Here is a 57671-nt window from a genome sequence, read left to right as displayed (position 1 = left end):
GCATACCCGGCCTGTGACGTGGCTTCGCATCGAGGTCGCTCGCACCGCGATCGGACAGGACCTTTGCGGTGAAGCCGTTCAGGTGTGAGGGCGCAGGCCGTTGAGGATGACCTCCAGGAGGTGGTGGGCGCGGGCGTCCCACTCCTCGGGCTCCAGGCGGGTCAGGTAGCCGATGAGGAGGATCACGTCGCGGGCGTCCACGTCGGGGCGGATGACGTCATCGGTTTTGCCCGCGTCGAGAAGCAGGGTCAGCGCCTCCCCGATCGGGCCGAGGCTGTGCGCGGACAGATCCCGCCACACCCCCACCTCGACGGCCGCGAACACCCCGCGCTTGACCTTCGCGTACTCGGCCACCCGGTCCAGCCAGCGGGCCAGAGCGGGCAGCGGCGCATGCTCGGCGAGCAGTGCGGGCGCTGCGGCCACGAGGTCGTCCACATCCTTGCGGTAGACCTCGGCGAGCAGGGCCTCACGGGTCGGGAAGTGGCGGTAGAGGGTGCCCTGGCCGACACCCGCTCGCTTGGCGATCTCGTTGAGCCTCACCTCGTCCGCGTTCGCGATGACCTCTCGTGCGGCCTGGAGGATCCGTACGCGGTTCTCGGTGGCGTCGGCTCGGCGGCGGGGTTCGTTCATCGGTCCTCTGCAGGGCAGGTCGAACTAAGTGGACACATGTCCGGTACGGTGGGAGCAGACACAAGCGGACACATGTCCATTTTACTGTGGAGGAGATCCATGTCAGCCATCGAGGGCAAGGTCGTGGCCATCACCGGGGCGAGCAGCGGGATCGGCGAGGCCACCGCGCGCCTGCTCGCCGAGCGGGGCGCCGCCGTCGTGCTCGGCGCGCGGCGGACGGAACGGCTCGACGAGATCGCCCGGCAGATCCGCGACCGCGGCGGCCTCGCCGTCACCTGCCCCGTGGACGTCACCGACCGCGCGGACCTCGAACGGCTCGTCGGACTGGCCGTGACGGAGTTCGGGCGGCTCGACGTGCTGGTGGGCAACGCCGGCATCAGCAAGATCGGCCCCGTGGCCGACCTCGACGTGGCCGGTTGGTCGGCGATGATCGATGTCAACCTGCGCGGCGTGCTGTACGGCATCGCCGCCGCGCTGCCGGTCTTCCGCGAGCAGGGGCAGGGCCACCTGGTGACCACGGTGTCGACCGCCGGGCTTAAGATCACGCCCACGATGGCGGTCTACGCCGCGACCAAGAACGCCGTGCGTACCCTCCTGGAAGGGCTGCGGCAGGAGTCGACCGATGGTGTGCTGCGGACGACGGCGGTCTCGCCGGGCTACGTGCGTACGGAACTCCCCGGCTCCATCGACGACCCCGAGGTCCGTGAGGAGATCCTCCGCAACATGAACCAGTACGCCATCGCGCCGGAAGCCGTCGCCCGCGCCGTCGCCTTCGCCATCGAACAGCCGCGTGAGGTGGAGATCGGCGAGATCGTCATCCGCCCGACGACCCAGAACTGAGCCGACCCGCCGTAGCGGGATTTCAGGTGAGGGACATGAGTTCGTCGAGGGATTCTCGCAGGTGGGTGGGGAGTTTCCAGATGTCGGGGACCATGGTGCGGTCGGCGATGATGCCGATGGCGACCTGGCCGTTGTAGGACAGGGCGGTGATGTTGAGGCCGCCGCTGGCGTCGGTCACCACGGAGACCGGGTACTGGGCGAGCAGACGCCGCCCGCATATGTACAGCGGGATCTGCGGGCCGGGGACGTTGGAGATGAGCAGGTTCACCGGCGGCGAGGTCTGCGCGGCCAGGCCGAAGGCGGCGCGTTCGGCCAGGCCGGTGAGGGCGGCGGGCATACTCTCGCTCAGATGGCGCAGCCAGCGCGCCGGTGACAGGCTGAAGCGGTCCTTGATGCGCTGCATGGAGTCGCGCACGGCGAACAGCCGCTCGCGCGGGTCGTCGATGTGCGTGTCCAGCGAGGTGATCATGAGGGTGACCTGGTTGCCCGGCTCGGTGCCCTCGACGCCGCGCAGCGAGAACGGCACGCCGGCGACCAGCGGGTCCTCCGGCAGCGCGTCATGGGCGACCAGCCAGCGCCGCACCGCCGTGGCGGCCAGCGTCATCACGACGTCGTTGACCGTGACGCCGAAGGCGTTCTTGACCTTCTTCACCTCGTCGAGGGGCAGTTCCACGAAGGCGAAGCGGCGGTGCGCCGAGACGGGGCCGTTGAACGGCGTGCGCGGCACGACCAGCTTGGGTAGTTCGGGGACCACCTGCCCGTCGCTGATGCCGAGCTCGCGGGCCAGCCGGCGGGTGACCCGCGACACGGTGCCCGCGCCGGGGATCCGGGAGATGAGCGGGATCTCGTCCAGGTAGGGCGCCGCCTCGGCGAGGAACCTCAGCAGGTGGGCCGGGTTGGCGGCCAGCCGGGCGGCGGTCCTGAGCAGCATCTGCGCCGTCTCGGGCGCGAGCTCGGGCTCGGCCGGGGCCGGGCGGGGGCGGGGCCTGGGGTTGGGCTCCAGGTCCATGAAGGCGGCCAGCACGTCCGCCCCGCCCATGCCGTCGATCGCGGCGTGGTGCAGCTTGGTGTACAGCGCGGTGCGGCCGCCCTTGAGGCCGTGGATGAGGTACATCTCCCACAGCGGGTGCCGCCGGTCCAGGCGCCGGGCGTGCAGCCGGGCCACCTGCGCGGCGAGCTGCCGGTCGGTGCCGGGGGCGGGCAAGGCCAGCTCGCGCACGTGGTAGTCCAGGTCGAGCGTGTCGTCCTGCACCCAGTAGGGGTGGTCGAGGTTGAACGGCACCCGCATGATGCGCTGCCGCAGCGGCGGGACCAGCTCCGACCGCTCCTCGACCAGGCCCAGCAGTTCCTCCCGGCTGATCGGCCCTTCCAGGATCGACAGGCCGGCCACATTGGCGACGTTGGTGTCGGTCTCGAAGGCGAGGAACTGCGCGTCGAGGGCGCTGAGCTGCCGCAAGGGGTCCACCTCCTATGGGCCGGGCGGTGCGGGGCGTCTCCCGTTCTATCAGCCCGCCGCGTCCACCGGCATGGTGCCCCTCCTGCCGCGCACCGCCCCGCCTGAGCAGGCCGTTCGCGAGGGGCGCGGGAAGGGTGGCAGGAAGCTGCAACCACCCTGCAGCTTGCTGACTTCGCTTCTTCTGTTCCGGCGGACGCCGATCCCGCAGAGTTGGTCGTGCGAGAAGAAAACACACAGCCGACAGAAAAGGGATCGAAATGCGAAGCGAGAACAACGGCCGGGCCGAATCCGAAATGTCGTTCATCCGGGCCGCGCCGGGCCATGCGCCGGTCACGCCGGGCACGACCTGGGACTGAGGTGACCACATGCTCGTCGAATTGACCATCCGCAGGACCGCCGGCGATCCGCTTCCGAACTCGCCGGTCGACGGAATCAGAATCCTGGCCCTGCTTCCGAGGAAATGGCGAAAGGACCTCAAGAACGTCACCGGCGACATCGCCATCCGCGTGCAGACCGATGAGGAGACCACCGACGCGCAGATCCGCGCCGAGGTGACGCAGATCCTGACCAACCCCGAAGTAAGCGACTGGGAACTGGTGACCTGCCGGACCCTGACCAACGGCCGCCCCTAACCCGAGGAGGACACGCTTATGAACGCCATCGCTCTCCGGACCGTCGACTGCCAGATCTGGTGGGCCGACCCGCAGGACTACGCGCTCGAGTCCATGGTCGGCGTGCTGAACGGCACCGAGCTGAAGCGGGCCGCCGCCTACCGGCGCGAGCAGGACCGCCAGAGGTTCGTGACCGCCGCCTGGCTGCTGCGCACCGCCGCCGGCGCCCAGCTCGACATCGCGCCTGAGCGGGTGCCCATCGAGCGGCGCTGCATGAGCTGTGACAAGCCGCACGGCCGCCCCTACATCCTGACCGACGACGGGCTGCACGCCTCGATCTCCCACTCGGGCAACCGCGTCGCGGTCGCCCTGACCACCGCCGGGCCCGTGGGCGTCGACGTCGAGCAGGTGCCGACCGCCCCGGTCAGCGAGCTGGTGGGATGCGCGCTGTCGCGCGACGAGCAGGAAGTGCTGAAGACCCTTCCCGACCGTCATCAGCAGGCCGGATTCGCCCGTATGTGGGTGTGCAAGGAGGCGGTGCTCAAGGCCACCGGCCACGGCCTGCGGATCTCGCCGCACAAGGTGGAGGTGAGCGCGCCGTCGCAGGAGCCCGCGCTGTTGAGCTGGCCGCTGGACATTCCCCCGCACACGGTTCAAATGCGCACGATCTATCCCGGTGACGGTTACGCCGGTGTGGTCGCCGTCCTCGGTGACGCGCAGCCGATCAAGGTGTCCGAGTGGGACGCCGCCGCCCTTCGCCCGTCCGCCGCGGTCCCCGTGGCCGCCTGACCACCGTTGACGCCATCCGGCACGAGACTGTTCAATAACTACGGATATTCATGTCGCCCCGGCCCGCATACTAAAAGCCCCGCCAGGTCCGAATTCCGTACCGTTCAGGCAGTCCAGCCGTGAAGGAAAGGAAACTGACCTGCCGTGAAAAATCAATTCATCCTGATTCCCGGTCCGTGGACGGGCGCGTGGGTCTGGGAGCCGGTGACCCGCGGGCTGCGCGCGCTCGGCCATGACGTCCATGCGATCACACTTTCCGGATTGGTCGACCCCGAGGCCGACGTTTCCACCGTCGGCCTCGCCACCCACGTCGACGACGTGCTCGCCCTGATGGAGAAACACGATCTACGCGACGTCATCGTGGTCGGGCACAGCTACTCGGGCATCGTCGCCGGCCAGGTGGCCGACCGCGCGCCCGAGCGCGTGAGCCGCACGGTGTTCGTCGAGGGATTCCTGCCGCACGACGGCAAGTCGATGCTGCACGCCTTCCCCGAGCGCGTGCGCGCCGGGGAGCTGCGACTGATCGCCGAGAACAGCGGCCGCTGGCCGATCCCGGACGTCACGATCGTCGCCGAGGGGCAAGATCTGTCCACCCGCCAGGCGCAGTGGCTGGTCGAGCGCTTCGTCGGCCACCCCGGGCACACCCTCTCGGAGCCCGCCGTCCTGACCCGCCCGCTGGAGCACCAGCGGGCGAGCTACATCGTCTGCTCCAAGGAGCACTTCGACGGGCGCGTCTCCGAGGACGTCGCCGCCATGCGGGCCGTGCCCAACTGGACCTTCCACACCCTCGACACCGGCCACTGGCCGATGGTGTCGGCCCCTGACCGGCTCGTCTCGCTGCTGACCTCCATCGCCGCCGAGCGCGTGTGACCTCCACCGCCGCCCGGCGCGTCCGGCCCCCGAGGCGACCGCGTAAGCCGGCCGCACAACCCAGCCGCAAGGCGCCGGCCCAGCAGATCAGCGCGGCACGACGGCCGGCCCGGCCTCCTCAGCCGAGCGCGGGGACCCGGCCGGAGACGCCGCCCCCCGCATGCACGAGCGCGGGGGCGAAGGCGGCGGCGAACGCCGCGGCTATCCTCGCCTCACCGGAGTCGTTCGGATGGACGCCGTCGTAGGAGTCGCGGTGGGGGTCGTAGACGCCGGCCAGATCGACCGGCACCGCCCTCGACCGGTCCGTCGACAGCGCGGCGAGCAGCCGCGGCAGCTCCCGGTTGTAGGAGTCGGTGTCGCGGGCCAGATCGGGCAGGCTACTCAGCGGCGTGCGGTGCACGACATTTCCGATCAAGAACTGAACAGCGGGATCGGCCGCGCGGGCGCGCAGGACGAAGGTCTCCATGTCGGCGAGCAGCCGGCCTGGGCCCGAGACGCCCCACGCCAGGTCGTTGAAGCCCAGCGCGACCATCAGCCAGCCCGGTCCGTGGGCGGCGACCGCGTCCTCGATGTTGTCCTTGGCCTCGTGCAGCAGCCGGCCCCAGCTCGCGTAGTGGCGGCACGCAGGGAAATGGATGCCCCGCCGGTAGGAGCCCGCGTACGCCGGGTCGTCCGGGCCGCCCGGACGGGCGGGCCCGTCACCCCGGCGGGCGGGGCCGTCGTCCGGATGGGCTCGGCCGCTGTCCGGACGGGCGGGCTGGGCGGGGGCTTCGGCCGGCCAGACCGCGGAGGGCACCCAGGTGCCCTTCCACGGCCCGACGAAGCGCACGGCGGTCCCCTGGTCGACCAGGGTCCGCCACAGCCGGTAGCGCCAGGTGCGGTCGCCCTCGCGACCCTGGCTGATGGAGTCGCCCACGATCATCACGTGCGGGACGGCCGGCTCCCGTCCCGGCAGGGGCGGCAGCGGCGCCGGCGGCAGCGATGACGACCCCGGCCCGGACGATGACGACGCCGGACCGGAAGGTGAGGGCGCCGGCCCGGAAGGTGAGGGCGCCGGCCCGGAAGGTGAGGGCGCCGGTGAGCCCGGCGACGACGCCGGCTCGATCGGTGCGGACGGCCGCGGGATCCCTGAGGACGCCGGCGGGAGGGGCAGCGGCGCCGGCGGGTGGCTCACCGGCCGGGGCCGCCGCCCACGGGCACCGCCCGCGGGGCCGGGGGCCGCAGCAGCCGCCGCAGCGGGCGGGCGTACGGGAACAGGACGATCGCCAGGCCGGCGAGCAGGAGCAGGGCGGTGAAGACCCACTCGCGGGACCCGCCCGGCCCGTAGACCCGGCCCGCCCGCCCGGTGTCGACCGCGCGGGCGCGCTCCCCGGGCCGCAGGGTCTCCCGGTCGGCGCCGTAGAGGACGACCTCGGAGCGCTGGACGGCGCCGTCGTCGGAGCGGAACTCCCCGGTCCACGAGCAGCTCTCGTGCCCGGGGTGCTGGATGCACGACAGGGTCTCGGCGGTGAACACGCCGGGAACGCCGTCGGCCCGGGCCGCGCGGACGACCGGGCCGATGTTGGGGACGGCGAGGTACAGCAGGAACGCTCCCACGAGCGTCAGCGCCACGGTGAAGACCGGGGAGCGTCCCTGCTTCGCGCCGGAACCGTCCGTCATGCGCGCGCCGCGCAGGTGCACACCATCTCGGCGCGCTCGGACGGGGACGGGCGCAGGTGGCGGACCATGGCCACGACCATGGGGATGAAGACGATCGCGTTGTAGAACAGGTGGAGCTCAACGCGGGGCGCGAAGAGCTGCAGGATGCTGGTGGGCACGGGCCGGCCCGCCAGGTGCCACCCGGTCTGCGCCTGGACCAGCAGGAGCAGGTGCTCGAAGTGGTGCCACACCTGGATGCCGAGCGAGATGTTCCACCACGTGCGGGCCCTGCCGGTGAAGCCCTTCCGCAGCGCGATGAGGCCGATGAGCATGACCAGCGCGTAGCCGTAGTGCATCCACTCGGAGGTGAAGGCCGGGGGGTACAGCGACCCGATGACGCCGAGCGCCTGCTTGGGGGGCCAGCCGAGCACCCACAGCTGGATCGCCTGGGCGATGTGCTCGGCCCAGTGCGCCACCACGATGAACATGAAGATGTTGAGCCAGAGCCGGTGGTGGCGGCTGTTCAGCGCCGACACCTTGACGGGTGCCGCGGAAACTGCCTCGGTCGCCATGCGCAAACCTCGATCCCGGAAAGTTGACCGTTTGCCCGTGCGCGGCGGGAAGAGGATCCGGCGCGTACGGGCGCTTTCCCGGCCGCGTGGGGGCGCGAATACCGGGAAACGCCGAAGTCAATTGTTCCGGGCGGATGCCGGGCGGTTCTTCTTCGTATTTGCTGTGTTCGGCGGAAAGTCCGCCGAAAGCCGCTTCAGCGTGCTTTCACAACGGCACGTTGCCGTGTTTGCGCTGCGGCGCGGGCTTGCGCTTGTCGCGCAGCATCGCAAGGCCCCTGGCCACCGCGGCGCGGGTCTCCACCGGGTCGATGACATCGTCGACCAGGCCGCGCTCGGCCGCGTAGTGCGGGTGCATGAGCTGTTCGGCGTACTCGGCGACCAGCTCGGCCCGAAGGCTCGCGGGGTCGGCGGCGGCGGCCAGCTCCTTGCGGAAGATGATGTTGACGGCGCCCTCGGCGCCCATGACGGCGATCTCGTTGGTCGGCCAGGCCAGCGACAGGTCGGTGCCGATGGTGCGCGAGTCCATGACGATGTACGCGCCGCCGTAGGCCTTGCGCACGATGACGTGGATGCGCGGCACGGTCGCCTCGCAGTAGGCGTACAGCAGCTTGGCGCCGTGCCGGATGATCCCCTCGTACTCCTGGTCGGCCCCGGGCAGGAAGCCCGGCACGTCGATCAGGGACACCAGCGGGATGCCGAAGGCATCGCAGAAGCGGACGAAGCGCGCGGCCTTCTGCGAGGCGGCGACGTCGAGCACGCCGGCGAGCACCATGGGCTGGTTGCCGACGATGCCGACCACCGCGCCGTCGATGCGGGCCAGCACGCAGATGACGTTCTGCGCCCAGCCTTCGTGGATCTCCAGGTACTCGCCGTCGTCCACCAGCTCGGAGACGATCAGCCGCATGTCGTAGGGCTTGTTCGGCTCGACCGGGACGATCTCGGCGAGGCGGGGGCGGGTGTCGGTGGTCGCGTCGCAGGGGGGCGCGCTGGGCGGGAACTCAAGGTTGTTGCCCGGCAGCAGCGAGACCAGGTAGCGCACCTCGTCCAGGCAGCTCTCCTCGTCGTCGTGCACGAAGGTGGCCACGCCGGACTTCTTGCCGTGCACGTCGGCCCCGCCGAGCTCGGCGTGGGTGTACCGCTTGCCGGTCACGGCCGCGACCACGTCGGGCCCGGTGAGGTACAGCTGCGCGGTGTCGCGCACCATGAAGGCGAAGTCGGCCAGCGCCACGGTGTAGGCGGCCCCGCCCGCGCACGGCCCGAGGACCACGCTGATCTGCGGGATCACCCCGGACGCCTGGACGCTGCGCTGGAAGATGCCGCCGTACCCGCTGAGCGAGACCACGCCCTCCTGGATGCGCGCCCCGCCGCTGTCGATCAGGCCGATGATCGGGGAGCCGGTGGAGATGGCCAGGTCCATCACCTTGTGGATCTTCGCCGCGTGGGCGGCGCCGAGCGACCCGCCCATGATCGTGAAGTCCTGGGCGTAGACGAACACCCGGCGGCCGTCGATCGTGCCGGACCCGGTGACCACGCCGTCGGTGTAGGGCCGGCTCTCCTCCATCCGCAGGCCGTGCGCCTGGTGCCGGCGGTACATGTCCAGTTCGACGAACGAGCCCTCGTCCAGCAGCATCGCGATGCGCTCGCGGGCGGTGCCCTTGCCCAGGCGGTGCTGCCGCTCCACGCCCTCGCGCCGGCCCGCGACGATGTCCGAGCGCAGCCCGCGGTGCCGTTCGCGCAGCGCCTCCATCGACCGCTCCGGCGCGGGCGGCGCCGCTTGCGGCGCCTGCTCGGCCGGCCGGCCCTGCGCCCCGGGCCTGGCCTGCGGGCCGGGACGCCGGGGCACGGCCACCGGGACGAAGTCGATCTCGACGGCGGTCAGCGGCTCCGGTGCCGGACGGTGCAGGTCCGGGCTCGTCGCGATCTGCTCGGTCATGGCGCCCTCTCCCATCATCGCGCGCCCGCGGACGTCAGGCTCGGCCGTTGGATTCCCGCCTGGCGGGCCGACAGGCGGCCGTTCTCGTGCAACCAGCGCACCGTGTCGCCGACCGTCTCGGCGACCGCCCGGGGGCGCACGCCGAACGTGCCGGCGTGGTCGGCCACCCTGGTGGCGCAGGCGCAGGTGTAGATGGCTCCGAACTCGGCGGGGATGTGCCACGGCCACACCCGCTGGAGCAGGCCGGCGAGCGCGCCCACCGGCAGCATCGCCCGGGCGGGCAGGAACGCCGCGGGCAGCGCGCGCCCGGTGACCTCGCGCAGCACCTCCATGTACCGCCGCGTGGTCAGGTACCGCCCCGGGCCGAAGTGCCGGGCCGCCGTCAGTGCTTGGTCGGGGGCGGCGACCAGGGCGGCGTGCAGCGCCGCGGTGTCGCGGACGTCGCCCACCGGGAACCCGCCGAGCGGCCACAGGGGCGTCAGCCCGCGCAGGACGGCCCGCAGGCGTGACACCTGGTCGCCCATCCTGGGGTCGTGCGGTCCGAGCAGCGCGGGCGGGTAGGTGATGACGACCGGCGCGCCCTCGGCCTGGTGCCGGCGGGCGATCCTCTCGGCCGCCGCCTTGCCCGCCATGTAGGTCTCGCGGGGGTGGCCGACGAGCGACGCCTCGTCCACGACGCGGCCGGGGGCGGGGAACAGCGCGACGACGCTGGACACGTGGACGGTCAGGCCCGAGCCGGCACGTCGCGCGGCGTCCAGCACGACGCCCGTGCCGCGCTCGTTGACCTGCCGCATCCGCGCGTGGTCCCTGCTGTCGAAGGAGTACACCGACGCGGCGTGCAGCACGGCGTCCGCGCCGCGCACCGCCCGTGCCACGGAGCCCTCGTCGGTGACGTCGCCGGTGACGGTCTCGACGTCAGTCGGGCCGAGGTCGAAGGGGGCCAGAGCGGGGGCGGCCTTGGCGGGGTCGCGGACCAGCATGCGGACGCGGTGGCCGCCGCGGACCAGCGCGGCGACCGAATGGGCGCCGACGAATCCCGTGCCTCCGGTAACGCAAACCAGCATCAGACCATCTCCTCTGATCCACACCAGTCAAAAGGGTGTAAGTGTCCCCTGTCATCTCCGAGTGTGCGGGGGCGCCGGCGCCGTCAGATCCAGCCTTCTTCTTTGGCGCGCAATGCGGCCTGGAAACGATTGACCGCGCCGAGCCGTGCCATGAGATCGGCGACATAACGGCGATATGTCCGGACGGAGACGTCGATTTCCCGCGCCGCGATCTCGTCCTTGTCGGCGGTCGCCATGACCGTGAGGACTTTCCGTTCCAGCTCGGAAAGGCGAGGGCCCTCGGTGCTCGGCTCGGTGAACTCCCGGAAGTCGGTGGCGGCGTCCCAGACGCCGTCGAAATAGGTCACCAGCTGCGACACCAGTCCGGGTTCCTTCACCAGCAGCGCGCCGCGGGCGCTCTCTTTGGGGTGGATGGGAACCACGGCGACGCTGCGGTCGAAGATCAGCATGCGGTCGAAGGGATCTTCGGTGATGTGGACCTGGCCGCCCAGGCTCACCAGCTCGCGCAGGTAGGCCACCATGTCCTGGTCGTCCAGCGCCTTGGGGTGGTAGACGGCCTTCACCGCGAGCCCGCGGCGCAGCGAGCGGGTGTCCAGCGGCAGCGCCGTCTCGATGGCGCCCCGGGACAGCGGTCCGCCCGGGTGCAGGCACAGGGTCTCCTTGTAGGAGAAGAACCCCAGGTCGTCGAGTCGCTGGCGCACGCGGTCCAAGCCCTCGACGCGTTCGATGTCCAGCATGGAGCCGGCGTTCTCGCCGTGCTGCTGGTCCTCCACGAGGGAGGCGATGGCGTCCCGCGCGCCGAGTACGCGGCGGATCTCGGAGTTGAGCTCGTTGAGGCGCTGCTCGACAAGGCGCTCGATGCCGATGCGCGGCTCGGTGGCCATGACGCGGTGGTGGTCGGTCAGGTCGAGCAGGGACAGCCGGTCAAGGGTGTCGACGGCGGCCTCGATGGTGTCGGGATCGAGGTCGAGGGCCTGCCTGATCGAACCGATGCCCTCGCCACGGTGCCGCAGAAAGTACCGGTAGATCTCCAATGCTTCCGCGGGAACACCGATGACGGAAATGTCCATGGCTCGCCTCCTGGCCATGTACCTCGTCCAGGGGGGATCAGGACCTCCGACCCTTGCCCGGCTCCACAGATATGTGCAATTACAAACTATCAGAGGTGTAGATGGTCCGTTATTCTCGCAAATTGCTCTCATCGGCGCCTCGGGCGACGCGGCCGAGAATACGGGTCAGGACGGACCGCTCCTCGGGTGTCAGGGGGCCCAGCACCCGCTCGTGGACCTCGGCGGTCAGCGGGTGCAGGACGTCCACCAGAAGCGCGCGGCCGGCGCCGGTCAGCTCGATGGCGTAGGCGCGCCGGTCGACCCGGTCGCGCCCGCGCGCCACCAGCCCGCGCTGCTCCAGCAGGTCGATGATGTGCACCATCGTCGAGCGGTCGACGGCGAGCCGCCGGCCGATCTCCTGCTGCGACATGGGCCCGGCCGACTCCAGCACGACGAGCACCCCGTAGTCGCGCCAGCGGAGGTCGTCGCCCTTCAGGGCCTCCTCCAGCCGCAGCGTGACCTCGCGCGCCACGTCGTTGAGCAGCCAGCCGGTGGACTCGGCCAGGACCCGCGCCGTCGGCGCGGACTCGTGCGCGTTCCCGCCCATGGCCTCAACCCTCCAGCGGCGGGCGATCAGCCAGCCGGCTCCTCGGCCGCCCTCACGTGTTCCCACGTCAATACGATTTCCCGGACCTCGTCCCAGATGTCACATATCGCATCCCACGTGGTGCCGACGTCGGGTACGGGTCGCCGTCCGGACATGAGGACCTCCCTCGCAACCATTGAGGTGGAACCCTGGGCCGTGGCCCTCCCGCGCCCTTCACGCTAACAAGTATGGTCGCAGACGATCAGCTTCACTGTCAATCAGCTTTGCTGACGATTGGATTTCTGACCGTCGGTTGCGCTGCCCATCGCAGCGTGTGACACTCGTGCCAGACGGAGCCGTGCTTAATATGCGGCATGCCGCACTTTTCGTGACAGGTGACCACGGAAGGCACGTCTGTGAGCGCTGACTCCCCGAACTCCGACGTCCCCCTGCCGGGATTCTCCTCCGGGGACACCGGCATCCTGCTCGGCAAGGCCGGCGAGCTGTTCGCCGAGCTACTGGAAGCGGCGGTGGAGCCGTTCGGGCTTCGCGCCAAGGACGTCATCGTGCTCACCGCCATCGACTCCGTGGGGCCGCAGTCCCAGCAGCAGCTCGCCCGCACCCACGGCATCGACCGCACCACCATGGTCAGCGTCGTGGACGGGCTGGAGCGCCTCGGCCTGGTCCAGCGCGCGCGCAACCCCGATGACCGGCGCAAGTACGCCATCGGCCTGACCGGCGAGGGGCAGGCGCTGCTGCGCTACAAGCTCGGCCCGGCCATGCTGAACGCCCTTGACACCTTCCTGGCCCCGTTCACTCCCGGCGAGCGCGAGATGTTCGGCCGGTTCCTGTGGCGCCTGGTCCACGACCGCGGCGGCCTCTCCCCCGGCACGCGAGGCGAATCGGCGTCCGGCGGCTAGGGCACCGGGCAGGGCAAGGTGGTGCCCGGGGGCACCGTGCGGTAGCAGGCCGCGCCGGGGCACACCACCTTCACCGCCTCGCCGGTCTCGCCGAGCGTGACCACGATCGGCTCGTGCCCGAACCGGCGGCAGGCGATGTCGGCCCAGCCCGACTCCCCGTCCCCCGGCATCGGCCGGTCCATCACCGAGCCGTCGGCGTCCAGCGCCGACCACTCCAGGTAGGCCAGGTAGTCCACCTCGCGGTGCCAGACGGTCAGCCGGCGCAGCGAGTCGGCGATGGACAGGCTGTCCCACGGCTGGGCCCGCGCGGCAAGCGCCCGCAGGAACGCCTCGGCGACCGCCTCGCCGATCGTGCGCGCGGCGGCCGTGGCGATCGTCGTGCCCTCCCCGCTCACGCCGACGACGGCGATCTGGAAGTCCGGGCCGGGCAGCGCGAACGCCGACACCCGCAGCCCCAGCGCGGCCGCGGCCTCGGCCGCCTCCCCGGGGATCATCGTCGCCAGGTGCTGGGAGACGCGCAGCAGCGGCATGCGCGGGCTCGCCCACCAGCGGGTGACCATGTCGTGCGCCAGCAGGTCGGCGATCGCGCCGGAGACGCCCTTCTCGCCGATGACGCCCACCGCCGTGGGCTCCACCCGGCAGTCCCGCTCGCCCATCCACACGACCTCGGCCGGGAGCACGTACCGTTCGTGGCTGAGCAGGCCGATGCCCGCGACGCGCGAGTGGCGGCCGGAGGGCGGGTCCGGCATGAAGTCCGACAGGCACAGCTCCCTGTGGTCGTCCGGCGGGCAGGGCACGGCCACGCCGTCCGGCAGCCGGTGCAGCGCGTCCAAAGCCGCGGCCCGCACCCGCGCCCTCCCGCGCGCGGTCTCGGCCGAGAAGTGCGCGGCGACGGCCAGCACGCCGGACTCGGGACGGTGGGCGTAGGCGAGATGCACCTCCCCGCCCAGGCACTCGGCGGTCTCCTCAGCGCGCACCGGCGGTGACGCCGAGATCGCCGATCGCGCACTGTCAGATGTGGGCGCCATCGTCAACTCCTCGCGACGGATCTGCGGACCGCCGAAGACCCCATTGGGGCCCCTCGGCCCACGGCCGGACGCCGCCGGCGGAGAGGTCGTGCCACTGGCCGAGCCGCGACGCCGGGCTTTCCCGGCATCAAGCACCCCGGCTCGTGCCGCGGACCGCACACAAGGTGCTGACACGACTCCCATGGAACATGGCCGGCGAAGCGCACGTCAACGCGCTGCCGCGTATCAAGCAACGTGGAAGAAGAGCCGCCCGGCGCCCGCGCGGAAAGCCGCCCGGGAGGCCGTCGGAGAAGGGGGCCCGGGAAGACCACGGGCTCGCGCCGTGGGCGGAGGGGAACGCCGAAGGGGCCGGCCGGCGCCCGCGGTCGCACCGCGCGCGCCGGGCACGGCCCGGCGGCTCCCCGTGTCCGCCTCAGGCGGACTCGAGGGGGCTGTTCTGGTAGGCGGCGAGCTTCCACTGCCCCTCGTGCCGGGCGACGACCCAGGTGGCGCGGACGGCGCGGTCGGGGTGCACCTTGTTCTCACCCGCGGCGAGCACGCCGCCCTGGGTGATCACCAGGGCGGTGTCGGCGTTCAGGAACCGCATGTCGATGGGAAGGCCGGTGACCTGGGTGCCCTTGTACGGGCCGGCGAAGGCGGCGGTCATGTACGCCTCGATGTCCGCGGTGCCCTTGCTGAACGCCCCGGGAAGGATCATGGTGCCGTCGGGGGTGAACACCTCGGCGAAGGCCTTGGCGTTGTGGCTCGCCCACGCCGCGACGATGCGGCTCGGGACCGAGACGACGGCGGCCTTGTCCTTGTCGGTCACGGCGGGGGCGGCGGTGGCGGTGCTGGTGGGGGCCATGTCGAGATCCTTTGGTCGTCTCTGCCGTCAGATGTAGAGCGTGTTGGGCTCGAGACCGCAGAGGATCCGCCCGTACAGCTCGGCGTTGGTGTTCGGGTGCATCAGGGCGTGCAGGTTCGCGGCGTGGGTGTCGCGAGCGATGCGCTGGATCGGCACGATGCTGTAGATGGACGAGCCGCCGCTCGCCGAGGCGAAGATGTCCACCGCCTCCTTGGCCAGCTTGACCACCGCGCCCATGTCGCCGCGGGCCCGCGCCCGCTCCTCGATCGTCCACTCCGCGCCCTGGGCGCCCTTGGAGTCGACCAGTCCCGACAGCCGGTGGGCGTGGAACTCCGCCTGGTCGATCTTGTTGACGGCCTCGGCCACCTGCAGGTGGGTCAGCGGCGCCTCGGCCTGGCTGTCGTACCCGGTGTAGGTGATCTTGCGTCCGGGCAGCCGCTCGAGGAAGGTGTCCTTGGCCGCCTTGGCGAGCCCGATCAGGGTGCCGACCGAGGACGCCGAGGCGACCGGGAGCAGCGGCGAGCTGTAGATCGGGCGGCCCTGGACGGCCGGCGAGGCGGCCTGGCCCTGCAGCACCAGCGGCAGCGGCAGCACGCGGGCGTCGGGGATGAACAGGTCCTGGGCGATCGTGGTGACGCTGCCGGTGCCCTTCAGGCCCGAGGTGTGCCAGTCGTCGACGATCGTCAGGTCCGACATCGGCACGACGATGGCGACCGGCATGGGCTCGCCCTCCCCGCCGATCTGGATCGCGACGATGACCTGGTAGTGGGCGTGCAGGGCGCCGCTGATGAAGCCCCACTTGCCGTTGACGATGACGCCGCCGTCGACCTTCGCCGCCATGCCGGTCGGGCTCAGCGTCCCGCAGATGCGCACGTCCGGGGTGGCGAACACCTCGTCCAGGACGGGCTCGGGGAACATGCTGGCCATCCACGTCGGGATCCAGTACACCGACGCGACCCAGGAGGTGGAGCCGTCGGCCCTGCCGAGCTCGGTGGCGACGTCGATCAGCGTACGGGTGTCGGACTCGTAGCCGCCGTAGCGGACGGGGACCCGCATCTTGAAGACGCCGGCGTCCGCCAGGGCCTGGATGGACTCCTCGTGGACGCGGCGGTTGTCCTCGTTCCAGGCCGCGTGCCCGCGAAGGAGCGGCACGAGTTCGGACGCGCGTTGGACGAGCTGGTCCCGCGTCGGAACCTCGGTCGTCAGCACCATATCCTCCTAGAAAAGACCGGCGAGAAAAGGCGGCGCCGGCAGGCGCGCCGGAAGGCCCGGAATTCGCACGTGGCCGGATCGCCGGCCGCCGATGCTCACCATCCGACGGTCGCACCGGCCTTCCTGCCACGCATCTTCTGGAATGCGAAAGCCCTATTCCGCAGGCCGGAGACCGCAATGTGAGAGATGTGCCGCGGGAATGGCGGATGTGAATATTAAGCTCCGCGACAGGCTTCCGGTGTGCCCGCCCGTCATCGGCGCCGAGCGGAACGTTTCACCGGCGAGCACGGCCCCGGCCCGACCGCCGGCACGCGTGCGACAGCGGACTTTTCTTCGGGCGTGTCCATTCGGGGCGTGCTTCCTCCAGGCACCTCCCCTGGACGGCCGGCTCGACGGCTACCGATTCATCGAGGAGTTGAGGTGCACGTAGAGGAAAGAAGTCCGGCAGCCGCCGACACGGCCGCCCCTGAGGCCGGCGTGGCCGCGGAGCGGCCCAAGACGCGCCCGTTGACCGGCGAGGAGTACATCGAGAGCCTGCGCGACGACCGGGAGATCTACCTGTACGGCGAGCGGGTGAAGGACGTCACCGCGCACCCGGCTTTCCACAACCCCATCAGGATGACGGCGCGGTTGTACGACGCGCTGCACGACCCCGACAAACAGGCCATCCTGACCAAGCCGACCGACACCGGCAGCGACGGCTACACCCACCGGTTCTTCACCACGCCGCACAGCGTCGAGGACCTGGTCGCCGACCAGCGGGCCATCGCCGAGTGGGCGCGCATGAGCTACGGCTGGATGGGGCGCAGCCCCGACTACAAGGCGGCCTTCCTCGGTACGCTCGGCGCCAACGCCGACTTCTACGAGCCGTTCTCCGACAACGCCCGGCGCTGGTACAAGGAGTCGCAGGAGAAGGTCCTGTACTGGAACCACGCGATCGTCCACCCGCCGGTCGACCGCAACCGCCCGCCGGACGAGGTCGCCGACGTCTTCGTGCACGTCGAGAAGGAGACCGACGCAGGGCTCGTGGTCAGCGGGGCCAAGGTCGTGGCCACCGGCTCGGCGCTCACCCACTACAACTTCATCGCCCACTACGGGCTGCCCATCAAGGACAAGAAGTTCGCGCTCGTCGCCACCATCCCCATGGGCGCGAAGGGCATGAAGCTCATCTGCCGGCCGTCCTACTCCACCGCCGCCACGGTGATGGGCACGCCGTTCGACTACCCGCTCTCCTCGCGGCTGGACGAGAACGACACCATCCTCGTCCTGGACAAGGTGCTCATCCCCTGGGAGAACGTCTTCGTCTACGGCAACCTGGGCAAGGCGCTGCTGTTCACCGGCCGCTCCGGCTTCTTCGAGCGCTTCACCTTCCACGGCTGCACCCGGCTGGCCGTGAAGCTGGAGTTCATCGCCGGGCTGCTCGTCAAGGCCACCGAGATGACCGGCACCAAGGACTTCCGCGGCGTGCAGACCCGCATCGGCGAGGTCCTGGCGTGGCGCAACCTGTTCTGGGCCTTCTCCGACGCCGCGGCGCGCAACCCGGTGGAGTGGAAGGACGGCGCCCTGCTGCCCAACCCGGCGTACGGGCTGGCCTACCGCTGGTTCATGCAGACCGGCTACCCGCGGATCAAGGAGATCATCCAGCAGGACATCGCCAGCGGGCTGATCTACATCAACTCCAGCTCCGAGGACTTCAAGAACCCCGACATCCGGCCCTACCTGGACAAGTACATCCGCGGGTCGGACGGCAGCGACGCGGTCGAGCGCATCAAGGTCATGAAGCTGCTCTGGGACGCCATCGGCACCGAGTTCGGCGGCCGGCACGAACTGTACGAGCGCAACTACGCGGGCAACCACGAGAACACCCGCGTCGAGCTGCTGAACGCCCAGCTGGTGGGCGGCGAGGTCGACGGCTACAAGGCCTTCGTCGACCAGTGCCTCAGCGAGTACGACCTGGACGGCTGGACGGTCCCCGACCTGTCCTCCTTCGACCACCTCCGCCGCATAGGCAACGGCACCACCCTCAACCCCTGACCGCCCACCCCATTCGCCACTGAGACCACCGCCCCGGCGGGTTTCCGCCGGGGCGGTGGCACGTGGCCGTGACGAGACGGCGGTTACTCGAAGATCAGCCCCACGCCTGGGACGCACTTGGGCTTCTTGGGAGCGAAGATGAGGGTGTCGATGGCCGTCGCGGTCTGCACCGGTCCGCCCCTGACCTGCACCCCCGTGTAGAACTGATAGCGGACCGGCCGGAAGATGTCGCACGGGTCCTTGGGAATGTACTCGGCCGGGATCCACGTCGACCCGCCGCCGCCACCGCCGCCGGGGGAACCGGTGTCAGAGCCGCCCGGAACCGGCTCGCCGGGCAGGGGGTACGGGAGGACCTTGCGGGGGTCGAACCAGAGGTCGGTCGACAGGACGATGCCGGTCGGGGTGATGGCGCGGCACACGCTGTCGATGTCGGTCTCCTCGCAGACCTGCGCGGAGTTGGTGTAGGCCCATTGCCCGACCGACTGGATCTCATCCGGCGTCGCGTCGGCCAGCGGCTGCGGGTTGATGGTCACGCGGTCGAAGTTCGGCCCCTGCGGGAAGAGTGCCGGCATCCTGGCCGCCAGGAAGGTCGCGAGCGCCTTGCCGATGGCCACCGAACCGAGCTCGTTCGGGTGGAAGCTCTCCTGGAACGACTTGAAGATCTTGCCGCTCCACAGCACGTCCGGGCGGCGCACGAGGCCCTGGAAGTAGGTGTCGGGACGGCCGAGCTCATGTCCCGCGACCACGCTGGTGCCGTTCGGCCCTGCCGTGTTCGGGTCGAAGATGTGGACCTGGGTGTTCGGATGGCTCGCCTGGAACTGCGCCACCCCGTCCCGGATGGCCTGGTTCACCTTGGCCGCGAAGGGATACATCAGGTCCATGGTGTGGCCGGTGATCTCCTCCATGCCGGTGTTGCCCGACTCCTTGACCGGAAGCGGGTAGAGCGCCACGACGATCTCCGCCACCGGGTGGGTCTCCCGGACGGTCTCCAGTCCCTGGGCGATCTTGTCCGGCAGGGGGGTGATCCGCGACTGCAGCCGGCTCACCTCGAGGGCGACCGCCTGCTCCTGGTCGGTCTGCCAGGTGAACACTCCGAAACGGCCGGTGGCCGGGTTCAGGTACGCCTCGGCCGCGGTGCTGACCAGGTCGGCGAAACCGGCGTCGTTGCCGCCCAGCCCGAAGTAGGCGATCTTCGCCATGGTCGGGACGTCCTGGGCCTGTGGCGGATTACGGACGACCGTTCCGCCCTTCTCCATCTGCGGCTCGTTGAGGTGTTTGATCCACGCGCCGGACGAGGCGTTGAAGAAGAGCCGGTCGCGCCCGAACGTCGTTCGCATCGTGTCCGAGGTGAGAGTCGGCCTGTACAAGGGGTAGCGGTTCATCTCCAGGGCCGTCCAGGCCACGGCGAAGGGGGCGAGACCGGACTTGTGGGTCCAGTCCTCGCTGCCGTCGGACTTCGTCACGTACGTGTGGTCGTGGCTCGCGCCCTCGCCGCTGGTGTAGCTGTCGCCGTAGACGACCGCGTCGTACGGATCCGGCCCCAGATCGACACAGGTCGGCGGGCACGGCAGCGGGACCGGCAGCGGCGGGCGCGTCGGGAACGGAACGCCGGACGGCAGCGGCGAGAGCGTCGGCAACGGACCTCGGGTCGGCAGCGGTATCGGATCGGCGCTGGCCACAGTGGCCGGCAGGAGCAGCCCCAGGGCGGCGGACAACGTCGCCAGTACGACGTACACCCGGGTACGTCTCGGGACACGGGAGGGTGACATGTGAACCTCGCTCGATGATCGCGTGGCTTGCCGCAGCAGCATGCTTCACGGCGGCCGTCGCTAGCATCGGGCGGTTCCCTACCGCACCCCCCTACATCGGCCCGGCGTCCGGGCCGGCGGCGGCTCGTTCGGCCCTGAACCGGGCGTCCGCCGTCAGGTGCTGGGTGAGCGTGACGCGCGACTGGACGCCGAGCTTGGCGAAGGTGCGCGAGAGGTGGGCCTCCACCGTCTTGGGGCTCAGGTACAGCCGCTCCGCGATCTGCTGGTTGGTCAGTCCGTCCACCGCGAGGTCGGCGATCTGCCGCTCCCGGGTGGTGAGCGTGGACAGCGGACCGGCCGGCCGGCGCCGCCCCCGGGGCGCCCGGGCGGCCAGCCTGCGTTCGTCGCGCGCCAGCGAGGCCGACAGCCAGGTCGCCCCGGCGGCGGCGTACAGGGATTTGGCCCGGCCTATCTCGTGCTGGACCTTCCCGGCCGCGCCCAGGGCGGCGTACAGCTCGGCGGCGAGTTGCCGCGTGAGCCCCTCCTCGACCGGGGCTCCGGCGGCGGCGAACTGGTCGGCGCCCCGTGCCGCGTGCACGGCCGCCTCCTTCGACCGCCCGGCGAGCATGAGCACCTTCGCCCGTGCCCGGTGCGCGAACCCCAGCTGATGCGGCAGACCGGACCGCGTCGCCCGGAGAACGGCGCTTTCCGCGAGCGAGTCGGCCTCGGACCCGGCGCCGCCGGCGGCGGCCGTGGTCACCGCCTGGAGAGCCAGGCAGTACGTCGTGGTCGGTTCGTCGGCCGGCTCCTGCCCGGTCAACGCGGCCATGGCCCGGTCGGGCCGCCCGGCCTCGGCGTGGACGAGGGCGAGGTCGAGGGTCGCCAGCCCTGACCACCACCCCGACCGGGGCCGGGTCCCGGAGATCCGTTCGGCGTGTTCCAGGGCGGCCCGCGGTCCGTCCCGCCACAACAGCGGACGCAGGAGCAGGATGCTGGACATGGCCAGGGTCTCCCGGCTGTGGATCAGCCGGGACGCCTCGCGGGCCTCCTCGGCGGCGGTCACCGCCTCGGGCAGCCGGCCCTGCCGCTCGTGCAGCGCGGACACGACGATGAGCAGGTACGGCACGCTGTGGCTACGCCCGGCACGGTAGGCGATGTCCAGCCCGCGGCGCAGATGCCGCAAGGCGTCGTCGTAGCGCCCCAGGTGGAGCTCGACCCACGCCAGCGGCGCGACGAACTCCAGGTGCGGGGCGAGCACGTCGTCGGTCATGGCGTCGGTCAGCCACGCCGCCCGGTCGGTCTCGCCGCGGCTGTGTGCCACGCGGCCCTCGCGCAGGCCGGCCAGCGCCTGGATGGTGCCGGCGGCCGCTTCCAGCGCCTTGTCGTCCGCGTCCTTCAGGGACCGGATCGCCTCGGCGGCCGTGCGCCGGGCCTTCGCCGGCTCACGGCCCATCAACTCGACCGCGGCCAGCCCGACCTGGGCCAGGCTGGTCGACCGGTCGGGCGCGTGCGGCCGGGTCAGCTCGGTGGTGAGCAGTGCCTTGGCCTCGTCGAAGTCGCCGAGCAGGCGATAGACCATCGAGGAGAAGCTCACCGCGGCGATACGCAGCGGCCCCGGCGCCCGTATCACCTCCTGCAGGATCTGCCTGCTGGCCGCCAGTTCGCCGGTCACCCCTAAGGCGCGGCCCAGTGCCCATTGCAGCTGGACCCGCCACAAGGCCAGGTCCGCCTCATCCGGCAGCAACCGGATCGCCGTGCGCAACAGCCGGACGGCGGTGGACGGAGCGGCGTCCAGAGCCGCCCTGGCCGCCGCCTCCAGCGTCCGCACCGCCTGCACGTCGCCGTGTCTGGCCGATCGCGCGGTGTGGTGGGCCAGCAGCTGCAGCGGGCCGCCGTTGGTGCGCAGATGCTCCGCCGCCCGCTCGTGCGCGCGCGAGCGCCAGGCCGCGCCGGCCATCCAGTACGCCGCGGCCCGGACCAGCGGGTGGCGGAAGCGGAGACAGGCGTCGGCCTCCACCACCGTGCCCACGCCGACCAGGTGGTCGATGGCCTTGTCGAAGGCGGCCTCAGGCAGTTCGGTGATGGAGGCGACCAGGTCCAGGGAGATCGGTTCACCGGCCACCGCCGCCGCGCAGGCCACCTGCCGGACATCGGGCGTCAGGGCGGTCAGTTCGGTGCTGAGCACGTCCAGCAGTGCCCGCTCGGGTGCGCCGGTCGCCGCGTCCCCGGCCTCCGCGAGCGCGGTGAGCGTCTCCACCCCGGCGTCGGCGAGCACCTGGAGGTAAAGCGGGTTTCCGCGGGTCGTGCGGTACAGCAGTCGCCGCCGGCCGCGGTCGGCCCCCGGTAACAGGGCCGCCACGTCGGCCTCGCCCAGCGGGGCCAGGCTGATGTGGACGGTCGCGTCGCCGAGCTGGGCCAGGGCCCGCCCGATGCCCGCGGGCGCCTGCGCCGTGCGGTAGGCGGTGGCCAGCAGCAACGGCGCCCGCGGCGGGCGGCGCAGCAGATACTCGGTCAGCTCAACGGAGGACCGGTCGGCCCAGTGCAGGTCGTCGAGCACGATGGCGACCGGGCCGGCGGCCCCCTGGTCCTCGATGAGCCGGCGCGCGCGCTGGAAGAGCCGGTAGCGGTCGAGCCCCGCGCGCCGCGCCTCGGACGGTCCGGTGGCGTCCAGCAGCAACTCGGTCAGCGCACCCTGCGCGTCCCGGCGCGGATCACCCGGCTGGGGTTCGAACGCGGCGATGTAGACACCGAACGGCACGTCACGCTCGAACTCGGTCGCCTGGCCGTGATGGACGGCGAACCCACGGGCCCGAACCATGTCGGCCAGTTCGGCGAGCAGCCGGGTCTTGCCCATTCCCGGGTCGCCACGCACCGCCACGGCCCGTAGCGCTCCGTCGGCGGCTCCGGACACGGCGCTCTCGAGGAGGCCGAGCTCAGCGTCGCGACCGATCGGCCTGCCGTATGTCGCTCCGTTGGCCATCCCGCCCTGAACATCCAGTCCGGTGAGTGCAGATAGCAGCGACGCCCAGCCTAGCCGGGGTGATCGTCGGTTGGGAATACGGTCACGACCCGGTGGTCGGGCGCCGGTGGACGCCGGACCACACGTTCACCTGGGTCAGTTCGCTTCCACCTGGGCGGCGAGGAGGCCGTCGAGAATCGCTGAGACCGTCTGGTCCGGCGTGTGCTCCGACGTGTCCAGCCAGAGCCCGATGCGCGGCGTCTCTTCACGAAGAGCGTGGTCGAGCACGTCGACCGTCCAAGCGGCGCCCATCTCTGCGGTCACCGGAGTTCCAGGCCGGCGGATCAGGATGGATCCGTCAAGCCTCTGGTCATTTTCAGGGCATGATACTGGGCATTTACTGGGTACGGCTGCCATACTGATCCCGTGAGCGGAGAAGCAGGCGGCTCGCCCACAGACGCGCTGCCGGACGAGATCCGGACCCTGTTGCGTGGCGGGTTGCCGGTCCGGCCGGATCTGTGCGGCCCAGCCCTACTAGGTCTACGGGGGGTGAAGGCGCGGGCGCTGCGTCCGGAGGACTCCGCCAGCCGAGTACGGGCGTTGGACGGGCTGCTACGGGAACAGCTTGACCGGTTCGAGAACGCGGAGCTGGCCCTCGCGGCCCGGCTTCTGTTCGGGGCGGAGGCCAAAACATCGGGGGCGACGTTGACGGCCCGCCGCCAGGCGGCGGCAGCAGCCGCCCAGTACGAGGTGCATCACTTCCGCAAGCGGATCGAACCAAAGGTGGCGAGGCTGGTGGCTTGGCAGCTGCGCCGTGACAGCGAGGAGTTCACCGCCCGGCACGCCACACCTCCCGAGTTGCACGCCGCCTCGGGGCCGCCCGTGCTTCCGGCGGACGTGTTCGCGTGGGAGGCGGCCGAGCATCAGCACGCCCTCGCCGCGCTATGGGGGGCGATGTACCTGCTGCGGGCTGAGCTGCTCACGGTAGCCCGTCTGGTCAGCATGGAAGCCTCTGCGGCCGAGACAGAAGCGGCGGCCGTGACGGCCCTGTGGCGGCACGGTTTGGTTCTGACCGCGGCTGCCAGATACCGGGCGGCCTACGGCAACGTCCTGCTACACGCGGCGACCGATTCGAGCCTTAAGGAGGTCGCCGCCTTCGCGGGGTGGGTACCCCCGATCACTCCTGCCCAAGAGCTGCTTCTCACCGAAATCGCCGACCCCGTGGGAGGTCTTGCCGACTTCACCGCGAGGTTGGGCGCAGCCGCCGGCGGTGCCGCGCTCGCCGCCGTATGGCGGCGAGCATTGTGCGGCCACGCAAGCGGTTCCTAGATGGAGGTCATCACATCATGAGAGCAGAGCAGCTTCTTGATCCGAATACTCCACCTCGCCGATACGTCGTAACAGGCGGGCCATCCGCCGGCAAGGAAGCGGTCATCGCCGAACTGCACGGACGAGGCATCCCCGCGACGGAGGGTGAACCAGCCCGAGAGATCTACCGCAAGCACCGTGATCGGCTTGGCCGGCATCTACAGGTGGGCGACCGGCGCGCCTACTCCCGAGATGTGCTCGAGGCGTTCATCGCCGAGTACTGCGACCACAAGTTCGGACTGCGGTTCTACAACCGCGGCATCCCGGACGGGTACGGATGGGACGCCTTCTTCGGTCTCGGCCCCTACCCCGAATTGGAGGAAGCCTCTCGCGTCTACCGCTACGACGCGGTGTTCGTCCTGGATCCGCTGGATGATTTCGACTCCGAAGACGACCTCGTGTGGGCCAAGGAACGCGAGATTCGACGCGTCCACGAACTGATCATTCAAGGTTACTACGACGCCGCATACCGGCCCATCTTCGTCCCCGCCGACGAACCTGGCCGGCGTGTCGACTTCATCCTCGCCCAGATCCCTGTGCCGGCGACCTGATCGAGAGGTACCACGATGAACAGCCGTGCCGACAGTGTGGAGATCATCAGCCCGAACAACGTGCTGGCCAACGCGATGCTGCGCAGCGTCGATATGGTCCGGCCCCGGCTCCAGGCCGCCAACCCCGACCGCGTCGCCTTCTGCGTCGGCACCCAGATCAACGGCGCCCCGCACCTGGGCACCTCTCTGGTCCAGACCGCGGCGTTCCTGCTGGCCAAAGCCACCAAGCGCACCTTCAACGTCGACGCCGTAGTCCGGTTCGGAGCGTTGGACAACGCACCGTACGACGTCCGGCTCGATCCAGAGACACACCACGCCTACCAGCAAACCTACTTCCATGCCCTCGGCCCGGACGGGGTCGGCGATCTGATCGGCAAGTACTACCGGGCGATGTTCGACTCGCTCGCCGACGCCACCGGCGTTGACTACGAGATCGAGACCTACTCTGCTCAGCAGGGCGGCCCCGCTTTCCGGCATGAGTTCCTCGCCACCCTCGGGAGGCTGGACCAAATCCGCTGGCCTCTGGCGCCCTCCCATGGCCAGGTTCACATCCGGCTGCCCTGCCCGGCCTGCGGCTGGGCAGAAAAGCGAGCCGAACGCACCCGACTGCTGCGAACCGGCTCAGGAGGGGCGGACTTCGCCGCAGTGTGCACCGACCACGGCGACTACGAGATCTCGATGACCGCCGACACCAGCGCTTACCTCGATCTGGCCACTCTCTACCGCAACCTGGTGAAGGAGCGCTTGGCCGCCCGCGACCACGTCACCTTGTCGGTCATGGTCAAGGGCGGCGACTGGGCCTACGGCTGCCAACTGGTGGACGAGGCCTTCGCCCAGCTACCAGGGCCACCTCCGCCGCCGCGCGTGTTCACGCCGATGATTCTCACCGACACCGGCGCCAAACTCTCCAAGTCCCTCATCCGTGAGGGCAAGGTGGCGCCGCCACCGGGCACCCATCCATGGATGCTGGACGCCACCGAATGGCCCGGCGATCTCGACTCCTATGTCGACGCCATGGTCTGGCTGGTCGGCAAGATGCTCGCCGACCCCAAGCATTTCTACCGTTCCTACACGACCGCTGAAGTAGACAGGATCATGACCGCACGCCCGCACACGAAGACGGGCATGCGTGCCCGGGAGATGAACCTCTACCGCCGGTACTTCGACCTTGTCGCCGATGGCCGCAAGACGATAGAAGTCCGCGTCCAGTACCCCAGCCTGCGTACCCTGACCACCGGCGACTACATCCGGTTCGTGTGCGGCCGCGATGACGTCCTCACCAAAGTGCGACGCGTCGCCCGCTACATTTCCTTCGAGGAGATGCTGGATGCCGAAGGTCCCGAGAAGGTCAATCCCACCAGTCCCCGGGAACAACAGCTCGCCAACATCCGCCGCATCTATGGTCCGGAGAAGGAAGCTCTCGGCGTGCTTGCGATCGAGATAGAACTGGTCGACGCTCCCGCCTCCCGGCCGACGGGAGACTCCGCCTCGGCTGCCAAGCCCTGCGACGGGTGAGCGGACGACACGACGAAACCACCGGTCGGCGCCGCGTGGTTCATCTTGATCGATATGGCCGGAAGCAGCGAAGTCGCCGGCTGTTCAATCGGCTTGTTGCTGCTCGGCGGCGTGGGCGGCGCCGAGTCGTTCGAACGCGCCCGGGCCGTCGTGCGGCTTCGGCGGGGCGCCGAGGTGGTGGACGCGGAGCTCGTCCATGAGCTCCTCGACGAACGCCGGGCCTCCGTCCCGCATGAGCTGCTGCCGGCTTCGGAGCTCGGCGCCGCCGCTGGTCCAGTCGAGGCCCCAGTTGCCGAGGGCGTAGATGATCGGCAGCGTCTGGATGCCGGCCTCGGTGAGGCTGAAGCGCGCGCGCTGTCCGCGGACCGCGGTGCCGCGGGTGAGGATCCCCGCGTCGATGAGCCGCTTGAGGCGGTCGGCGAGGATGTTGGAGGCGATGCCCTCGATCGACCCGGTGAGCAGCGCGCGGAAGTACCGGCGGTCGCCGAAGATGACGTCGCGCAGAACGATCAACGACCAGCGATCTCCGAGCACCTCGACGGCGGCGTTGATCGGGCACTCGGACCGTGGTTCCACGACTCCTCCTTGACAGGTGGTTTGCCCCCCTATAGTAGTTGCAGATTGCAACCACTATACGGAAGGGGAGACGATGGGTCGCTTCACATACTGGATGAACGTGTCCCTCGACCTGCGGATCGAGCAGGTTCCGGGGGACGACGGCGCGGGCGAGTGGCTGCACATCGGCGAGGAGCTGCACCGGGAGTTCAACGCGCGGGCGCGGGGGCTCGCGTCGATGGTGCAGGGCCGGGTCATCTACGAGACGATGGAGCAATCATGGCCGCAGGCGCGTCATGACGCGTCGCTGCCGGACTACATGCGTGAGTACGGCGAGATCTGGACGGACATGCCCAAGGTGCTCGTCTCGCGCACCCGACGCGGCGCCGACCACAACACCCGGGTCTTCGGCGGAGACGACGCGATCGAGCAGCTCGCCGCCCTGCGTGCCGAGACCGACGGCACCATCGGTGTGGGTGGCGCGACGCTCGCCACACAGCTGCTCCGCGCCAGGCTGCTCGACGAGCTGCTGCTGTTCACCCATCCCGCGATCCTCGGCTTCGGCAGGCCGCTGTTCGACGAGTACGACGTGCCGGTCGAGCTCGACCTGCTCGAGCAGCGCTCGTTCGAGCGGGGCGTCACGATGCACCGCTACGCGATTCGCGACACGCTCGCGGCCGGCCCACGTTGAGGGAGGGCACCTCAGGAGCACGCGCGGGCCGGTGGGCATGGGAAGACCGGCGGAGGCGGGGCCTTCGCCGGTCTCGGGGGTGCTGGACGCCGGGGGCGGTCAGACGCGGACGCCGGGGGTGAGGGGGACGCCGGGGCGGGCGTCGCTCTCCAAGGCGAGATAGGGGTCATCCATCTCGTACCAGCCGAGGCCGGGCGGGCAGCGGTCGTACCCGAGCAGGCGCCGGACCTCCTCCGGGTAGGCCAGCACGGACTCCTTGGGCACGGCGAGGTACTGGTTCTCCTCCTGGCGCAGGTTGCCCAGGTCCAGCGCGATCGTCATGCCGGTGCGCGGGGTCTCGGTGTCGTTGCGGCCGCCGCCGTGGTAGACGCCGCCCAGCCAGATCAGGCCCGAGCCGGCCGGCATCTCGGTGGGGAGCGCCTCGGAGGCCTCGGGGGCGCGCTCGTCGTCCCAGTGGTGGCTGCCGGGGATCACCATGGTGCCGCCGTTGGCCGCGGTGAACTCGCTCATGGCCAGCATGAGCTGCACCCGGCTGGTCGGCCCGGGGTGGCGGCGCAGGTGCAGCGCGTCGTCCCGGTGCAGGGGCTGCTTGCCCTGCCCGGCGTGCAGCTGGATGAGCTGGGTGCCGCTGATCTGGATCGTCGGGGTCATCTCGACCCGCGACTTGCCGACCCACATCGGCACCGGCTTCTGCATGATCGCCCGCGCGGCCCCGAGGTACAGGGGCTGGGTCACCACGGGGGTGAGGTGCGCGGTGCGCGCGAACAACGACGACACGCGGCGGGTCCGCTTGCCGTTGTACCAGTCCTGGCTGTACTCGCACGCGTCGAGGGCCGGTCCGAAATCGTCCCACAGCGCGGCGAGCGTGCCGTCGTCGACGAAGTCCTCGACGATGACCGCGCCGTCGCGCTCCAGGATCTCGACGACCTCACCGAGGTCGGCGTCGGGTCGCACCCGGGTCAGGCCCGCCATCGCAGACCACCTTTCATGATGAGAGTTGTCCTCGCGCCCGCGCGCGGGTCGCGCGCGGGCGCCGCCGATGACCGGCCCACTGACGTCACACCCGCGAGGGGTCGCCGGCCTTCGCGACGACGCTGCGGACGAAACCGGCCAGGTCGGGGTCCTCCTCGAAGATGTCGCCGACCTCGATGAAGATGCCGAGCTCCCCCTCGACGCGCGACACGAGCCGGTTGGCGGCCATGGACTCGCCGTTCAGCTCGAAGAAGGTCTCCCGCTCGTGGCCCTCGGGCACCTGGAGAACCGACCTCCAGATGTCCTCGACCTTCTTCTCGATCTCCTCGACGGTGTACTTCCCCGTGCCCTCAGTGCTCATTGGATGTCCTCTCGCTGCTTGCCTGGCAAGGCTTCTCGATCGCTCGACGGGCTCTGCTTGCTGGTTGGTCGGATCTCAGGCGGTCACGGCCCCCGGTGGCGGGCCCCACCGCAGCGGGGCGTCGGGGGCGGTGACCGCGTCCGCGACCACCTGGTGGAACTCCGACGCCATGCGCGTGATGGTGCTCTTGTCGAACAGGTTGCTGTTGAACCCGAGGGTTCCGACGATGTCGCCCGTGGAGTCGATCTCCAGGTGCCACATCGCGCCGTCGGGGATGTCCCCGCCCACGGGCTGGGACAGCAGCCGCCGGCGGATCTCGGAGTAGGCGAGACCTCCGGCCGACTCCTCCTGGCCGGCCAGCGGCGACCGGAAGACCTGGAAGGCGCACACGGCGCGGTCGTCGGCGATCGAGGGGAGCATCAGCTCCGGCGCCTCCTCCAGCACCTGCGCGAACGGGATGTCGTGGGTGTAGGCGGAGATGCAGGTGGCCCGGGTGCGCTCGACGACCTGGCGGAAGGTGTCACACCCGTCCAGATCGATTCGGAGCGGGACGAAGTTGAAGAAGGACCCGACGGTGTCCATGAAGCGCGGCTGGGCGCGGCCGGAGGTGAAGGTCGGCACGACGATGTCGGTGACGCCCGTCTCCTTGCGCAGCAGCGTGGCGTAGGCGGCGAGCAGGACCATGAACGGCGAGCTGCGCATGCCGCGGCCGATCTCGAACACCCCGGAGGTCAGCTCGGCGGGGATCCAGAAGCGGTGCCAGGCGGTGGCCTTGGGCAGCCCGGCCGAGCGCGGGTGGTCGGTGGGCGTGGCCAGGATGCGGGCGCCGCGCAGCCGCTCGCGCCAGAACGCGCGCTTGTCCGCGGACGCGGCCCCGGCGGCGCTCTCCTGCTCCCAGCGCGCGTACTCCCCGTACTGGCACACCTCGGGCAGCTCGACCTGGTGACCGGAGCGCGAGGCGTAGCAGCCGACGAGGTCGCGCATGATCAGGCGCATGGACCACTCGTCGGCGGCGGTGTGGTGGGCGATCAGCACGAGCACCGCGTCGTCGTCGGCGAACCGGCCGATGACGGCGCGCAGCAGGGGCAGCTCGCCGATGCCGTACGCGCCCGCCTCCAGCTCGATGAGCAGCTGTTCGGCGCGCAGCTCGCGGTCGCCGGGGGCGACGCCGGTGAAGTCGCGCACCAGCAGCGCGGCCGGGGTCGGCGGCAGGACCTCCTGATAGCGGGTCTCGGCCGACCGGACGATGATCGTGCGCAGCGACTCGTGGCGCGTCACCACGTCGTCCAGGGCGTCCTGCAGCATCTCGACGTCGACGGCGCCGGTGAGGCGCCAGCCGCAGACGATGTTGTACTTGGGACCGAACGGCCCCTCCTCGTCGCCCACGTCGAAATTGCAGAGGAATTCCTGGTTGAAGGAGAGCGGAATTCGTTCCGCCGTGCCGGCCGGCGCCTGCGGTGGCGCAGAAATCGTCATGATGCTCCAGGTCCTCCTTCGGGTCTGCGCGGGCCGACGCCGGCGCCGGGAGCCCGCGTGGAATTCCGGAAATGCGCAGAGGAATTCATCGGGCGGTCCGGCCCGGGGAGGAGAATGGTCGCACGGCCATATCCATGAACTCTATCCACCCCGGGCCCTGTCACTGTTCTTCTGTATTGCTGTGTTCCGCGCGGCTCAGCGCAGTTCGACGTTGGCGCTGGAGGCGGCCGCCAGGAACTCCCCGCGGGAGATCGCGGCGGCGATCAGCTCGATGTCGTCGGACATGAACCGGTCGGCGTCCAGGGTCGGCACCAGCGAGCGCACCAGCCCGTAGGTGGCCTTGCCCGCCGGGCTGAGCTGCTCGAACCTGCCCGACACGTCCACGGCCTGCGCCGCGGCGAGGAACTCCACGGCCAGGATGCGGTTGTTGTTGGACAGCACCCTGCGGGCGTTGCGCGCCGCGATGAGGCCCATGCTGACGACGTCCTGGTTGTCGCCGTTGGACGGGACGCTCTGGGTGCTGGCCGGGCCGATGGTCCTGTTCTCGGCCACCAGCGCCGTCGCCGGGTACTGCGCTCCGGCGAAGCCGCTGTTCAGTCCCGGGTCGCCCTTGACCAGGAACTCCGGCAGGCCGTCGCTGAGGTACCGGTTCAGCATCCGGTTGGTGCGCCGCTCGGAGAACACGCCGAGCTGGGTGAGCGCGATGGTGACGTAGTCCATCGCGAACGCGATCGGCTGGCCGTGGAAGTTGGCGCCGTGGAAGATCTCCTCCACGCCCTCGAAGAACAGGGGGTTGTCGTTGGAGGAGTTCAGCTCGATACGCAGCTTCTCGGCGGCGTAGTACAGGCTGTCGCGGACCGCGCCGACGACCTGCGGGATCGCCCGCAGCGTGTACGCCTTCTGGATGTAGACCTCGGTGCGGTCCACGCCCTTGCCCGCGCGCTGCTCCTGGGCCTGACGGCGCAGCTCGGCGTGCTCCAGGGTGAGGCCGCTGCCCTTGATCAGCGCCCGCATGTTGGCGGCGTTGTCCATCTGCCCCTGGTGGGGACGGGCGAGGTCGTGGCCCTCGGCCTGGAAGGGGCTGGTCGAGCCGCGCAGCGTCTCCACCACGAGCGCCGTGACGATCTCGGCCTGGCGCACCTGCTCGATGGCGCGGCCGACGACCAGCGACCCCAGCCCGGTCATGCCGGAGGTGCCGTTGATCATCGACAGGCCTTCTTTGAAGCGGAGCTGCAGCGGCTCGATGCCGTGCTCGCGCAGCACCGTCCCGGTCTCGACCCGCTTGCCCTCGCGCAGCACGTAGCCCTCGCCGATCAGCGTGGTCGCGATGTGCGCCAGGGTCGCCAGGTCGCCGCTCGCGCCGAGCGAGCCGATCTCCGGGATGGCCGGGGTGATGCCGAGGTTGAGGTACAGCGCCAGGCGCTCGAGCAGCTCCGGCCGCACGGCCGAGTACCCGCGGGCCAGGGCGTTCAGCCGGGCGGACAGGATGGCCCTGGCCTCGTCCTCGGCGAACAGCGGCCCCACGCCGGCGCTGTGGCTGCGCACCAGGTTGGTCTGCAGCTCCACCTCCTTGGAGGTGTCGACCAGCATGTAGATCATCTCGCCGTAACCGGTGGTCACGCCGTAGACCGGAATGCCCTGCCGGATGGTGTCCTCGAACATCCGGCGGCTGGTCGCGGCCCTGGCCAGCGCCGCGGGGGCGATGGTGACGGACGCCCAGTCCTCGGCCACCCGGCGGACGTCGGCGATTTCCAGGCTCTCGCCGTCGAAGTCGACGGACACTTCGGTTTCCACCAGAGTCACGTTGCTCACCCCATCATGGTTTGGATAACAGCTTCTTTCGGTACGGCTCGCGCCTCGACGAGGGCGGCCAGACCGGCAGGTGTCGGATCGGCGAGGAATCGCGCGACCGAGATCGCCGTTCCGAAACGCCCGCGAATCCGATCGAGCAGCCGCGGGATCAGCAGGGAATGCCCGCCTGCCGCGAAGAAGGTCGTGTCCGCCTCGACGCGCCGGCCGCCGAGCAACTCCGACCAGACGGCGGCCACCTCGGCCTCGACGGGGCCGCGCGGCGGCCCGCCGGGGCGGGCGGCGGAGGGGGCCGGGCGCGGCAGCGCGTTCCGGTCCACCTTGCCGCCGACGTTGCGCGGCAGCGCGTCGAGGGTCTTGAACGACACCGGCGGCATCGCCTTGCCGAACCGGAGCCGCAGCGCCGCCCGCCAGACCTCCGGCCCGGCCCGCCCTTCCTGCGGGAGACCGCCGGCGTCCGGCGCCTCCCGCCGCTCCGAAGCGGGCCCGCCGAGGTCCGGCGGGGGCGGGCGGGGGACGACGTAGCCGATCAGGCGGGTCACCAGGCCGGTGCGGTCGGCGACCGCGACGACCGCGCACTCCGCGACCGACGGATGCGCGGCCAGCGCGGCCTCGATGTCGGTCAGCTCCATGCGGACGCCGTTGAACTTCACCTGGAAGTCACCGCGCCCGCCGAACTCCAGGGACCCGTCCCACCGGCGGCGGCCGAGGTCGCCGGTCCGGTAGCCGCGGCAGGCCGGGTCGAAGCCGGTGAGCGGCCGGAACGGCGCCCGCTCACCGGCCGCGGCGCCGACGTACCCCGGGGTGATGTGCGGGCCGCGGATCACGATCTGGCCGGTGACGCCCGCGGGGCACGGCCGGTCCTGGTCGTCCAGCACCAGGACCTGCCGTCCGGGGATCGACCGGCCGATCGGCGCGACGCCGCGCACCGGGCCGGTGACCTCGTGCCAGGTGGCCAGGATCGTCTCGGTCGGACCGTACAGGTTGACCGTCCGCACCCACGGCAGCGTGGCGCGCACCTGGTCGACCACCTCTCCCGCCAGCGGCTCTCCCGCCAGCAGCAGGTGGCCGAGCCCGCCGAGGAGCCCCTGCACGCCCTGGTCGGCGACCGCGGTGAGGAGCTGGCGGGCGAAGCTCGGGACGGTCTGGAAGTGGGTGAGGCGTTCGGCGGCGAGCCAGCCGGCCATCCGGTCGGGATTGGCCCGCGTGCGGTCGGGGACGGGGCACAGCGTCGCGCCGGCCGCGAGCGTCGCGAAGATCTCGACCAGGCTCGCGTCGTACCCGGGCGCGGCCCACTGCGCGACGCGCGCGCCGGGGCCGATGCGGAACTCCGCCGCGAACCAGGTGACGAACCGCGCCAGCGCCGCGTGCGACTGCGGGATGCCCTTCGGCCTGCCGGTCGAGCCCGAGGTGTAGGCGACGTAGGCCCGCCGCTCGTGGGCGGTGGAAGTCTCGTGGGCGGTCGAAGTCTCGTAAGCGGTGGAAGGGGCGGCCGTCGCCGGCAGGGCGGCCATGTCGACGACCTGCCCGCCCAGCTCCCGCCGGTACCAGCCCGCCAGTTCGCCGTCGGCCGCCTCGCCGTCCAGCACCAGGCGGGCCGGGGCGAGGTCGGCGAGGACCGCCTTGCCGCGTTCGCCGGTGTCGCCGGTTCCCAGGCACACCAGGTACGCGCCCGCGTCCAGCACGCCGAGCAGCGCCGCCACCTGGCGGGGGCCCTGCGGGACCCGCACCGCCACCGGCAGCCCGTCCACACCGCCGCCCGCCCGGAGCGCGGCGGTGAGCGGCGCGGCCAGCTCCTCGATCTCCCGGTAGGAGACCTCGGCGCCGTCCCAGGCCACCGCCGCCGCCTCCGGCCGGCTCCGCGCCCGCCGGTGGAACAGGTCGTTGACCGGGCGGGCGGGCGGCGCGTCGGCGATGCGGTCGGCGTCGCGCACCGCGGCGGCCAGCCGCGCGGGGTCCTCCAGCGGCAGCGCGCCGGCGGGCAGGTCCGGCTCGCGCAGCGCGGCGGTCAGCAACGTGCGGAGCTGGCCGAGCAGCATGCGAGCGGACGCCCGGTCGAACAGGCTCTCGCGGTACTCAAGGCAGCCGCGGACCGAGGGCGAGGCGCGGTCCACGACCAGGGCCAGGTCGCCACGGGCCGCGCCGCCGCCGACCGCGACGGACCGGACGGCCGCTCCGGCCAGCGCGAGCTCCGGCTCCGGCAGCTCGCGCCAGACGAGCATGACGTCGGCCAGAGGGACGCGGTAGGGGTCCCGCTCCGGGTTGAGCGCCCGGACCAGTTCGTCGAAGGGCACCTCACGGTGCTCGTGCGCCTTCAGGGCCAGCCGCGCCGCCCTGCGGAGCACCTCGCGGAAGGACGGGGCTCCGGACAGGTCGCCGCGCAGCACCAGGAGATCGGTGCAGGGGCCGGCGACCCGCTCGTAGCCGGGCGGGCGCGCGTCGGCCGTGACGGCGAGCACGGGCCGGTCCTCGCGCCCGTACCGGCCGAACAGGCACTGCGACGCCGCGAGCAGCACGGCGAACGGCGTCGTCCCCTCGGCGCGGGCGAGCGCGGCCAGGTCGCGGGCGAGCTCGGGGCCCCAGTCGAAGCGGATGGAGTCGCCCTCGGGGGACGGCCCGGCGGGACGCGGCCGGTCCACCGGCAGCGGCGGGCCCGCCAGAGGCGACTCCGGGGCGCGGAGGGCGGAGATCCAGGCGTCGCGCAGGCGGGCGAACTCGGGGGTGGACTCGCGCTCGCGCTGCCTGCGGGCGAAGTCGGCGTACTGGAGGCCGGGCGGGGGCAGCGCCGCACCCGGCGGGCGGCCGGCCGCCGCGCCGGCGTAGCAGGCCGAGACCTCCTCGGCCAGCAGGGTCAGGGAACGGTCGTCGGCCACCGCCCGGTGCAGCACCATGACCAGGGCGTACTCCCCCGGCGCCAGCCGGGCGGCCGCGAGCCGGGCCAGGGGCCCGGCGGCGAGGTCGAACGGAGCGGCGACCTGCCCGGCGCACCACCGCAGCGCCGCCGCCTCGGCGGCGACCGGAAGCACGGCGCCCCTCCCGGTCGCGACCGCGCCCCCCGTAAGGACGGAAACGGCACTTCGCGGAGCCGGGATGGAGCCGGTCGAGCCGAGGAGGGAGGCGGTCAGGTCGACGGTGGTGAGGGTGAGGGCCGGTGCGGGCCGGGCGGCGATGTGCTGCGCGGGGCGTCCGGCCTCGTCCACCAGGGTCGTCCTGAGGATGTCGTGCCGGGCCGCCACCTCGCGCCAGGCCGCCTCCAGCGCCACGAGGTCGAGGTCGCCGGTCACCCGGTAGGCCCGGTGCACGTGGTGCGCAGGCGAGCCGGGGACCAGCCGGTCGAGGAACCACGCCCCGTCCTGCGCCCGGGACGTCACCGCCCGCCGGGCGCCCGGGCCGCGGGCGGGAGATGCCTCAGTCACTCGTGTTCCCTTCGAGGTTCGGCCGCCGTACGCGGATCGCCGGCGGCCGGTCCCATCGCGTCGTCCCGGGGGCGGGACGCCGTGCTTTCAGGAGGTCGTGACCTTGCGCTTGCCGGCTCCCGGAACCTTCGCGATCTCCCGGGTGGTGACCAGCGGCCCGGGCGTCTTCGACAGGCCGAGCGCGGCCAGCACCACGCGGAGCAGGAACTTCGGCTTCATGAGCGTCTTGGGGTGCTCCACCTGGCCGGCGACCCGCATGTACCCGGCGGTGACCCGGCTGTCGCGGGAGGCGGCGGTCTGCACCAGCGCCATGAACGCCTGCTCCAGCTTCAGGCTCAGCGGGCGCTCGCCCTCCACGCCGGGGAAGCCGAGGTCGACGTTGTGGGTCATCTGCCACGGCGGGTCGATGACGTTGCGGGCGAGGTCGCGGAAGTAGTCCAGCGGCTGCGGGGTGGCGCCGCTGTGCAGGTGCTCGCGGATGGTGAGCGCCGACAGCGCGGCGACGGTCATCCCGCCCGCGTACACCGGGTTGAAGGTGGTGACGGCGTCGCCGACGACGAGCAGGCCGTCGGGGAAGCGGTCCATGTCCTCGTAGCGGCGGCGCAGGGTCGTCGGGAAGCTGAACCGCACGGGGTCCTCGAGCGGCTCGGCCTGGACGATCGCGTCGTAGATCTCCGGGATGCCGAGCGAGCGGATGAACTCGAACAGCCCTTCCTGGTCGGTGGGCGGGTGGTCGCCGAGGATGCCGTAGGTGGTCATCTCGGCCCGGTCACCGTCGGTCTTGGCGAACAGGATGCCGCGGGGGGAGGCGGGGTAGGCCACGCCGTTGATGGACAGGTCGCCCTTGTAGGGGTCGTTGTTCAGCTTGTAGTGCTGGGTGACGTAGCCGAGGCCGATCTTCTTGCGGTCCTCCTTGACCCGGGGGTATCCGAGGTCCTCCAGCCAGATGGGAGTGCGGGAGCCGCGGCCGCTGGCGTCGACGACCAGGTCGGCCTCGACGACCTCGACGCCCGTGCCGCCGTCGAGGTTCTGCACCCGCACGCCGACGATCTTGCGGCGGTCGGGGGTGGCCTCCAGGCCGAGGATGTCGTGCCGCTCGAGGAACGTGACGTTGCCCAGCGCCTGCGTCCGCCGGCGGACGTGGTACTCCAGCATCGGACGGCTCGCGCCCACGCAGAGCATGTCGGCGGCCTGCTGCTTGAGCCGCTTGCCGCGGACGTACCAGCGCACGGTGCCGGCCAGGTCGCCCTTGGGCACGCCGTCGGCGAACAGTTCCTCGGTGATGCCCGGGTACATGCTCTCGATCGCGCGCTGGCCGCGGGTCAGCAGGCCGCTGATGTGGCGTCCTTGCGGGCACCCGCGCCGGGGCTCCTTCACATCGACCAGCAGGTCGCGGTCGACTACGACGACCTCGTCGTAGGCGTCGGCGAGCACTCGTGCCGCGAACAGTCCCCCAAGGCTGCCGCCGAGCACCACCGCGCGGGTATTGGCGTCGTTGCCCATCGTGGTCATCTCCTCGAATTTCCGTATTTGATCCGGCATCGTCGTTACGGCTGTCGGCCGGCCGGTGACGTACCGGCCCTTTTCTGCCTGGTGACCACCCACGCCGACCGCGTTCCGCGCCGGCCGCCCGCACGGCCTGCGGCCGCGGGAGCTGCCGGTGGCGCGAGGTCCCGGCATTCCGGCCGCGCGAACCGCCGGCCGTGGCCGCGGAATTCACGCCACGAAATCCACCGCGCCTTTCCGGCGCGTGATGGGACCGGCGACGGCCGGAGGTGGGAGTCGAAGAACGTTATGGTGTCGCCCAGGCCGCGGGATTCCGGGGCCGATCCGCAGGCCGGGAATGGGCGTACGGCCCGGCGCTGATTCCGCCCGGCCGGTGACGGAGGGGAATCCGCCCGGCTCGTGACGGCATGCCGATGGCGATGCTAGCCACGGGTACGAGGCACGGCAGGCTCCTTCCTTGACCCTGCGGCGGGGAAACGGTCCATCCGCCGGTCAGCACCGCTACATCGTCACGCCCGATCGCGCGGCGTCGCATCTCCCGAAATGCTGTGCTGCGCCGCGCACCGGTGCCGGAGTTCCTGATGGGAAAGGCGGGTCACCGGTAATTCGGCGCGCCGGGCCGTAACCGCCCTCAATTCATCGCGCCATTGCCCGGAAGCCGCGCGGCGCCCGCCGGGAACCCCTCCTGGAAGTACCGGATAACCGCAGGAAATCGGTGAAAAGCATTTCTGGAGATGTGCCGGAAGAGGCGCGGATGTGACCCTGACCGCATGGCCGAGTTCACAGGTAAGACGGTATTGATCACCGGTGGCGGCAGCGGCATGGGCCTCGCCACCGCGCAGCGGCTCCTCGACGCGGGCGCCGATGTCGTGCTCGCCGGACGCAGCGAGGACCGGCTGGAGTCCGCGGTCAAGGACCTCGACGCGGGCGACCGCGTCCTGGCCGTCCCCGCCGACGTCTCGCGCACCGCCGACCTCGACCGCCTGGCGGCACGGATCGGCGAGCGCTTCGGCGGCCTGGACGGCGTGTTCGCCAACGCCGGCGTCGCCGGGTTCTCCCGCAGCGCCGACGTCACCGAGGAGGACTTCGACGGCCTGGTCGGCGTCAACTTCAAGGGCGTCTACTTCACCATCCAGAAGTCGCTGCCCCTGCTGCGGGACGGCGGCTCCATCGTGATCAACGGGTCCTGGCTGACCCACCGCGGGCTGGCCTTCACCTCGGTCTACGCGGCCACCAAGGCGGCGGTGATCAACCTCGCCCGCACGCTCGCGCCCGACCTCGGCGTGCGCGGCATCCGGGTGAACGCCGTGAGCCCCGGCTACATCGTGACGGAGATGTTCGAGGCGATCTCCACCACCCCGGAGGCGCAGGAGGAGTGCCGCAGCCACGTGGCGCTCGGCCGGCTCGGCTCCGCGGCCGACGTCGCCGACGCCGCGGTCTTCCTGCTGTCCTCGCGCGCCTCCTACATCACCGGTCAGGAGATCGTCGTCGACGGCGGCCTGACCACCTCCGTCCCCCTCTGACCGGGCCGGAGAGGGCCGCCTCGGCTCCCCCCGCCCCGGCGGCCCTCTCCTGGCCCTTCGCCACCCTGGCCGCCGTGCCACCATGCGAGGAGACCAGTGATCGACTTCCGGTTGGACGACGAGTACGAAGCTTTGCGCAAGACGGTCGAGGAGTTCGCCCACGAGGAGGTCGCCCCGGTCATCGGGGGGTACTACGAGCGCGAGGAGTTCCCCTACCCGCTGGTCGCCACGATGGCGCGGATGGGGCTGTTCGGCCTGCCCTTCTCCGAGGAGTACGGCGGAGGCGGCGGCGACTACCTCGCCCTGTGCGTGGCGCTGGAGGAACTGGCGCGCGTCGACTCCTCGGTGGCCGTCGCCCTGTCGGCCGGGGTGTCGCTGGGCGCGATGCCGCTGTACCGCTTCGGCACGCGCGAGCAGAAGGAGCGCTGGCTGCCCTCCCTGTGCGCGGGCGAGGCGCTGGCCGCGTTCGGGCTGACCGAGCCGGGCGGCGGCACCGACGCCGGCGCGACGCGCACGCGGGCCACGCTGGACGGCGACCACTGGGTGATCGACGGCAGCAAGTCGTTCATCACCAACTCCGGCACCTCCATCACCCGGCTGGTCACCGTCACGGCGGTCACCGGCACCCGGGAGGGCGGCCGCAAGGAGATCTCGGCGATCATCGTGCCCTCCGGGACTCCCGGCTTCACCGTGGCGCCGAAGTACTCCAAGGTCGGCTGGTGCGCCTCCGACACCCACGAGCTGGCCTTCGCCGACTGCCGGGTGCCGGCCGACAACCTGCTCGGCGAGCGCGGCCGCGGGTACGCGCAGTTCCTGTCGATCCTGGACGAGAGCAGGCTGGCCTTGTCGGCGGTCAGCGTCGGGCTCGCGCAGGGGTGCGTGGACGAGTGCGTCCGGTACGTCCGCGAGCGCGAGGCGTTCGGGCGCAAGATCGGCGAGTACCAGGCGATCCAGTTCAAGATCGCCGACATGGAGGCGCGCACGCACACCGCCCGGCTGGCCTACTACCAGGCCGCCTCCAAGCTGCTGCGCGGCGAGCCGTTCAAGAAGGAGGCGTCGATCGCCAAGCTGGTGGCCTCCAACGCCGCCATGGACAACTCCCGCGAGGCGACGCAGATCTTCGGCGGCTACGGCTTCATGAACGACTTCCCCGTCGCGCGGTTCTACCGCGACGCCAAGATCCTGGAGATCGGCGAGGGGACGAGCGAGGTCCAGCGCATGCTGATCGCCCGCGAGCTCGGCCTCTCCTGACGCCGGCGCCCCCCTCGCGCTCCGCGAGGGGCACCCCCTCCGGCGGCCGGAAGGCGTCCCCCTGCCCAGGGGGACGCCTTCTCGCGCGTGTGCGGGACGATCCGGCGGGCACGTGCCACAGGGCGAGCGGGCCGCCGCCGTCTCGGGGCGGGCGGACGGTCAGGGACGGGTCACCGGAACCCGCGCAGGCGCAGGCTGTTGGAGACGACGAAGACCGACGAGAAGGCCATGGCCCCTCCGGCGATCATCGGGTTGAGCAGGCCGGCCGCGGCCAGGGGCAGGGCGGCCACGTTGTAGGCGAAGGCCCAGAACAGGTTGCCCTTGATGACGCGCAGGGTGCGCCGCGACAGCCGGATGGCGTCGGCCGCCACCCGCAGGTCGCCGCGGACCAGCGTCAGGTCGGAGGCCTCGATGGCGGCGTCGGTGCCGGTGCCCATGGCGAGGCCCAGGTCCGCCTGGGCGAGCGCGGCGGCGTCGTTGACGCCGTCGCCGACCATGGCGACCGTGCGGCCCTCGGACTGCAGGCGCTTGACCACCTCCATCTTGTCGGCGGGCAGCACCTCGGCGATGACCTCCTCGATGCCCACCTCGCCCGCGACCGAGCGGGCCACCGCCTGGTTGTCGCCGGTCAGCAGCACCGGGGTCAGCCCGAGGCCGCGAAGCCGCTCGATCGCCTCCTTGCTGGTCGGCTTGACCACGTCGGCCACCACCAGCACCGCGCGGGCCCGCCCGTCCCAGCCGACGGCGACCGCGGTGCGTCCGGCGGCCTCGGCGTCGCGCGCGGCCCGTTCGAGGTCCGCGGGCAGGTGCTGGGACCACTCGGCCAGCAGCCGGGGACGGCCGACCAGCACCGCGTGCCCGTCCACGAGCCCCTGCACGCCGAGCCCCTCGACGTTGGCGAAGTCCTCCGGGGTGAGGAGCCCGCCGGCCCGCTCGGCCGCGCCGCGGGCGACGGCCTGGGCGATCGGGTGCTCGGAGGCGTGCTCCAGCGACCCCGCCAGGCGCAGCACCTCGGCCTCGTCCTCGCCGTCGGCGACGTGCACCTCGGTGAGGGTCATCCGGCCCTCGGTGACGGTGCCGGTCTTGTCCAGCACCACGGTGTCGACGGCCCGGGTGGACTCCAGCACCTCGGGGCCCTTGATCAGGATGCCGAGCTGGGCGCCGCGCCCGGTGCCGACCAGCAGCGCGGTGGGAGTGGCCAGCCCGAGGGCGCACGGGCAGGCGATGATCAGCACGGCGACGGCGGCGGTGAACGCGGCGCCCGCGCCGGCCCCGGAGCCCAGCCAGAATCCCAGCGTGCCCAGCGCCAGCACGATCACGATGGGCACGAAGACGCCCGAGATGCGGTCGGCCAGCCGCTGGACCTCGGCCTTGCCGGTCTGGGCCTGCTCCACGAGCTGCGCCATGCGGGCGAGCCGGGTGTCGGCGCCGACCCGGGTGGCCCTGACCACCAGGCGGCCTCCGGCGTTGACGGTCGCCCCGGTGACGGCGTCGCCTGGACGCACCTCCACCGGCACCGACTCGCCGGTCAGCATGGAGGCGTCCACCGCCGAGGAGCCCTCCTCCACCACGCCGTCGGTGGCGATCTTCTCTCCCGGCCGCACCACGAACCGGTCGCCGGGGGTGAGCCGGTCGGCGGGCACCCGCACCTCGGCGCCGTCGCGCAGCAGGGCCACGTCCTTGGCCCCCAGCTCCATCAGCGCGCGCAGGGCGGCTCCCGCCCGCCGCTTGGAGCGCGCCTCGAAGTAGCGCCCGGCCAGGATGAAAGCCGTCACCCCCGCCGCGGCCTCCAGGTAGATGTTCCCCGAGCCGTCGGTGCGCTGGATGGTCAGTTCGAACGGGTGCCGCATCCCCGGCATGCCGGCGGTGCCGAACAACAGCGCCCACAGCGACCAGCCGAGGGCGGCGATGGTCCCGAGCGAGACCAGCGTGTCCATGGTCGCCGCGCCGTGGCGCAGGTTCGTCCAGGCCGCCTTGTGGAACGGCCACCCGGCGTACACCACGACCGGGGCGGCGAGGGTCAGCGAGATCCACTGCCAGTAGGTGAACTGCAGCGGCGGGATCATCGCCATCGCCACGACCGGGACCGACAGCACCACGGCCGTGACCAGCCGCTGACGCAACGGCGCCGGCTCCGCGGCCTCCGCCTGCTCCTCGGTCTCGGCGGCCTGCCGCGCCTCCTTGGGCGGGGCGGGCAGCGCGGCGGTGTACCCGGCCTTCTCGACCTCGGCGATCAGGGCCGCGGCCTCCAGCCCCTCGGGGAAGGTGACCTTGGCCTTCTCGGTGGCGTAGTTGACCGTCGCGGTCACGCCGTCCAGCTTGTTCAGCTTGCGCTCGATGCGGTTGGCGCACGACGCGCACGTCATGCCGCCGATCGAGAGCTCGACCGAGCCGCCGGCGTCCGGCCGGTCGTGGTCGGTGATCGAAGCCATCGCACTCCCCCTCGTCCGGGCGGGGCCCGGTGTCGACCCCTCAGCCGCTGACGACCGCGTAGCCGGCCTCCTCGACGGCGGCGGCGACCGCGGCGTCGTCCAGGGGCTCCTCACTTCGCACCGTGACCAGGCCGGTGGGCAGGTCGACCTCGACGCCGGTGACGCCCGGCACCTCGCCGACCTCTTCCTTCACCGAGCTGACGCAGTGGCCGCAGGTCATGCCCTTGACGGTGTAGGTGGTGGTGGTCAACGTGATCACTCCTGTCGTCGATGAGCCGATTCGCTCTCCTCTACGACAACACCATACCCCTGTACCGTATTTCCCGCGGGGCGCGGTGACACGCCCGGGACCGCCTCTCGCGGCGGACGGCCGGGCCGGGACGGAGACACTCGCAGGTGAGCCTGTTACCGACGATACCGGCAGGTCACCGCCGCCCACGGCCGGCGTCGGTGAACGCGAGCCCCAGCCGGTCCGACGCCACGACCTGCACGGCCATCGGACCGGGACGGCCGTCGGACCTGGACGGCCATCGGACCGGGACGGCCGTCCGATCAGGGGCGGCCGTCAGATCAGGGCGGTGGTCGCCGGGAGGGCGTCGTGGCGGAACAGGCCCTCGGGGTCGACGCGGAGGCGGACCCGGTCGGCGGTGGCCACCTGGTCGCCGCTCAGGTGGCCCTGCGGCTGGTCGAGCCGCTCGACGAACGTGGGCGCGGTGCGGCCGGTGTCCCAGGGGGCGAGGGCGGCCCGCACGGTGGCGCAGTGCTCCAGGATCGCCTCACGGGTGAGCCCGCCGTCGGGCACCCCCGCGCCCGAGTAGGCGTACCGGGCGTCGAAGTGGCCGAGCGCCCCGCCCGCCGCGGGGGGCACCGCGTACGCGCCGCCGAGCTGACGCAGGCCCGCGACGACCAGCGGCGACCCGGAGCCCGGGCCGAGCACCCGCAGCAGCTCCTCCGCGCCCTCGTCGCCGATCTCGCCGAGCAGCATGTGGTCCCCGACGATCGGGACCGGGTCGGAGGGGTCCATGTGCGCCTGCAGCACGCCGGCCGGGTCGGTGAGCTCCCAGGTGTCGAGCACGGGGGCGGCCACGGCGCGCAGCGGGCCCAGCAGGTCCTCCGCCTGCTCGCGGGCCACGGCCAAGTCCCCGTCCGACTCGGCGAGCACCACGCCGTCCACGCACAGCACCGGCCCGGCGGCCAGGACCGGCGGGACGTCGGGCAGGGCCGGCAGGTTCATCACCCGCGCCGAGGTGGCGACCTCCCACGGCGCGTCCTCGGTCCACCGGCGCCAGGCGCGCAGCAGGGCGGAGGCGTGGGCGGCCGGCCAGAACGCGGCGCCGGTGATCACCTTGGCGACCGGGAACAGGTCCACCTCGACGGCGGTCACGACGCCGAAGCCGCCGCCCGCGCCGCGCAGCGCCCAGAACAGCTCCGGGTCGGTGGTGTCGTCCACGCGGCGCCGCTCGCCGTCGGCGGTGACGAGCTCGACGGCGCGGACGCTGTTGACCGCCAGACCGACCTTGCGGCTGTAGAAGCTCATGCCGCCGCGCAGCAGGTAGCCGACGACGCCCACGTCGGGCGAGGAGCCGTGCGGCGGGGTGAGGCCGTGCGCGGAGGCCGCCTCGACGACCGCGCCCCAGAGCGTCCCCGCGGGGATGCGGGCCACCCGGCGCGAGGCGTCGATCTCGACGGCGCCCTCCATCCGGGTCCGGATGAGCAGGGCACCGTCCATCGGGCGTGCCGTGGCCGAGGCGTGCCCGGTGGTGTGCACCCGCACCGGCATCCGCTCCGACGCCGCGAAGCGCAGCGCGGCCCGGACGTCCTGGAGGGTGCGCACGGTCACCGCCGCGGCGGGCCGCGCGGGGGCGACCAGGTTGAACACCCGGGTCGCGGCCTCGTAGGACGCCTCGCCGGGCAGGGAGACGCCCGTGTCCCGCTCGCTCACCGTGGTCATCGCCGCCTGCCTCCAGTTCAGTCGTGGGAAGAGCCGGCCGCGGGCGGCCGCCGGAAGGGCCGGCCGCAGCCGGCCATGATGCAGAGTCGGCCGCGGGCGGCCGGCGGGAACGGTCAGCCGCGGACGGCCGTGATGAAGGCGAAGCTGCCGGGGCCCGAGGAGTCGGCGATGGACATGCCGGCGTCGGCCAGCCACCGCTCCAGCTCCTCCATGGTGAACAGCAACTGGCCCTCGGGGCGGCTGGGGAAGTAGTGCGACTCCTGGAAGTGGCGGGCGATCGGGTCGGTGTCGAACAGGAAGGTCATCAGCGTGAACGTGCCGCCCGGCCTGAGCACCCGTCCGACCTCCGCGATGGCGTCCGCCGCGTCGTCGGGGAACGCCTGCAGGGCGTTCCAGCAGTTCACCGCGCCGAAGGTGGCGTCCGCGAACGGGATGTTCAGCGCGCTTCCCCGCACCGCGGGCACCTGGGGAAGCTTGCCGCGCATCACGGTGAGCATCGGCAGTCCCATGTCGACGCCGACCAGGCGCTCCTGGCCGACGGCCGCGGCGACCACGGTGGTCCACCGCCCGGCGCCGCAGGCGAGGTCCAGCACCGGGCCGTCCACCGGGCGGATCTGCCGGGTGATGTAGTCGTCCTCGACCTGCGGGGTCACCGCGCCGCCCCAGTTGGCCCCCGCGATGCGCAGGTAGGCCGGGCGCAGCACCTTCTCGTAGTACACCCCGAGGCTCGGCATCTCGGCGAGCTTGGCCAGCAGGTTGGCGGTCGCCTCGTGCGGCAGGTCCGCCGTGGCCTCGCTGATGCCGTCGGACAGGTCCAGGATGCCCAGGGCGATCGGGTAGCGGACCGCGCACGCCGGGCAGCGGACGACCTCGCCGTCGAACTCGACGGAGCCGGAGCAGGCGGTGCAGCGCAGCACGTCCGCGTACTGGGTGAAGGTCTCGATGCCGAGCTCGGCGGCGGGGGCCGGCGCCTCCCCGGTCCCGGGAGCCGGCGGGAGGTCGACCGGCATGCCGTGACGGACGGCCCAGTACGCCATGGCACCCGAGTAGGCCCACAGCATCCGGGTGTCGTTCTCCCAGTTCGTGGTGATCTGCGCCGTGGTGAGCGCGCGAAGCTGCTGCCGGTGGAACTCCAGGTCGTCCGCGCTGAGGTCCCACACCGACGGGGAGGGCCACATGCGGCCGATGTCGGGGTCGTCGTAGTCGAGCGAGGCCAGGCCGCGCACGAGCCGGCTCTGGTCGGGGGGGCTCAGCTCCAGAGGCGCGACGGCGGCGAGGATGCGCTCGCGGTCGCCGGGGAAGTGCGACACCAGGTACAGCAGGGCGAGCGTCAGCGGCCGGTCCTTGCCCGTGCGGGCCAGCAGGTCCAGGTAGCGGTCCAGGCCCTCGCGGACGGCCGCGGTGAGCGGGCCGTCGATGGCCGGGTACTCGGCCTCGGCGAGCAGCCCGAGAAGGACGGCCAGGTGGCCCTTGCGGTCGTCGCCGGCCTCGTCCAGCGCGGCCACGAGCGCGGGAACGGCCGTCAGGGCGCGGTCACCCGCCTCCCCACGGTGCCACAGCGCCGAGACCAGCCGGTGGAAGTCCGCCTCCAGGCTCGCCGGCTCCGCGGTGGTGAAATCGGTCAGCAGTTCGGCGACAGCGGGCCCCGTGGTGGCAACACTCATGTGCGCGTCCTTTCACGAAGGGAGAATGGGCGGCCGCACGGCTGGAATCGCCGGCGTACGCCGGCCGCGCCCAATGTGCACTTATCGATGCGCACCGCCGGGTGGCCGATTTCCACGGCCAGGACGGCTCGGTACCGGTCCGGCGAGAATTGCGTCCACGAAAATCTTCGCACCGGCCCGGCGGGGAGTCTTCTCCGAGCGTGCTTACCGCCGACCCCCCTTCCGAGCTGCCCTGATGCCGCCCGCAGGCAGCAACCGCGGAGATGCGTGAAAGGGCTCCGCGCGGTCACCATGAGCCTTGGGAAAACGCGTCCGCATTCGCCCTCGGCCGCGGGACGGCATCCCTTCGGGCCGCCGGCCGCCCCGGCCCTTCTGCGTGCCCCGCCACCGGCCGCCCATCGTCTGGAATGAGGGATTGATGACCAGGGAACTGATCGACTCGGCCGCCATCGGCACCCATTACGACGAGCGCTCCCCCATCGGCGACGAGCTGCGCGACGGCCAGTTGCACATGTGGTACTGGTACGACAACGACGACGACGCGCCGCTGAAGGACGCCGTCCACCGCATCAGCCGCAAGGTGGCCGAGACCCTCGGGCTGCGCCCGGGCGAGCGCGTCCTGGACGCCGGGTGCGGGCCGGGCGAGACGGCGGTCTTCCTGGCCAGGAACTACGGCGCCCGCGTCACCGGCATCACCGTCAGCTCCTTCGAGATCGACAAGGCCAACGAGCGCGCCGTCACCAACGGGGTGACCGACCGGGTGACCTTCGAGTACGGCGACTACACCCAGCTGGCCTACCCCGACGGGTCCTTCGACGCCGTCCTGGCGCTGGAGTCGCTGCAGAACGCCCCCGACCTCGGGCGGGTGCTGTCGGAGCTGTTCCGGGTGCTGCGCCCCGGCGGCCGCATCTCCTTCTCCGACTTCAGCCTGGAGTCCGACTCCGAGCCCGCGCGGGTGCGCCGGTTCATGAGCACGCTGAAGCTGCGCGAACTGCCCACGCTGGCGCAGTGGATCGAGCACGCGCGCCGGGCCGGCTTCGAGGTCGAGGAGTACACCCAGTGCGGCCCGCGCGTGTTCGGCAAGAAGAGCAAGTACATCAAGGCCGCCATGGACCACCGGGACTCGATCGCCGCCAAGTTCGGCGAGGAGGCCCTGGCCGAGTTCTCCCGCCGCCACCTGGGCTTCTTCGCCCCGCGCAAGGACCAGATCGGGTACGTCATCGTCTCGGCCCGCAAGCCGAGCCGCTAGCACGGCGGCCGCCCGTCCTGCGGCGGGCGGTCCTCCCACGGCGAAGACCCGCGTCCCCCACCGGCAGGCCGGGGGACGCGGGTCTTCGCCGCTGTGCGCTCTTGGACGTGCTCTCGAGGTGTTCTCCGCCGGCGGTGCGCGGCGGATGGAGGTTCTCCGCCGGCGGTGCGGGGCGGATGGACGTTCTCTGCCGGCCGTGCGCAGCGTCGTCGGTGGGCACGGCCGGCAGGGTCGCGGGGACCCGTGCGCGGGTCAGGCGTGGGCGTGGTCCTCCACGCCGAAGCGGGCCTTGGCCAGCTCGCGCTTGGCGATGGTGGACAGGAAGACGGCGAAGCCGGCGTGGCTGTGGAACATGGACATGTCCCGCCACACCCGCTCGATGCGCTCACCGTGCCGCACGGCGCTGGAACCGGCGGTCGGGAACAGGTAGTTCTCGACCGCGTGCCAGCACAGGTCCACCACCTGGTGGCAGATGGCGGCGATGCGCATCTCCACCTCCTTGGTGACCGCCGCGGGGCCGAGCGCGCAGATCTCCCGCCACTGCTGGACGGCGTTCAGCACGGCCGCCTCGCCGGTGGCGATCATCCCGGCGGCCTGGCCGTACCAGAACTGGTAGTCGGGGTCCTGGGTGCGGGGCAGGTTCGGCGGGAACAGGGCGACGCGGCTGCGCATCAGGTCCTCGAAGGCGTCGAGCGCGCCGAGCGCCATGCCGACGGCGAGGATGGCGTCCTCGATGACCATGAAGCTGAGCTGGCCGCCGCCGTACTCGGGGTTGCCGTGCAGCGTGCGCCCCGGGGTGCCCTTGGACACGTCCACCTGGCTGACGTGGGTGTCCAGCGTGAAGTGGCCGGGGACGACGCCGTTCTCCATGGTGATGCTGTGCGAGCCGCTCCCCTTGAGCCCGAGCTGTTTGCCCCAGTCGGACAGGCGGCGCCACTGGCTGCGCTCGGCGATGAACATCATGGGCGACGGCGGCAGGCCCTCGCCGGGGGACACCAGGGTGTGGCCGATGAAGTGCGTCGCGTACGGCGCGCCCGAGTTGTAGCCCCAGGTGCCGTTGAGCACCCAGTCGCCGCCGGGGGTGCGCTCGGCCGTGCCGCTCGGCGCGACCGTGGCCGGGCAGATGAAGTCGCCGCCCGCGAAGATCTCCGACTGCGCGCGCTCCTCGAACAGCGAGGCGACGACCAGGGCGTGGGCGTGGCCCAGGCAGTACATCCAGCCGGTGGACGGGCATCCCCTGGTGAGGGCCATCGTCACCCGCATGAAGGTGTCGATGCCGTACTCCAGGCCGCCGTAGCGCCGCGGGACGAGGATGCGGTAGAAGCCGGCCCGGAGGAACTCCTCGTGGGTGTCCTGCGCGTAGAAGGTGCGCTCCTCGGTCTCGGCCTGGCGGTCGACGAGCGTGGCCGCGATGGCCTCGGCTCGCGCGACCATCTCGGCCGGCGTGAGGGCGGTCTCGGACGGGAGGACGACTCCGTGCTCGGTAACATTCGTGGCCACTGCCATTGGCGCGCAGTCCTTCATCTCGAATGGCTGACGGGGAATCGTGCCGTGCAGCCCAGCGTTCACCGCCGCCCGCCGCGCGGGCATCTCCTGGAATGCGGTGTGCGCCCGCTCCCCGCCGGGCCGGCACGGAAACGGGGCCGCTGACCTGCGCGGACCCGTTTCCCGTACGCGCCGGGAACCGCGCCGCCGCGCGCCAAGAGCGCAATTTGGAAAATGCGGCGCCGTACGCGGGGATGCAATGGTCAAGTCCTGCCGATCGATGAACGGTGGCTCCCCGATCGACCGCGCGAAAGGGCACGCCGGGCCGCCCGCTGATCGAGCCTGAGCCGGCCAGAACTTGAGAAGGTGCGTCTAATGGTGGAGTTATCGCAATCCGTCGGTTCCCGTCCCGTAGCCCTGCCGTCCCGGCTTCCGTCGCTGACCGGAATGCGGTTCATATCCGCGGGGATGGTCTTCCTCACCCACGCCATCGGCGCGAGCCTGTTCGCCTCCGCGGCGTTCGCCGGCACGTACATGTCGGTGGTCATCCAGGGCGGCTGGGCGGCGGTCTCCTACTTCTTCATCCTCAGCGGCTTCGTCCTGACCTACGCCGCGCGGTCCTCCGACACCACGGCGACCTTCCTGCGCCGCCGCTTCCTGAAGATCTACCCCAACTACATCATCACGCTGGCCGCCGCGCTGGTGCTGGTGAGCTGGGTGGGCAAGCAGGCCATCGACGGTGGGACGGCGCTGCTGCACGCGCTGCTGCTGCAGTCCTACGTCCCCAATCTGAGCGTCAGGACGGCGTTCAACTCCCCCGCGTGGTCGCTGTCGTGTGAGGCGCTGTTCTACCTGTGCTTCCCGCTGCTGGCCCGCTACATCGGGCGCATCAGGCCCGAGCGGCTGTGGGGGTACGCGGGCCTGGCCGTGCTGGCCATCTTCGCCGTCCCGCTGGTTGCCAAGCTGCTTCCGGCCCAGCCTCCCATCCCCGGCTTCGGCATGACCGAGCTGGAGATGTGGTTCGTCATGCAGTTCCCGCCGGTCCGGATGCTGGAGTTCGTCTTCGGCATGATCCTGGCGAGGATCGTCATGACCGACAGGCGGCTGCCGGTGGGCCTCGGCGGGGCGCTCGCCCTGGGCATCGTCCTGTACGCCGTCGCGCCGCAGTTCCCGATCGGCTTCGACGTCGTGGCCGTCTCGGTCGTCCCGCTCGGCCTGATCATCGCGGCCGGCGCCGTCGGCGACGCCGAGCGGCGGACGAACTGGCTCGGCAGCAAGGTCATGGTGTGGCTCGGCGAGGTGTCCTACGCCTTCTACATGTGGCACTTCCTGGTGCTGATCTACGTCCGCCAGTGGTTCGGCAACATGCAGGGCTGGAGCACGCCGGCGGCCTTCGGGATGATGGCCGTGCTGGCCGGCATCACGCTGGCGCTCTCGTGGGCGCTGTACTCGCTGGTGGAACGGCCGATCATGCGGCGCTTCGCCTCCTCACGCAACGGCAGGACCGGCCCGGGGGTGCCGCTGCCGATGCCGCCCGCCTCCTCCCCCGACCTGCCCGAACAGGTGCCGGTCGACCCGGCTCCCCCGGCGGCCCGCTGAGGTCCGCCGCGGCGCGGCCGTCCCGCGAGGGCGGCCGCGCCGCACGCGTCCGATCGGCGCCGTTCCGGCCGCGCGAACCGAAGGAGTGAGATCCGTGACCGCCTCCATCGTGGAAAGCGAGATCCCCGGCACATCGAGCGCGGGGTCCCTGCCCAGTCTCGCGACCGGCATCTGCACCACCCCACTGCTCGAGGAGACCATCGGAGCGAACTTCGACCGGGCCGTGGCCGCCCACGGCGGCCGGGACGCACTGGTCGACCGCACCACCGGCCGCCGGTGGACCTACGCCGCGCTGGCCGGGGAGGTCGACGCGCTCGCGCTCGGCCTGCTGGACCTCGGCCTGGTCAAGGGCGACCGCATCGGCATCTGGGCGCCCAACTGCGCCGAATGGACGATGACCCAGTTCGCCGCCGCCAAGATCGGCCTGATCCTGGTCAACCTGAACCCGGCCTACCGGGCGCACGAGGTCGAGTACGTGCTCAACCAGGCCGGCGTGCGGGCGCTGGTGGCCGCGGAGCGGTTCAAGACCTCCGACTACGCCGGCATGATCGGCCAGGTGCGGCCGCGCTGCCCTGAGCTGTCGGACGTCCTGCTGATCGGCGGCGACGCCTGGCGGGCGGTGATGGACGCGGGCCGGCGGGCCGACCGGCGGGCGCTGGAGGAGGCCGCCGCGGCGACCGCCCCCGACGACCCGATCAACATCCAGTACACCTCGGGCACCACCGGGTTCCCGAAGGGCGCGACGCTGTCGCACCGCAACATCCTCAACAACGGCTTCTTCGTCGGCGAGCTGTGCCGCTACACCGGCGAGGACCGGGTGTGCGTGCCGGTGCCGTTCTACCACTGCTTCGGGATGACCATGGGCACGCTCGCGGCCATCAGCCACGGCGCCTGCGTCGTCATCCCCTCTCCCGTCTTCGACGCCCGCGCCACGCTGGAGGCCGTGCAGGCCGAGCGGTGCACGTCGCTGTACGGCGTGCCGACGATGTTCATCTCCGAGCTGGCCGACCCGGGGTTCGCGTCCTTCGACCTGTCGTCGCTGCGCACCGGCATCATGTCCGGCTCGCCGTGCCCGGTGGAGATCATGCGCCAGGTCGTCGAGCGCATGGGCATGACCGAGGTGACCATCTGCTACGGGATGACCGAGACCTCCCCGGTGGCCACCCAGACCCGCCCGGACGACTCGCTGGAGCGCCGCGTGTCCACCGTCGGCCGTGTCGGGCCGCACCTGGAGGTGAAGGTCGTCGACCCCGAGACCGGCGCGCTCGTCGCCCGCGGCACGCCCGGCGAGGTGTGCACCCGCGGCTACTCGGTGATGCTCGGCTACTGGCGGCAGCCGGACAAGACCGCCGAGGCCGTCGACCCCGACGGCTGGATGCACACCGGCGACATCGGCATCATGGACGAGGAGGGGTACCTCAGCATCACCGGCCGCATCAAGGACATGGTGATCAGGGGCGGCGAGAACGTCTACCCGCGCGAGGTGGAGGAGTTCCTGCACTCCCACCCCGACATCCTGGACGTCCAGGTCATCGGCGTGCCCGACGAGCGGTACGGCGAGGAGCTGATGGCGTTCCTGCGCATGCGCCCGGACGCCGAGCCGCTGACCGCCGAGACGCTGCGGACGTTCTGCCTGGGCAAGCTCGCCCACTTCAAGATCCCCCGCTACGTGCAGGCCGTGGACTCCTACCCCATGACCATCAGCGGCAAGGTCCGCAAGGTCGAACTCCGCGAACGCGCCATCGACCTCCTCGGCCTGCGCCACCTCCTCGCCACCGAACACGCCTGACGGTCAGGACTCCGGCGACGCGCGGGCGGCGACCGTTCAGCGGACGGACGCCGGTGGGCGGTCAGGGGTCCGGAGTCCGGTAGCGGTCAGGTGTGGGCGGTCACGTTCCCGAGGTCCGGCGGGCGGTCAGGTTCCCGGGGACCGCTGGTGATCGGATGAGGACCGCTGGTGGCCGGTCAGGTAGTGCTGGAGGTGGCTGGAGGCTTCGAGCATGCCGGCCGCTCTCCGGGTCAGTTCCGCGGCGCGCTGTTCGACGGCCGCGCGGAGGGCGTCACGGCTCCCGGTGCGACGCAGGCCCTCGATGATGCCTCTGATCTGCGACAGGGGGTAGCGTCCCTGGCGCAGCATGTGGACCATCCGCGCGTCCCGGACGTCGGCCGGGGCGTAACTCCGGTACCGGGTGCCGGGCTCGCGGCGCGGGGTCAGCAGGCCGGCGGACTCCCACAGCCGTAGCGTGGAGGTGCGCACCCCGAGCAGCGCGGCCACCTCGCCGACGCGCAGGCCCCGGCGCGACCGCGCGGACACCTCCAGATCCTGCCCGGGCTCCTGTCCGGCGACCTCCTCCAGCGCTCGCGCCGTCGCCCGCAGCGACAGACGCTGCCCGTGCAGGGTGGCGTGGGCGGCGTCCACCAGGGCGAGCGCGTGGGCGACGTCGCCGGTGTGCACGGCTTGCATGATCGACCGCGCGGCGTCCCAGCCGTACCCCGGTGCCAGCGCCCGGTAGGTGAGCAGGGCCGCGCGGTGCCGCTCGCCGAAGCTGCGGTAGCCGGCGGGCGTTCGCGGCGCCGGGGGCAGGATGCCGGTGTCGGCGTAGTTGCGCACCTGCTGGGCGGAGATGCCCACCAGCCGCGCCAGGTCGACAGGGCGCAGCTTCGCCTCTCCTTCTCGGCCCAACGATCTTCCTTCCCGGACAGGGTTCACCAGGGACTTGAAGGTTATCCGGGGCAATGCCCAGTACGGCAGCTCAGATGGACGACGAACTCTCAAGAGGGCACTTCAATGAGAAAATTGAAGGCATGAATCCGGGCGACATCGAGAAGGAAAAGCCGGACGAGCCGGCCATAGAGACCCGTGGTCTCAGGATGCGGTACGGCTCCGCCGACGTGCTGCGCGGGGTGGATCTGCGGGTGCGGCGCGGAGAGGTGGTGGCTCTGCTCGGGCCGAACGGCGCCGGGAAGACCACGACCATCGAGATCCTCGAAGGGTTCCGCAGGCGGTCCGCGGGCGAGGTGCGCGTCCTCGGCACCGACCCGGACGACGGGGACGAGGCGTGGCGCGCGCGGCTCGGCATCGTGCTGCAGTCCTGGCGCGACCACGGCCGCTGGCGGGTGCGCGAGCTGCTCGACCAGCTCGGCCGTTACTACACTCCCTACGGCACGGCGGAGCGCCCGCGGCCGTACGACCCGGAGGAACTCATCGGCCTGGTGGGGCTGGAAGGGCAGGCGGAGGCGACCGTCGCCCGGCTCTCCGGCGGGCAGCGGCGCAGGCTCGACGTGGCGATCGGCCTGGTCGGCCGGCCGGAGGTGCTGTTCCTGGACGAGCCCACCGTGGGCTTCGACCCACAGGCGCGGCAGGACTTCCACGAGCTGGTGCGGCGGCTGGCCGACCTGGAGGACACGACGATCCTGCTCACGACGCACGACCTGGACGAGGCCGAGCGGCTGGCCGACCGCATCCTGATCCTGGTGGGCGGCACGATCGTCGCCGACGGCAGCGCTGCGGAGCTGGCACGGCGCGTCTCGGGGAAGGCGGAGGTGCGCTACAACCTGGACGGCGAGTGGCACGCCGCGTCGGTCGAGGACGCCGCCGGGTACGTGCGCGGCCTGTTCGAGCGGCACGGTGCGGCGATCACCGACCTTGAGGTGCGCAGGACGCGCCTGGAAGAGGTGTACCTGGCGATGGTGCGCGACTTCGAGGCGGGCGGCCACGCCGAGGTGCCCGGCCGCCTCGTGGAGGTGCCGGCGTGACCGCTTCCCCGCCCGGCGTCCATGGCGCGCGGGTGGTGGCGTTCCGTGCGGGGCTGCACCGGGCCCGGGTCGAGTTCCGGCAGAGCGCGACGAACGCGCAGGAGGTGTGGGGGGCGCTGTTCCTGCCCGCCATCGCCCTGGTCGTGATGTACCTGCTGCGGCACAGCACGGTGCCGGGCACCGGCTTCTCCCTCGGCTCGCAGTCCGTCCCCGGCATCCTCGGCCTGAACGTCGTCCTCAACGGGATGACGGCGCTGGCCATGACGCTCACCATGGACCGCGAGGACGGCACCCTGCTGCGCGCCAAGGCCACGCCGAACGGCATGCTCGGCTACCTGACCGGCAAGGTGCTCAGCCGGGCCGGCCTGGCGGTGGCGGGCGCGCTCGTCCCGCTGGTCCCGGCGGCGTTCCTGTTCGACGGGCTGCGACTGGGCGAGGTGTCGTCCTGGCTGACCCTCACCTGGGTGCTGGCGATCGGCCTGGTGGCGGTGCTGCCGATCGGCGCGGTGCTCGGCTCGCTGTTCGAGAGCGCGCAGTCCATGGGCCTCATCATGTTGCCGCTGATGGCGCTGATGGCCGTCTCGGGCGTGTTCTACCCGGTCACCGCGTTCCCCGGGTGGCTGCAACTGGTGGCACAGGTCTTCCCGGTCTACTGGCTGGGCCTCGGCCTGCGCTCGGCGTTGCTGCCGGACGCGCTGGCCGCCGCCGAGGTGGGTGATTCCTGGCGGCACCTGGAGACGGCGGGCGTCCTCGGCGCCTGGGCGCTGCTCGGCTTCGCCCTCGCGCCGGCCCTGCTGCGCCGGATGGCCCGCCGCGAGTCGGGGTCGGCGGTCGCCGCCCGCCGCGCCAAGGCCATGCAACGCCCACTGTGATCACGCCCCCTGCCATCACGCCGTACGTTGTACGATGTTAACCGCTCCTCCCCGCCCTCTCCGTCCGGAGAGGGCGGGGGACGGCTCGGGCCGGCTTCTGTCGGTTCCGGCCCCTATCCCCGGCATCTCTCCTCCTCCCTCCTCCACCTCCCTCGACCATGGAAGGTCCCGTTGATCTTCAGCCAGCAGGCCAGCCCCGTCCGGGACGATGAACCGCTCCGCGAGCGCGACCACTCCCTGGCGGACGGTCACGACGTGATCCAGGTGCGCGGCGCCCGCGAGAACAACCTCAAGGGCGTCTCACTGGACATCCCGAAGCGGCGGCTCACCGTCTTCACCGGCGTGTCCGGCTCCGGCAAGTCGTCGCTCGTCTTCGACACCATCGCCGCCGAGTCGCGGCGGCTCATCGACGAGACATACACGGCGTTTCTGCAGAACTTCATGCCGAGCCGCGCCCGGCCCGACGTCGACGCGCTGCGCAACCTGAGCGCGGCGATCATCGTCGACCAGGAGCGCATGGGCGGCAACGCCCGCTCCACGGTGGGCACGGCCACCGACGCCCACACCATGCTGCGCGTCCTGTTCAGCCGCCTGGGCACCCCGCACGTCGGCCCGCCGTCGGCATTCAGCTTCAACCGCGCCGAGGGCATGTGCCCCGACTGCGAGGGGCTCGGCAAGGTGTCCGACATCGACGTCGACGAGCTGCTCGACCGCGAGCTGTCGCTGGACGACGGCGCGGTCAAGGTGCCCGGGTTCGGGGTGGGCACCTGGTACTGGCAGCTCATGGCGCAGTCGGGCCTGTTCGACCCGGCCGTCAAGCTGAAGGACTACACCCCCGCCCAATGGGAGGACTTCCTGCACAAGCCCGCCACCAAGGTGAAGATGGGCACGCACAACGTCACCTTCGAGGGGCTGATCCCCAAGGTCCGGCGGCTGTACCTGTCCAAGGACCGCGAGTCGATGCAGGCCCAGGCGCGCGCGTTCGCCGACCGCGCGGTCAAACTGATGGAGTGCCCGGCCTGCGGCGGCGCCCGGCTGAACCAGGCCGCCCGGTCGGCGGTCATCGACGGGCGCACCATCACCGAGTGCTCGTCGATGCAGATCAGCGACCTGGCCGCGTTCGTGCGGGCGATCGGCGACCGGTCGGTCGGCCCGATGCTCGACACCCTCGCCGAGACCCTCGACTCGCTGGTCGAGATCGGCCTCGGTTACCTCAGCCTCGACCGCGAGTCCTCCACCCTGTCCGGCGGCGAGGCGCAGCGGGTGAAGATGGTGCGCCATCTCAGCTCCAGCCTGTCCGACGTCACCTACGTCTTCGACGAGCCGACGGCGGGGCTGCACCCGCACGACATCCAGCGCATGAACGACCTTCTGGTGCGGCTGCGGGACAAGGGCAACACCGTGCTCGTGGTCGAGCACAAGCCCGAGACCATAGCGATCGCCGACCACGTGGTCGACCTCGGGCCGGGGGCCGGTTCGGCGGGCGGGGAGGTCTGCTTCGCGGGCGACCTGGCCGGGCTGCGCGCGTCCGGCACGCTCACCGGCCGCTACCTCGACCACAAGGTCGAGCTGCGCGAGAAGGCCCGCACCCCCGCCGGATGGCTGCCGGTCACCGGCGCCTCCCTGCACAACCTGCGGGACGTGAGCGTCGACATCCCCCTCGGCGTGCTCACCGTCGTCACCGGCGTCGCCGGGTCGGGCAAAAGCTCGCTCATCCACGGCTACGTCGCCGGGCGCGAGGGCGTGGTGGTCGCCGACCAGTCGCCGATCCGCGGCTCGCGCCGCAGCAACCCCGCCACCTACACCGGGGTGCTCGACCCGATCAGGACGGCGTTCGCCAAGGCCAACGGCGTCAAGCCGGGGCTGTTCAGCGCCAACTCCGAGGGCGCCTGCCCGGCGTGCAAGGGCATCGGCCTGATCTACACCGACCTGATGATGATGGCCGAGGTCGCCTCGGTGTGCGAGCGGTGCGAGGGCAAACGCTTCACCCCCGAGGTCCTGTCGTACCGCCTGCGCGGCAAGGACATCAGCGAAGTGCTGGCCATGACGGTCGCCGAGGCGCGCGAGTTCTTCCCCTCCGGGCAGGCCCGGGTGGTGCTCGACCGCCTGGCGGCCGTGGGCCTCGGCTACCTCGGCCTCGGCCAGCCGCTCACCACCCTGTCCGGCGGCGAGCGCCAGCGGCTCAAGCTGGCCATTCACATGGCGAAGAACGGCACGACCTACGTCCTGGACGAGCCGACCACCGGCCTGCACCTGGCCGACGTCGACCAGCTCCTCGGCCTGCTCGACCGCCTGGTCGACGACGGAAACACCGTCATCGTCATCGAACACCACCAGGCCGTCATGGCCCACGCCGACTGGATCATCGACCTCGGCCCCGGCGCCGGCCACGCCGGCGGCCAAATCATCTTCACCGGCCCCCCGTCTGAACTGGTCACCAAGGCCGACACCCTCACCGCCACCCACCTCCGCCAGTACACCGGCGAACGGCCGTAGAACCGCCCGGACCTGCCGGCGCCGTTGCGGCCCGCCACACCGGACGGCTCGCCCTTGTGGAGGGTTGACGACACGTCCTCGACCGCCACCTGCTCGCCGTACACCCAGCGCGGGCCGGTGATCCCGATGATCTCCATGTGGCCGGCGGTAGGAAGCGCGGCGAGGCGGCGGGCATCCACCCGCCCGTGCTGGCCGAGCGCGGCCTCGGCGACGCGGTCCGGGCCCTGGCCCTCGACAGCCCGCTGAAGGTCTCGGTCAACGTCGACCTGCCGGCCCGCCCCGAGGCCCCGGTCGAGTGCACCGCCAGCCGTTCGGCCGCGGCGGCTCCGTCGTACACCACGTCGACGGCCATCGCGTGGCGGCGCAGTCCCGTCGCCACCAGATCGGCGA

The 57671-nt window shown here is 71.6% G+C and carries 46 protein-coding genes and 1 pseudogene; 18 read left to right on the top strand and 29 right to left on the bottom strand.

What is annotated here, in order from left to right; genetic code table 11:
- Positions 1-78: 78 nt before the first annotated feature.
- The gene (locus tag ACWEN6_RS12975; RefSeq protein WP_452570347.1) at positions 79-630 is read right to left on the bottom strand and encodes a TetR/AcrR family transcriptional regulator; all 552 of its coding nucleotides are present in this window, start codon (positions 628-630) and stop codon (positions 79-81) included.
- 99 nt (positions 631-729) lie between these two features.
- Between ACWEN6_RS12975 and ACWEN6_RS12970 the strand changes: the two genes are divergently transcribed.
- Complete coding sequence (locus tag ACWEN6_RS12970) at positions 730-1470, top strand: SDR family oxidoreductase (protein WP_452570346.1); 741 nt, start codon at positions 730-732, stop codon at positions 1468-1470.
- Positions 1471-1492: 22 nt separating this feature from the next.
- Here the strand turns inward: ACWEN6_RS12970 and ACWEN6_RS12965 are convergent, their stop codons facing one another.
- Positions 1493-2926, bottom strand: a complete 1434-nt coding sequence (locus ACWEN6_RS12965; protein WP_380824085.1) for a WS/DGAT/MGAT family O-acyltransferase — start codon at positions 2924-2926, stop codon at positions 1493-1495.
- A 365-nt stretch (positions 2927-3291) separates the two neighbouring features.
- On the opposite strand from ACWEN6_RS12965, the gene ACWEN6_RS12960 reads away from it, so the two are divergent.
- The 3 genes from ACWEN6_RS12960 to ACWEN6_RS12950 all read left to right on the top strand — a co-directional run bounded on the left by ACWEN6_RS12960 (position 3292) and on the right by ACWEN6_RS12950 (position 5196).
- Positions 3292-3558: a hypothetical protein gene (locus ACWEN6_RS12960; protein WP_354851207.1), complete on the top strand. Its 267-nt coding sequence runs from the start codon at positions 3292-3294 to the stop codon at positions 3556-3558.
- Between the two features lie 18 nt (positions 3559-3576).
- Entirely contained in the window at positions 3577-4326 is a 750-nt protein-coding gene (locus ACWEN6_RS12955; protein WP_354851204.1) for a 4'-phosphopantetheinyl transferase family protein, read from the top strand.
- A 144-nt stretch (positions 4327-4470) separates the two neighbouring features.
- The gene (locus ACWEN6_RS12950) at positions 4471-5196 is read left to right on the top strand and encodes an alpha/beta fold hydrolase (protein WP_452570345.1); all 726 of its coding nucleotides are present in this window, start codon (positions 4471-4473) and stop codon (positions 5194-5196) included.
- A 118-nt stretch (positions 5197-5314) separates the two neighbouring features.
- Here the strand turns inward: ACWEN6_RS12950 and ACWEN6_RS12945 are convergent, their stop codons facing one another.
- The 7 genes from ACWEN6_RS12945 to ACWEN6_RS12915 form a co-directional block, all read right to left on the bottom strand.
- On the bottom strand, positions 5315-6118 hold the full coding sequence (locus ACWEN6_RS12945; RefSeq protein ID WP_452570599.1) for a GDSL-type esterase/lipase family protein: 804 nt from the start codon (positions 6116-6118) through the stop codon (positions 5315-5317).
- Between the two features lie 248 nt (positions 6119-6366).
- A complete protein-coding gene (locus ACWEN6_RS12940; RefSeq protein WP_354851196.1) occupies positions 6367-6855 on the bottom strand; it encodes a hypothetical protein in 489 nt (162 codons plus the stop codon).
- Positions 6852-7406, bottom strand: coding sequence for a hypothetical protein (locus ACWEN6_RS12935; protein ID WP_354926502.1), 555 nt, complete (start codon positions 7404-7406; stop codon positions 6852-6854). Before ACWEN6_RS12935 ends, ACWEN6_RS12940 begins: the two co-directional genes overlap by 4 nt.
- A 205-nt stretch (positions 7407-7611) precedes the next feature.
- Positions 7612-9153 (bottom strand): acyl-CoA carboxylase subunit beta, encoded by a 1542-nt coding sequence (locus tag ACWEN6_RS12930; protein WP_452570598.1) that lies wholly within the window; start codon positions 9151-9153, stop codon positions 7612-7614.
- A 200-nt stretch (positions 9154-9353) separates the two neighbouring features.
- Positions 9354-10403 carry an NAD-dependent epimerase/dehydratase family protein gene (locus ACWEN6_RS12925; RefSeq protein WP_452570344.1) on the bottom strand — a complete coding sequence of 350 codons (1050 nt, stop codon included), beginning with the start codon at positions 10401-10403 and terminating at the stop codon, positions 9354-9356.
- A gap of 83 nt (positions 10404-10486) precedes the next feature.
- Positions 10487-11473 carry a hypothetical protein gene (locus tag ACWEN6_RS12920; protein ID WP_354851184.1) on the bottom strand — a complete coding sequence of 329 codons (987 nt, stop codon included), beginning with the start codon at positions 11471-11473 and terminating at the stop codon, positions 10487-10489.
- 109 nt (positions 11474-11582) lie between these two features.
- Entirely contained in the window at positions 11583-12125 is a 543-nt protein-coding gene (locus ACWEN6_RS12915; RefSeq protein WP_354851181.1) for a MarR family winged helix-turn-helix transcriptional regulator, read from the bottom strand.
- A 329-nt stretch (positions 12126-12454) separates the two neighbouring features.
- Between ACWEN6_RS12915 and ACWEN6_RS12910 the strand changes: the two genes are divergently transcribed.
- Positions 12455-12958, top strand: a complete 504-nt coding sequence (locus ACWEN6_RS12910; protein ID WP_452570343.1) for a MarR family winged helix-turn-helix transcriptional regulator — start codon at positions 12455-12457, stop codon at positions 12956-12958.
- Here ACWEN6_RS12910 and ACWEN6_RS12905 read toward each other — a convergent pair.
- The 3 genes from ACWEN6_RS12905 to ACWEN6_RS12895 all read right to left on the bottom strand — a co-directional run bounded on the left by ACWEN6_RS12905 (position 12955) and on the right by ACWEN6_RS12895 (position 16042).
- On the bottom strand, positions 12955-13986 hold the full coding sequence (locus tag ACWEN6_RS12905) for a hypothetical protein (RefSeq protein WP_452570342.1): 1032 nt from the start codon (positions 13984-13986) through the stop codon (positions 12955-12957). The two genes, ACWEN6_RS12910 and ACWEN6_RS12905, sit on opposite strands and share 4 nt — an antisense overlap.
- Before the next feature lie 412 nt (positions 13987-14398).
- Positions 14399-14830 (bottom strand): SgcJ/EcaC family oxidoreductase, encoded by a 432-nt coding sequence (locus tag ACWEN6_RS12900; protein ID WP_354851172.1) that lies wholly within the window; start codon positions 14828-14830, stop codon positions 14399-14401.
- A 27-nt stretch (positions 14831-14857) separates the two neighbouring features.
- Positions 14858-16042: an acyl-CoA dehydrogenase family protein gene (locus ACWEN6_RS12895; RefSeq protein WP_354851169.1), complete on the bottom strand. Its 1185-nt coding sequence runs from the start codon at positions 16040-16042 to the stop codon at positions 14858-14860.
- A 420-nt stretch (positions 16043-16462) separates the two neighbouring features.
- On the opposite strand from ACWEN6_RS12895, the gene ACWEN6_RS12890 reads away from it, so the two are divergent.
- A complete protein-coding gene (locus ACWEN6_RS12890) occupies positions 16463-18076 on the top strand; it encodes a 4-hydroxyphenylacetate 3-hydroxylase family protein (RefSeq protein WP_452570341.1) in 1614 nt (537 codons plus the stop codon).
- An 83-nt stretch (positions 18077-18159) separates the two neighbouring features.
- Here ACWEN6_RS12890 and ACWEN6_RS12885 read toward each other — a convergent pair whose 3' ends face one another.
- From ACWEN6_RS12885 to ACWEN6_RS12875, 3 genes are all read right to left on the bottom strand, one after another.
- Complete coding sequence (locus ACWEN6_RS12885; RefSeq protein ID WP_452570340.1) at positions 18160-19845, bottom strand: hypothetical protein; 1686 nt, start codon at positions 19843-19845, stop codon at positions 18160-18162.
- Positions 19846-19936: 91 nt separating this feature from the next.
- On the bottom strand, positions 19937-22804 hold the full coding sequence (locus tag ACWEN6_RS12880; protein ID WP_452570339.1) for a helix-turn-helix transcriptional regulator: 2868 nt from the start codon (positions 22802-22804) through the stop codon (positions 19937-19939).
- 135 nt (positions 22805-22939) lie between these two features.
- Positions 22940-23107: a hypothetical protein gene (locus tag ACWEN6_RS12875; RefSeq protein WP_354926485.1), complete on the bottom strand. Its 168-nt coding sequence runs from the start codon at positions 23105-23107 to the stop codon at positions 22940-22942.
- A 102-nt stretch (positions 23108-23209) separates the two neighbouring features.
- Between ACWEN6_RS12875 and ACWEN6_RS12870 the strand changes: the two genes are divergently transcribed.
- From ACWEN6_RS12870 to ACWEN6_RS12860, 3 genes are read left to right on the top strand one after another with little or no spacing between them, the layout of a single operon-like run.
- A complete protein-coding gene (locus ACWEN6_RS12870; protein ID WP_452570338.1) occupies positions 23210-24112 on the top strand; it encodes a hypothetical protein in 903 nt (300 codons plus the stop codon).
- A 17-nt stretch (positions 24113-24129) separates the two neighbouring features.
- Positions 24130-24702, top strand: a complete 573-nt coding sequence (locus ACWEN6_RS12865) for an ATP-binding protein (protein ID WP_354926481.1) — start codon at positions 24130-24132, stop codon at positions 24700-24702.
- Between the two features lie 15 nt (positions 24703-24717).
- Complete coding sequence (locus ACWEN6_RS12860) at positions 24718-26217, top strand: ASCH domain-containing protein (RefSeq protein WP_452570337.1); 1500 nt, start codon at positions 24718-24720, stop codon at positions 26215-26217.
- Positions 26218-26301: 84 nt separating this feature from the next.
- Here ACWEN6_RS12860 and ACWEN6_RS12855 read toward each other — a convergent pair whose 3' ends face one another.
- Complete coding sequence (locus tag ACWEN6_RS12855) at positions 26302-26793, bottom strand: winged helix-turn-helix transcriptional regulator (RefSeq protein WP_452570336.1); 492 nt, start codon at positions 26791-26793, stop codon at positions 26302-26304.
- 73 nt (positions 26794-26866) lie between these two features.
- Between ACWEN6_RS12855 and ACWEN6_RS12850 the strand changes: the two genes are divergently transcribed.
- On the top strand, positions 26867-27463 hold the full coding sequence (locus ACWEN6_RS12850) for a dihydrofolate reductase family protein (protein WP_354926475.1): 597 nt from the start codon (positions 26867-26869) through the stop codon (positions 27461-27463).
- A 99-nt stretch (positions 27464-27562) separates the two neighbouring features.
- Here the strand turns inward: ACWEN6_RS12850 and ACWEN6_RS12845 are convergent, their stop codons facing one another.
- The 6 genes from ACWEN6_RS12845 to ACWEN6_RS12820 all read right to left on the bottom strand — a co-directional run bounded on the left by ACWEN6_RS12845 (position 27563) and on the right by ACWEN6_RS12820 (position 37009).
- Positions 27563-28435 carry a phytanoyl-CoA dioxygenase family protein gene (locus ACWEN6_RS12845; protein ID WP_354851151.1) on the bottom strand — a complete coding sequence of 291 codons (873 nt, stop codon included), beginning with the start codon at positions 28433-28435 and terminating at the stop codon, positions 27563-27565.
- Between the two features lie 85 nt (positions 28436-28520).
- Complete coding sequence (locus ACWEN6_RS12840; RefSeq protein WP_354926473.1) at positions 28521-28796, bottom strand: phosphopantetheine-binding protein; 276 nt, start codon at positions 28794-28796, stop codon at positions 28521-28523.
- Positions 28797-28871: 75 nt separating this feature from the next.
- Complete coding sequence (locus tag ACWEN6_RS12835; RefSeq protein ID WP_452570335.1) at positions 28872-30272, bottom strand: condensation domain-containing protein; 1401 nt, start codon at positions 30270-30272, stop codon at positions 28872-28874.
- 195 nt (positions 30273-30467) lie between these two features.
- Positions 30468-32084, bottom strand: a complete 1617-nt coding sequence (gene cmdF, locus ACWEN6_RS12830) for a tyrosine 2,3-aminomutase (protein WP_354926469.1) — start codon at positions 32082-32084, stop codon at positions 30468-30470.
- Positions 32081-35497, bottom strand: coding sequence for a non-ribosomal peptide synthetase (locus ACWEN6_RS12825; protein WP_452570334.1), 3417 nt, complete (start codon positions 35495-35497; stop codon positions 32081-32083). The genes cmdF and ACWEN6_RS12825 overlap by 4 nt, the downstream gene beginning before the upstream one ends.
- A gap of 87 nt (positions 35498-35584) precedes the next feature.
- Entirely contained in the window at positions 35585-37009 is a 1425-nt protein-coding gene (locus tag ACWEN6_RS12820; RefSeq protein WP_452570333.1) for an NAD(P)/FAD-dependent oxidoreductase, read from the bottom strand.
- A 764-nt stretch (positions 37010-37773) separates the two neighbouring features.
- Here ACWEN6_RS12820 and ACWEN6_RS12815 point away from each other — a divergent pair.
- Together ACWEN6_RS12815 and ACWEN6_RS12810 are read left to right on the top strand one after the other, a co-directional pair.
- Positions 37774-38526: an SDR family NAD(P)-dependent oxidoreductase gene (locus ACWEN6_RS12815; protein ID WP_354851133.1), complete on the top strand. Its 753-nt coding sequence runs from the start codon at positions 37774-37776 to the stop codon at positions 38524-38526.
- A 99-nt stretch (positions 38527-38625) separates the two neighbouring features.
- Positions 38626-39777 (top strand): acyl-CoA dehydrogenase family protein, encoded by a 1152-nt coding sequence (locus ACWEN6_RS12810; RefSeq protein ID WP_452570597.1) that lies wholly within the window; start codon positions 38626-38628, stop codon positions 39775-39777.
- Between the two features lie 170 nt (positions 39778-39947).
- Here the strand turns inward: ACWEN6_RS12810 and ACWEN6_RS12805 are convergent, their stop codons facing one another.
- The 4 genes from ACWEN6_RS12805 to ACWEN6_RS12790 all read right to left on the bottom strand — a co-directional run bounded on the left by ACWEN6_RS12805 (position 39948) and on the right by ACWEN6_RS12790 (position 45824).
- Positions 39948-42209, bottom strand: a complete 2262-nt coding sequence (locus ACWEN6_RS12805; protein ID WP_452570332.1) for a heavy metal translocating P-type ATPase — start codon at positions 42207-42209, stop codon at positions 39948-39950.
- Between the two features lie 40 nt (positions 42210-42249).
- Positions 42250-42459: a heavy-metal-associated domain-containing protein gene (locus ACWEN6_RS12800; RefSeq protein WP_354851123.1), complete on the bottom strand. Its 210-nt coding sequence runs from the start codon at positions 42457-42459 to the stop codon at positions 42250-42252.
- Positions 42460-42774: 315 nt separating this feature from the next.
- Positions 42775-44160: an FAD-binding oxidoreductase gene (locus ACWEN6_RS12795; RefSeq protein WP_354926459.1), complete on the bottom strand. Its 1386-nt coding sequence runs from the start codon at positions 44158-44160 to the stop codon at positions 42775-42777.
- A 113-nt stretch (positions 44161-44273) separates the two neighbouring features.
- Complete coding sequence (locus ACWEN6_RS12790) at positions 44274-45824, bottom strand: class I SAM-dependent methyltransferase (protein ID WP_452570331.1); 1551 nt, start codon at positions 45822-45824, stop codon at positions 44274-44276.
- Between the two features lie 418 nt (positions 45825-46242).
- On the opposite strand from ACWEN6_RS12790, the gene ACWEN6_RS12785 reads away from it, so the two are divergent.
- On the top strand, positions 46243-47073 hold the full coding sequence (locus ACWEN6_RS12785) for a methyltransferase domain-containing protein (RefSeq protein ID WP_354926455.1): 831 nt from the start codon (positions 46243-46245) through the stop codon (positions 47071-47073).
- A gap of 252 nt (positions 47074-47325) precedes the next feature.
- Here the strand turns inward: ACWEN6_RS12785 and ACWEN6_RS12780 are convergent, their stop codons facing one another.
- The gene (locus ACWEN6_RS12780) at positions 47326-48579 is read right to left on the bottom strand and encodes an acyl-CoA dehydrogenase family protein (protein ID WP_354926453.1); all 1254 of its coding nucleotides are present in this window, start codon (positions 48577-48579) and stop codon (positions 47326-47328) included.
- Between the two features lie 426 nt (positions 48580-49005).
- On the opposite strand from ACWEN6_RS12780, the gene ACWEN6_RS12775 reads away from it, so the two are divergent.
- Positions 49006-50157: an acyltransferase family protein gene (locus ACWEN6_RS12775; RefSeq protein ID WP_452570330.1), complete on the top strand. Its 1152-nt coding sequence runs from the start codon at positions 49006-49008 to the stop codon at positions 50155-50157.
- A 94-nt stretch (positions 50158-50251) separates the two neighbouring features.
- The gene (locus ACWEN6_RS12770) at positions 50252-51946 is read left to right on the top strand and encodes an AMP-binding protein (RefSeq protein WP_452570329.1); all 1695 of its coding nucleotides are present in this window, start codon (positions 50252-50254) and stop codon (positions 51944-51946) included.
- Positions 51947-52072: 126 nt separating this feature from the next.
- On the opposite strand, the gene ACWEN6_RS12765 is transcribed toward ACWEN6_RS12770, so the two are convergent.
- Positions 52073-52840 carry a MerR family transcriptional regulator gene (locus tag ACWEN6_RS12765; protein ID WP_452570328.1) on the bottom strand — a complete coding sequence of 256 codons (768 nt, stop codon included), beginning with the start codon at positions 52838-52840 and terminating at the stop codon, positions 52073-52075.
- A gap of 122 nt (positions 52841-52962) precedes the next feature.
- Between ACWEN6_RS12765 and ACWEN6_RS12760 the strand changes: the two genes are divergently transcribed.
- The 3 genes from ACWEN6_RS12760 (at position 52963) to ACWEN6_RS12750 (ending at position 57281) form a co-directional block, all read left to right on the top strand.
- Positions 52963-53913, top strand: a complete 951-nt coding sequence (locus ACWEN6_RS12760; RefSeq protein WP_452570327.1) for an ABC transporter ATP-binding protein — start codon at positions 52963-52965, stop codon at positions 53911-53913.
- A complete protein-coding gene (locus ACWEN6_RS12755) occupies positions 53910-54785 on the top strand; it encodes an ABC transporter permease (RefSeq protein ID WP_452570326.1) in 876 nt (291 codons plus the stop codon). Before ACWEN6_RS12760 ends, ACWEN6_RS12755 begins: the two co-directional genes overlap by 4 nt.
- A gap of 237 nt (positions 54786-55022) precedes the next feature.
- Positions 55023-57281, top strand: a complete 2259-nt coding sequence (locus tag ACWEN6_RS12750) for an ATP-binding cassette domain-containing protein (protein WP_452570596.1) — start codon at positions 55023-55025, stop codon at positions 57279-57281.
- Between the two features lie 295 nt (positions 57282-57576).
- On the opposite strand, the pseudogene ACWEN6_RS12745 reads toward ACWEN6_RS12750, so the two are convergent.
- Positions 57577-57671: pseudogene (locus ACWEN6_RS12745) on the bottom strand (response regulator transcription factor); the annotation flags it as partial.

Source organism: Sphaerisporangium sp. NPDC004334, assembly GCF_053602655.1.
Note: the sequence above shows the minus strand (reverse complement) of the source record. Positions and strands in the feature narration are given on the sequence as shown.

Excerpts from the sequence above, each read along its gene's own strand:
- ACWEN6_RS12835 (WP_452570335.1), bottom strand. The coding sequence starts at position 30,272 with ATGACGATTTCTGCGCCACCGCAGGCGCCGGCCGGCACGGCGGAACGA.
- ACWEN6_RS12970 (WP_452570346.1), top strand. The coding sequence starts at position 730 with ATGTCAGCCATCGAGGGCAAGGTCGTGGCCATCACCGGGGCGAGCAGC.
- ACWEN6_RS12840 (WP_354926473.1), bottom strand. The coding sequence starts at position 28,796 with ATGAGCACTGAGGGCACGGGGAAGTACACCGTCGAGGAGATCGAGAAG.
- ACWEN6_RS12940 (WP_354851196.1), bottom strand. The coding sequence starts at position 6,855 with ATGACGGACGGTTCCGGCGCGAAGCAGGGACGCTCCCCGGTCTTCACC.
- ACWEN6_RS12895 (WP_354851169.1), bottom strand. The coding sequence starts at position 16,042 with ATGGTGCTGACGACCGAGGTTCCGACGCGGGACCAGCTCGTCCAACGC.
- ACWEN6_RS12850 (WP_354926475.1), top strand. The coding sequence starts at position 26,867 with ATGGGTCGCTTCACATACTGGATGAACGTGTCCCTCGACCTGCGGATC.
- ACWEN6_RS12775 (WP_452570330.1), top strand. The coding sequence starts at position 49,006 with ATGCGGTTCATATCCGCGGGGATGGTCTTCCTCACCCACGCCATCGGC.
- ACWEN6_RS12930 (WP_452570598.1), bottom strand. The coding sequence starts at position 9,153 with ATGGAGGCGCTGCGCGAACGGCACCGCGGGCTGCGCTCGGACATCGTC.
- ACWEN6_RS12905 (WP_452570342.1), bottom strand. The coding sequence starts at position 13,986 with ATGGCGCCCACATCTGACAGTGCGCGATCGGCGATCTCGGCGTCACCG.
- ACWEN6_RS12945 (WP_452570599.1), bottom strand. The coding sequence starts at position 6,118 with ATGATCGTGGGCGACTCCATCAGCCAGGGTCGCGAGGGCGACCGCACC.
- ACWEN6_RS12935 (WP_354926502.1), bottom strand. The coding sequence starts at position 7,406 with ATGGCGACCGAGGCAGTTTCCGCGGCACCCGTCAAGGTGTCGGCGCTG.
- ACWEN6_RS12815 (WP_354851133.1), top strand. The coding sequence starts at position 37,774 with ATGGCCGAGTTCACAGGTAAGACGGTATTGATCACCGGTGGCGGCAGC.
- ACWEN6_RS12785 (WP_354926455.1), top strand. The coding sequence starts at position 46,243 with ATGACCAGGGAACTGATCGACTCGGCCGCCATCGGCACCCATTACGAC.
- ACWEN6_RS12925 (WP_452570344.1), bottom strand. The coding sequence starts at position 10,403 with ATGCTGGTTTGCGTTACCGGAGGCACGGGATTCGTCGGCGCCCATTCG.
- ACWEN6_RS12880 (WP_452570339.1), bottom strand. The coding sequence starts at position 22,804 with ATGGCCAACGGAGCGACATACGGCAGGCCGATCGGTCGCGACGCTGAG.
- ACWEN6_RS12975 (WP_452570347.1), bottom strand. The coding sequence starts at position 630 with ATGAACGAACCCCGCCGCCGAGCCGACGCCACCGAGAACCGCGTACGG.
- ACWEN6_RS12865 (WP_354926481.1), top strand. The coding sequence starts at position 24,130 with ATGAGAGCAGAGCAGCTTCTTGATCCGAATACTCCACCTCGCCGATAC.
- ACWEN6_RS12845 (WP_354851151.1), bottom strand. The coding sequence starts at position 28,435 with ATGGCGGGCCTGACCCGGGTGCGACCCGACGCCGACCTCGGTGAGGTC.
- ACWEN6_RS12960 (WP_354851207.1), top strand. The coding sequence starts at position 3,292 with ATGCTCGTCGAATTGACCATCCGCAGGACCGCCGGCGATCCGCTTCCG.
- ACWEN6_RS12860 (WP_452570337.1), top strand. The coding sequence starts at position 24,718 with ATGAACAGCCGTGCCGACAGTGTGGAGATCATCAGCCCGAACAACGTG.
- ACWEN6_RS12805 (WP_452570332.1), bottom strand. The coding sequence starts at position 42,209 with ATGGCTTCGATCACCGACCACGACCGGCCGGACGCCGGCGGCTCGGTC.
- ACWEN6_RS12885 (WP_452570340.1), bottom strand. The coding sequence starts at position 19,845 with ATGTCACCCTCCCGTGTCCCGAGACGTACCCGGGTGTACGTCGTACTG.
- ACWEN6_RS12790 (WP_452570331.1), bottom strand. The coding sequence starts at position 45,824 with ATGAGTGTTGCCACCACGGGGCCCGCTGTCGCCGAACTGCTGACCGAT.
- ACWEN6_RS12795 (WP_354926459.1), bottom strand. The coding sequence starts at position 44,160 with ATGACCACGGTGAGCGAGCGGGACACGGGCGTCTCCCTGCCCGGCGAG.
- ACWEN6_RS12955 (WP_354851204.1), top strand. The coding sequence starts at position 3,577 with ATGAACGCCATCGCTCTCCGGACCGTCGACTGCCAGATCTGGTGGGCC.
- ACWEN6_RS12780 (WP_354926453.1), bottom strand. The coding sequence starts at position 48,579 with ATGGCAGTGGCCACGAATGTTACCGAGCACGGAGTCGTCCTCCCGTCC.
- ACWEN6_RS12760 (WP_452570327.1), top strand. The coding sequence starts at position 52,963 with ATGAATCCGGGCGACATCGAGAAGGAAAAGCCGGACGAGCCGGCCATA.
- ACWEN6_RS12920 (WP_354851184.1), bottom strand. The coding sequence starts at position 11,473 with ATGGACATTTCCGTCATCGGTGTTCCCGCGGAAGCATTGGAGATCTAC.
- ACWEN6_RS12900 (WP_354851172.1), bottom strand. The coding sequence starts at position 14,830 with ATGGCCCCCACCAGCACCGCCACCGCCGCCCCCGCCGTGACCGACAAG.
- ACWEN6_RS12820 (WP_452570333.1), bottom strand. The coding sequence starts at position 37,009 with ATGACCACGATGGGCAACGACGCCAATACCCGCGCGGTGGTGCTCGGC.